Source organism: Agrobacterium bohemicum, from assembly GCF_001562555.1.
GTDB lineage: Bacteria > Pseudomonadota > Alphaproteobacteria > Rhizobiales > Rhizobiaceae > Agrobacterium > Agrobacterium bohemicum.
The window spans coordinates 56,316-113,208 of sequence record NZ_KQ961032.1; the positions used below are offsets into that span (position 1 = coordinate 56,316).

The following is a 56,893-nucleotide window of genomic DNA, read 5'->3' on the forward strand; positions in this document are numbered from 1 at the left end:
GCACCATGCGCTCTTGCACAATGACCGGAAGGGCCTGATTTCCGGCCTGGCATTGACGGTGGCCCTTGGAGCGTTCTTCTCCTTCGTGCAGGTCTACGAGTACATGCACGCGCCGTTCGACTTCAAGAATTCCATCTATGGCGCGACGTTCTTCATGTCGACAGGCTTCCACGGCTTCCACGTTTTCGTCGGTACCGTGTTCCTGCTGGTCTGCCTGCTGCGCGCCATGAAAGGAGATTTCACGTCCAAGAATCATTTCGGTTTCGAGGCCGCCGCCTGGTACTGGCATTTCGTGGACGTGGTCTGGCTGTTCCTGTTCTTCGCTATCTACGTATGGGGCGGCTGGGGCGCGCCTCTGGCGGGTTGAGACAGACGCATAGGTTTTGAAAAGGGCGGCGCGTGCCGCCCTTTGCTTTTCTGACACCCCGGGGCAGTGTGGAAACGAGACGACGATGCAAGATGATGACATGCTCTATCCACCTGTAGACCCCGTGAAAGTGGGTCTGCGCGGCTGTTGCCCCCGATGCGGCCACGGTCGGCTTTTCGATGGTTTCCTGAAGCTGAAGCCGCGTTGCAGCGCCTGCGGCCTAAATTATGCGTTTGCCGACGCGGGCGAGGGGCCTGCTGTTTTCGTCATGCTCATCGTCGGGTTTCTCATCATCGGTATGGCGCTGTGGCTCGATGCGCGTTTTGCGCCGCCCGTCTGGGTGCATGCGTTGATCTGGATACCCGCTGCGATTATCATCTCGCTGATTTTGCTGAAGAAGATGAAGGGCATCATGATCGCCTTGCAATATCGCAACAATGCACGCGAAGGCAGCCTTGATCGTGACTGATACGAAGACCACCACCTCCACTCAGCGTAGCCTTTGGTTTGCGGCGCCTTTCGTCCTTCTGGTTCTCGTACTCCTGCTGGCGCTCGGTACATGGCAGGTGAAACGCCTGTACTGGAAAGAAGCGCTGATGGCGGATATCCAGCAGCGTATTCATGCAGCACCCGTTCCGCTTTCAGATATCGAGACACTCGCTGCGTCGGGTGGCGATATCGAGTATCGCACCGTCGCGCTGTCGGGCACGTTCGACCACACGAAAGAACAGCATTTTTTCGCGACGTTTCAGGGGCAGAGCGGATATTACATCTACACACCTCTGCGCCTTAGCGATGGCCGCACGATTTTCGTCAACCGGGGTTTCGTGCCTTACGATATGAAAGAGCAGGCAAAACGGGCGGCGGGCGAAGTATCCGGTGTCGTTTCTCTCGAAGGACTGGCGCGGGCTCGTCTGGCGGCCAAGCCGTCCAGCCTGTTGCCAGACAATGACCGCGCGAAAAATATCTACTACTGGAAAGACCTGGCCGCGATGACCGACAGCGCGGGTATCGAGCCCGGCAACGTGCTGCCATTCTTCGTTGATGCCAATGACGCACCCAATCCAGGCGGTTGGCCGAAGGGCGGTGTGACGCTGATCGATCTGCCGAATAATCACCTTCAATATGCGATAACATGGTACGGATTGGCCGCCGCCCTTGTCATCGTGGCAGGTTTTGCCTATGTCCGGGGCGTAAGAAATTCCAGAGAATGAAGCACCGGGAGGCTGAAGGAGAAGGAATGAATATCGCCGTTTCCAAACCGCCTCTGACGATCAGGCTCTGCGGCCCGCGCGGTTTCTGCGCCGGTGTTGATCGTGCCATCCAGATCGTCGTGCTGGCGTTGAAAGCCTATGGCGCTCCTGTTTATGTGCGCCACGAGATCGTCCACAACCGTTATGTGGTCGAAGGTCTCGAAGCCAAAGGCGCCATTTTCGTTGAGGAACTGAACGAGATTCCCGCAGAGCATCGCCAGCAGCCGGTGGTATTTTCTGCCCATGGCGTGCCGAAATCCGTACCGGAGGATGCGCAGGCCAGAAACCTGTTTTATCTCGATGCGACATGCCCGCTGGTGTCGAAGGTTCATAAACAAGCCATGCGCCATCAGCGCCTCGGTCGCCACGTCGTCCTCATTGGCCATGCTGGCCACCCGGAAGTCATCGGTACCATGGGTCAGTTACCCGAAGGTGCGGTATCGCTGGTGGAGACGGTCGAGGATGCGGCGCGTTATCAGCCCGTCGATACGCGAAATCTGGGCTTCGTGACGCAGACGACCTTGTCGGTGGATGACACGGCTGGTGTCATCGCCAAGCTTCAGGAGCGCTTTCCAGCCATGCAGGCGCCGGCCGCAGACAGCATTTGTTATGCCACCACCAACCGTCAGGATGCGGTAAAGCAGGCGGCACCCGGTTGTGACCTGTTCATCGTCGTCGGCGCACCCAATTCATCCAATTCCAAGCGTCTTGTCGAGGTTGCCTTACGCGCAGGTGCCAAGCGTTCCGTGCTGGTTCAGCGCGCAGCCGAGATCGATTGGGATCAAATCGGTGACGTCCAGACTGTGGGTCTTTCCGCGGGCGCTTCCGCCCCGGAAGTCATCGTCGACGAGATCATCCAGGCTTTCAAGGCGCGTTTCGATACCACGCTGGATTTGGCCATCACGGTCGAAGAGACCGAGCATTTTCTGGTGAACCGCGAACTGCGCGAGATCGAACTGACCACGCAGGACATGGCCTTCGTCAATGGCACCGCAAGTGACGCTTTGCCGCCGAAGCCAGCGTCGGGCTTTTGATTTCAAATAATCCCACATTCTTCAAGAGATCAGACATTGGCAGTTTATACGGATATCAGCGAAGACGATCTGAAGCATTTCCTCGAGCAGTATGATGTTGGCGAGCTGACGTCCTATAAGGGCATTGCCGAGGGCGTGGAAAACACTAATTTCCTGCTGCACACGACCAAGGATCCGCTGATTCTGACGCTCTATGAGAAGCGCGTGGAGAAGTCGGACTTGCCATTTTTCTTAGGCTTGAAGCAGCATTTGTTCGCTAATGGCCTGTCCTGCCCGTTGCCGCTTCCCCGTCACGACGGTGAACTGCTGGGCGAACTGTCGCAGCGGCCTGCCGCCCTGATTTCGTTTCTGGAAGGCATGTGGCTGCGCAAGCCGGAAGCCAAACACTGCCGGGAAGTGGGCAAGGCTCTCGCCGCCATGCATTTGGCCGGTGAAGGGTTCGAGCTGAAACGTCCCAATGCGTTGTCGGTTGAGGGCTGGAAGGTTCTTTGGGATAAATCCGAAGCCCGCGCTGATGAAGTCGAGGCTGGTTTGCAGCAGGAAATCCGTGCCGATATCGATTTTCTCGCCGCCAACTGGCCGAAGGATTTGCCCGCAGGCGTCATCCATGCCGATCTGTTTCAGGACAACGTGTTTTTCCTGGGCGATGAACTGTCTGGCCTGATCGACTTCTACTTCGCCTGCAATGATCTGTTGGCCTATGACGTGTCGATCTGTCTTAACGCCTGGTGCTTTGAGAAGGATGGGTCTTATAACGTCACAAAGGGCAAAGCTCTTCTGGAAGGCTACCAGTCCGTACGGCCCATGAGTGGTGCCGAGCTTGACGCGCTGCCGCTTCTGGCGCGCGGCTCGGCACTACGCTTCTTCCTCACGCGTCTCTATGACTGGCTGACGACGCCGGAAGGTGCGCTGGTCGTCAAGAAAGATCCGCTGGAGTATCTCGGCAAGCTACGCTTTCATCGCAGCATTGAAAACTATGCCGAATACGGACTGGTGGGACGATGAAGCACGTCGAGATTTATACCGATGGTGCCTGTTCCGGCAACCCCGGGCCGGGCGGCTGGGGCGCTGTTCTTCGCTATGGCGAAACGGAGAAGGAACTGTGTGGTGGTGAGGCGGAGACGACCAACAACCGCATGGAACTGATGGCCGCCATCTCATCGCTCAATGCGCTGAAATCCCCCTGCGAAGTCGATCTCTATACCGACAGCGCCTATGTGAAGGACGGGATTACCAAGTGGATTTTCGGCTGGAAGAAAAAAGGCTGGAAGACCGCGGACAACAAGCCCGTCAAGAATGTGGAGCTGTGGCAGGCGCTGGAGTTGGCGCGAGAGCGACACAAGGTGACGCTGCACTGGGTCAAGGGCCATGCGGGCCACCCGGAAAATGAACGCGCCGACGAGCTTGCACGAAAAGGCATGGAGCCTTTCAAACGGCGGTAACAGACAGGTGCTTTACTGGGGTTTGAGGATTGCACTTCCCGGCCTATCTTCACCAAAAAACATAAAGCAGAAGAGGGACACCCCATGATCTTACATTGTGTTTTCGTACGCTTCAAATCCGCGACCGCGACGGCGGAAAAACAGGCGATCTACGAGGCCATCACCGCGCTGAAAGATGTCATTCCCGGGATCATCGACGTGAAGTGCGGACAGAATATTTCGTCCGAAGGCCTCAACGGCAATTTTCTGGATGGCTTTATCGTCACACTGGCAAGCCCGGAAGCACGCGACGAATATCTTGCCCACCCCCAGCATGTGGATGTCGGCGAACGCCTGATCGGATTGACCGATGGTGGCGCGGCGGGCCTTCTGGTTTTCGATATGGCCGTATAAGGTACGACTGCGGCGGTAAGCCGCCGCAGTCGTCGCATCTGTCAGCTTGATTTGCTGATGGCAGCCGCTATCTGTTCGACGTTGTAGCGGAACATCTTTTCGTAGGTCGATGCGGGGCCCTTGGCTTTGGAGAGCGCTTCGACATACAATTCGCCGCCCGGCTCTGCGCCGGTGGCCTTTGCCACCTGCTTCACCAATCGCGGGTCATTCGAGTTTTCGAAGAAATACGTCTTCACATGCTCGGCCTTGATCTGCTCGATCAGCTTGCCGACATCTCCGGCAGACGCTTCTGTCTCGGTGGACACCCCTAGTGGTGACAGGAACGTCACCTTGTATTCGCGCCCAAAATAACCGAATGCGTCATGGCTCGTGAGCACCTTGCGGCGGTCTTCCGGAATGGTGTCAAACTTCGCATGCGCGAAGGCGTCGAGACCATCCAGCGTCTTGAGATAGGCTTCTGCATTTGCCTTGAAATCTGCCTTGTCAGCCGGGTCTGCGGCGGAAAGCGTCGTTTCGATGTTCTTGACCCAGATTTTGACATTGATTGGGCTGTTCCACACATGCGGATCGGTCACCGTCTTGCCGTCCTCTTCCATGCTGCGCGTCTGAATGCCCTCGGAGACAGTGACGGGTGTGCCCTTGTAGCCGGAGGCGGAAATCAGGCGGTCCATCCATCCTTCGAGGCCAAGCCCGCTGACGAAAACGACGTCCGCCGCTTTCAGGCTTTTTGCATCGGCAGGCGATGGCTCGAATTCATGTGGATCGCCATCCGGCTTGACGAGGCTGGTCACGGTCACATGCTTGCCGCCCACTTGTTTGACGACATCGGCAAGCACGGTGAAGGAGGCGACGGCCTTCAGTTCTGCCGCGGATACGGGAGCTGAGAAGGCGATAAGTGCAGAGATGGCAGTAGAGAAAAGTAAAGTGCGGGATAACATTGGCACGTCTCCTGATTAGCCCTTTAGATGCGGGCGGGTGAAATAGCGTCCTGCAAGGCCTGCCGGTGCTGCGATGATGGACAGCCCGTAGAGGCAGGTTGCAGCCATGATGATGGTTGGGCCTGAAGCCAGTTCGAAATGGTATGAAACGACAAGGCCGACATAGCCGGAGATGGCAGCGCTCACGGCTGCAACCACCAGCATGGAGGGAAGATTGCGGGTCCATAGTTGCGCGATGGCTGCGGGTAGCATCATCAACCCCACCGCCATCAGCGTGCCGAGGGCCTGAAAGCTTGCCACCAGATTGATGACGACAAGCACCAGAAAGATGACGTGATACACCGGACCGCGTCCGCCCACGGCTCTCAAAAAACCGGGATCGAAACATTCGGTCACGAGAGGGCGATAGATGATGGCGAGGACAACGAGTGTCAGCGAGGTGATGGCGCCGATCTGATAGAGCGCTGGCGCGTCTATGGCGAGTATCGTTCCGAACAGCACATGCAGAAGATCGACATTCGACCCATGCAGCGAAACGATCAGAACTCCGAGCGCCAGCGAGGCAAGATAGAAACTCGCAAAGCTCGCATCTTCCTGCAACGGCGTGATGCGACTGACGATACCGGAGAGCAGCGCCACGGAGAGGCCAGCGACCAGTCCGCCAACGCCCATGGCGGTCAGTGACAGTGAACCGGCGATGAGATAGCCGATGGCCGCGCCCGGCAGAATGGCGTGGCTGAGCGCATCTCCCATCAGGCTCATGCGCCGCAACATCAGAAACACACCGATCGGGCTGGCACCGGCTGCAAGGCAGAAGCAAGCAATCAGAGCGCGCCGCATGAAGCCGTAGTCCTGAAACGGCGCAAGGAAAATGTCATAGGCCGTCATGCTGCGGGCTCGCAGACATCGCTGGCCTCATCCCAGCGTTCGGCCATGATACGCGCGCGTAACAGATTGACAGGCGACATGACCTGATGTGTCGGCCCCCAGGCGATCAGTTCGCGTGCGATCAGCAGGGTGTCAGGAAAGTGAGCACGCACCTGTTCGAAATCATGCAGAACGGCAACGACAGTGCGCCCCTCACCATGCCAATGTGTGACGATATCCAGAAGGTCGCGTGTCGTGCGCGCATCGATGGCGGTAAACGGCTCATCCAGCAGAATGACGCTGGCATCCTGCATCAGCAGGCGGGCGAAAAGAACACGCTGGAACTGCCCGGCAGACAGCGCCCCTATAGCCCTTTTTTCGAAACCCGAAAGGCCAACCGTTGCCAAGGCTTCTTCAGCCCGCTTTTCATCTTTTTGGGTAACACTTCCAAAGGCGCCTGCGGTCTTCCATGCGCCCAATATCACCGTCTCCAGAACAGAAATCGGAAAACGGCGGTTGATATCCGTCGCTTGCGGGAGGTAACCGAACTCCGCGCGCTTGAGCGCGTGATCGACAGAGCCCTGTGAGGCCTTGATATCGCCGATGATCGCCTTCAGCAGCGTCGATTTGCCCGCACCGTTTGGGCCTGCGATGGCCGTCAGGCTTCCCTTGGCAAAACTGCCAGAGATGTGGTGCACCGCCGGGTGGCGGTCGTACGCCACCGTCAGATTGTCAATTGTCAACACCGCAGCATCGCTCATGACAACACCACAGCCCAGAAGATGGCGAGCCAAAGCGGGACAAGAATACCGAGCACGATGAAAAGGCGTGTGGATATGGATTGTTGCAGGAGGCGCCGAAAAGAAAAGGAATGCAGCATTTGGATGCTCACAATAATGTTATATAATTACTGTGATAGTATAACAATTGCGGCGGAAGAATGACGTGAGAACATGCAACGGGGGGACAAAGGGTCCGGCCGTGGGTGGCGGCATCGAGCAATGCGCGTGGCGGTCTACGAGCGGGAAATACCGGCGTAATCCCGGACTAATGGTCCAAGATCACGCCGAACAGCAGATTAAAGTTGTTCGATCATTGTCGCCGCGGACGAAACCGTTGCCTGACCGGGATTTTCTTCAACATTCAACGACTTAACCACGCCATCTTCAACCAGCATGGAATAACGCTTGGATCGGACGCCGAGGCTGCCAGCGGAAAGGTCGGCATCGAGGCCGAGCGCCTTGGTGAAGGAAGCGTCCCAATCTGCGAGAAAGTGGATTTTGCCCTGTCCGCCAGATGACTGCGCCCAAGCGCCCATGACATGCCAGTCATTGACGGAAATGACGGCGATATCGTCAACGCCGCGCGCAAGAATGGTGTCGCGGTTTTCGAGATAACCGGGAAGGTGGTTCAGTGAACAGGTGGGGGTAAACGCGCCTGGAACGGCGAAAACGACGACCTTCTTGCCGCTGAAAAGAGCATCTGTCGTTGTTTCAATCGGGCCGTCAGCCGTCTTTTCCTTGAAGGTCGCGGATGGAAGTTTGTCGCCGATCTTGATGGTCATGATGTCGCTCCTGTGGCAATGATCCGGCGCGACTATAGAGGATGATTTCGAAAAGTCGCCAGCGAATTCAGCGCAACTCACTGCGGAAAATCAAGCGGAGCTTCCATCACTTTCTGACCGGATTTTACCAGAATGGTCCAGCGCTGACCCTTGGGATTATAGGACTTCGGAAGTCCTTTTATGTTCATGTAGAAAGACAGCTTGCGCTTGTCGCGCACCATGTTCTGCGGCTCGAAATAGGCATAGCCGGATGGGCCGGCAACGAAGATTTCCGTTTCCTTCGGCGCATCCTCCGGCAGTCGCAAATCAACACCCAGCAAGGTCTTGTCGGGCGTGATGTGGAAACTCTGCACCCGGAAATCGTCGTTGGCCGGTTCCGGCAGGGCCATATTTGCGGTTTCCACGGCCTGCGTTTCTTCTTCCGTGGCCGCTTTTCCGTGATCCTTGCGGATGTCGAAATTGGCTTCGAATGGAATGCAGATATTGAGACAGACACCGATGAAAGCCGTCAGCCGCGCCTTGTCTTCATCGGAACCAGACTGAGACTGCAACGTGAAAGGCAGGCTGACCGGAGCGTCGTAACCGATATCGCTGATCTCGCCGTTTTCGATGAGTTTGGGCACCGGGAACGCCAGCGAAGTCAGGGCTGCGCCACCTGCGGGATCAAGCATTATTTTTGGCGGAATGCCGGCTTCTCCCGGCTCGCGCCAGTAGGTTATCCAACCGGGTTTGAGATCAATCTGCAAAACTGCATCGATGCGGCCCGTGGCATCGGCAGGCTTGCTGACGATGCGCATGCGCCCGCCTTCACTCGTTTCCCACGTCGTTACATCTGCCTGTGCGAACTTTGGGGGAGATGCCAATGCGAGCGTGAGAGCAAACAATGGCAGGGATGCGCGTAAGAAAAGAAAGAGCGTAGCGTTCATGTCTTCGGTCTAGCCTAACATCTATCAGGGGGCCAGTTACGATTTTCACCCCATCATCATTTTCGGTTGATTGATCGGCCTCTATGTCGCATCCTTCGCTTGAACCAACCCTCATGCCGTACCTCTTCCCACGAGAATAGAGCAGACCGGAGGCAGCCGTGACCTTTTCGACCCTGATGGACAAGAAAGAGCGTGGCTTTCTGGATGGCCATTTTCTCATCGCCATGCCGGGACTGGAAGGTGGTGCGTTCGAGCGTTCGGTCGTCTATATCTGCGCCCATTCCGATGCGGGAGCCATAGGCTTCATCATCAACCGGGCCCAGCAGATTACCTTTACCGATGTGCTTCTGCACCTGAAGATGATGGACCAGAACGATGCCATCATGCTGCCCGACCGCACCCGTCAATTTCCTATCCAGTGTGGCGGGCCCGTCGAGTCCGGGCGGGGCTTCGTGCTGCATTCGGACGACTATAGCAGCGAGTCCAGTATCCCTGTCAGCGACGATATTTCCCTGACGTCGACGCTTGATATCGTGCGTGCCATTTCCGGTGGGCGGGGGCCGGACAAGGCAACCATGCTGCTGGGCTATGCTGGCTGGGGGCCGGGACAGCTTGAAAACGAGATGGTCAACAACGGGTGGCTCAATTGCCCGGCATCGGAAGATCTGATCTTCGACCGCACTCTGGAAAACAAATACGAACGTGCTCTGGGTTTGATGGGTGTGGATCCTAGAATGTTGTCGGCGCAGGCGGGTCATGCTTGAGAGACTTAAATTTTAGCGGAACTAAAATTTGATCCTGACGTTTTTACCTCGGTCGCCAGCGCCACGTCTGGTTAAAAAACTAGGGAGAAATATCATGGGTAGCACATCCGATAAAGTCGCTGGCAAGGCCAACGAAATTGCAGGCAAGGTCAAGCAGGGCGTAGGCAAAGCAACGGACAACGACAGCCTGCGCGCCGAAGGTGCCGCACAGGAAACCAAAGGCAAGATTCAGTCCACAACGGGTAAAGCCAAGGACGCAGTCAAGGACGCGGTAGACCGGGCCTAATCTGCCTGCACGTCAGCAAGCTTGCTGACAGCAGTCCAAATAAAGCGCATGTGTTCTTGAAACACATGCGCTTTTTTATCTGTAATCTCTTATTCCTCTCAGCTCAGAGCCGATTTTACGGTTCGTTTCCAGGAGCGATACATGCGCCTATTCTCATGCGCTGCCTGCGGTCAGCCCGTCCATTTCGACAATCGATCATGTGTCAAATGCGGTCACCGCTTGGTCTTCGTGCCACAGACGCTTTCCATGGAGGCGATAGAGCCTGCCGGTGATCCGAACTGGTCGCTGGTGGCGCACCCGGAGCGTCAGGTCCGCTTCTGCGCCAACGAGGTGAACGACATCTGCAATTGGTCTGTGCCAGCAGAAAGCAACAGCAATTTTTGTCCGGCTTGCAGCCATAACAGGCTCGTGCCAGACGCCGCCACCGAAGAGGGCGTTGAACAATGGCGCAGGCTTAGCCAGGCGCAACGCCACCTTTTCTATTCAATGCTGCGTTTGAAGCTGCCGCATCCCAATCGCGACGTTGATCCCCAAGGCGGCCTCGTCTTCGACTTCCTTGTGGATGAGGTGGCACCTGACGGTTCCATCATTCCCGCCATGACGGGCCATGATGAAGGCCTCATCGCCATCCGCGCTGCCGAGTCTGACGATGCTACGCGCGAGCAGATCAAGAGCAACATGAACGAGCCTTACCGCACCATGCTCGGTCACTTCCGCCATGAAGTCGGTCACTTCATCTGGAACAAGTTGGTGCGTGACGCGGACCGGTTGGAGGCTTGCCGCGCCGTGTTTGGCGACGAGCGCGAGGATTACGGCGAAGCGCTGAAGCGCAATTATGAGCAGGGACCACGCCCCGGCTGGCAGGAAACATTCATCAGTTCCTATGCCTCGGTCCATCCATGGGAGGATTTCGCGGAGTGCTTTGCGCATTATCTGCATATCGTGGATACGCTGGAAACCGCGCATGCATTCGGCATCGCCATCGAGCCCGAAGGCCACCAAGAACTGGAGACAGATGTCGCCTTTGAGCCCTACAGCGCAAGAAGCGCGCAACAACTCGTGGATGCGTGGATACCCTTGACTGTCGCGCTCAACTCCATGCAACGCAGCATGGGCGAGGCGGATCTCTATCCCTTCGTGCTGGCCCCAGCAGTGGTGGAAAAGCTGGAATTCATGCACAAGCTACTGCACGATAAAATTCCAGCGAACCAGCAGACCGGTTGGCAGCAGGGTTTTCAGCAGCAGGCGCACCAGAATCAGGCTCTTTTGACCACCTGAAAACGCTCCCGAAGCAGTTTTAGAGCAGCATCGGGTGTATCGGGCGTGCCGAACAGGAAGCTTTGCCCGTAATGACAATTCATGCGGGCAAGCTCAGCAGCATCCTCCGGCGTTTCGATACCTTCGGCAACAACCTGCATTTCGAGCGCACGCGCCATGGCAATAATGGAGCGCAGCAGCACGTTGCGCTTGTCACTGGTGTTGGCGACAAGCGCCTTGTCCAGCTTGATCGTGTCGAACGGGAACCGCGTCAGATAGGCAAGCGAGGAATAACCCGTTCCAAAATCATCGAGCGCAAGGCTCAGGCCGGTTTCCTTGAGCTTGGCCAGAACAAGCCGGGCCTGTTCCGGATTTTCCATGACGACGGATTCGGTCAGTTCCAGCTTCAATTGCTTCGGGTTACAGCGGGTCCGCTGCAACATGCTGCGCACATCCGTGTAAAGCTCGTTGTTGAGAAGCTGTGCGCTGGAAATATTGACAGAGATGAAGATCGGCAGCTTGTCGATGGCGTGCTGCCAGTCCATCAGGTCCGTCGCCGCACGCTCGAGAGCGAACATTCCCAAAGGTTCGATCAGGCCGGACGCTTCTGCCACCGGAATAAACTCACTTGGAGGAATGGTGCCGCGTTTGGGGTGTTCCCACCGCATCAGCGCTTCGAAGCCTGCCAGATCGCCATTATCAAGCTTGATGATGGGCTGATAGGCAAGCGACAGTTCCTTGCGCTCGATCGCGCGGCGCAGATCGCTTTCCATTTGCAGACGGTCGGTGCCGGAAGTGCGGAAGGCCGGGCGGAACGGCTCGACGCGGTTGCCGCCAGCGCGCTTGGCGCGGTACATGGCAAGCTCGGCATCGCTGAGCAGACCAGCCGCGTTTTCTTGCTGATCGATCCATGACACGAGCCCGATGGACGCCGTCAGAATGATTTCGCGATTGGCGAAATTGATCGGCACCATGATGGCTTTGTTCACGGCCTCGGCGAAATCTGCCACGCGCTGTGGGTCACGTTCCGACACCAGGATAAGACCGAATTCATCGCCTGAAAGGCGGGCCAGCGTGTCCTGCGGCTTCAACAAACGACGCAAGCGGCGCGTGAGCGCAATCAGGATGTTGTCACCGGCGGCAATGCCGAGCGTATCGTTGACCAGCTTGTAACGGTCGATATCGATGGCCATTACGGTCGGGCGCACCGTCTCACCCTCGGGTGCTAGGTTGAGGACCGATTGCAGACGGTCAAGGAAGACTTGGCGGTTGGGAAGACCGGTCAGATTGTCGCTCAGCGCATCCTGCAACAGCCGTTCGATGGAATTTTTCTGTTCGGTAATATCAGTAATCGTGCCGACGCAGCGAATGATTTCACCGTTCGAGCCAAGCACCGGCCGCGCCCGAATTTGCAGCCAGTGAAAATGGCCGTCCTCGGCGCGAATACGGAATTCGTGATTGAGACGCCCTTTGCGGTGATCGAGTAGAACGTCCAGCGTCGCCTTGAAGCGATCACGATCATCGGGATGCAGACGCGGAATCCAGTTTCGCGCAGCGCCATGCATCGTGCCGGGATTTAACCCGAGTTTGACCGAAACGTCAGGGGTGGTGACGATGCGGTCGCGTGTCACATCCCAGTCCCACACGGTATCACCGCTGCCTGTCAGAGCCAGCGATTGCCGCTCCAGATCGGAGAACAGCCCTTGCTGGTAAGCGCTACCTGCGAACGCATGCTGAATGACCGTAAAGCCGATCAGCAGCACGATCAGAACAAGGCCGCCCCCGAGGGCCGGCTGTACGATGTCGTTGTCCAGTTGGCCTGTCACCGTCAGCCAGCTTCCAAACAGCCATACGATGATCAGTGCCCATGATGGGACCAGGAGTATGGCGCGGTCGTAACGGTTAAAGCCGAGATAGATGATCAGCACGATTCCAGCGGTCGCCGTCAACGCAAAGGAAAGGCGGGCAATGCCCGATGCGATTGACGGATCATAGATCGCAACGCCAAAAAGCGCGCCAAGCCCGATAATCCACGCAAATGTCGCGTAACCTAGATGTGCGTGCCATCTGTTCAGATTGAGATAGGTGAACAGGAAGACAACGAAACTGGAAGCGAGCGCCACTTCGGCACCCGCGCGCCATATTCGCTCGTCGCTGGAGGTGACGGTGATCAGCTTTTCCAGAAAGCCAAAGTCGACGCAGATATAGGCCAGAACCGCCCACGATAATGCTGCGGACGCGGGCAGCACGGACGTGCCTTTGACGACGAAGAGAATGGTCAAAAGGACCGCCAGCAGACCCGCAATGCCCAGAACGATACCGCGATAAAGCGTGAAAGCGTTGATCGTGTCCTTGTAGGCCTCGGGCTCCCAAAGATAGATTTGCGGCAGTTGCGGCGTGGATAGTTCTGCCACAAAGGTAATCACCGCACCCGGATTGAGTGTGATACGGAACACATCCGCGTCGGCGCTCGGTTGCCGGTCCAGCGCAAAGCCTTCACTGGGCGTGATGGCAATGATGCGCTGCGAACCAAGGTCCGGCCAGAACAGCTTCGAGTTTACCAGACGGAAATGCGGCGCGACGATCACGCGCTCCAACTGTTCTTCGGAGACGTTGGCCAGCGCAAACACCGCCCAGTCGCCTTGATGCGCGGGGGAGGAAGCCCGCACCTCGATACGACGGCGTATGCCGTCAGGTCCGGGCGCGGTCGAAACCTGAAAAGCTTCGCCCTGATTGGCGTAGATATCCGTTGTTGCGGTCAAATCCAGCGCGGTATCGTCACGGGAAATCTTGACCGGCTCAAAGGCATGCGCCTGTGCGGCAAACAGCACATATAAAAACAGCAAGGGTGTAAAGCGCGCGACAGTCACAAGACGTCCAACGACGCGCGACGCAAGGCTAATATATTTCATCTATCCTACTGCGTCCCGGCGGTATTTTGCTTATCGGCAATCAGGGAGAACATAACGTGGTCCCGCCAAACGCCGTTTATTTTCAGATATTCCCGCAAGAGACCTTCCCGCTGAAATCCGGCGTTTTCAAGCAGCCGTATGCTTTTGAAGTTTTCTGGAATACAGGCTGCCTCAATACGGTGCAACTGCAGTCCATTGAAGATGTAGGGTATTACCAGCTTTAATGCGGCAGACATATGGCCTTGGGCCGCATAAGCCTCGCCTATCCAATAACCGATCATGCAACTTTGCGCGGCGCCGCGTCTGATATAACCAATGGTGATGCCGCCCAGAAGCGTTGCATCCTGAGTAAAGAGCAGCAGCGATATGGCCATGCCCGAAGAGAATTCCTGGCCGTTGCGGGTGACACGCACGCGAAACGAACTTTCCGTCAACTCGTCGGCCCGCCATGTCGGCTCCCACGGCTGCAGAAACTGCCTGCTTTCAGACCGCAGCTTGTACCACTGCTGGTAATCTGAATAGCGCGGCAACCTCAACAGATACTCAGCGTTACGAAGTTCCGGTGTATCGCTGTTGCGGGAAAGAAAACGCAGCATGTAAGGTCAGACCTCATCCCCACTTGCCGCGGACATATGCCTTGCCGTCAGCCGTTAGCCTGTATTTTGGTGGATGGCGTTGCCGAAAGCTCCGCCGTGATGTCCGAAAGCGGCAGCAGGTTTTCCAGCGGGCCGATGGCGGATAATGTTGGAACTGTATCGAAAAACAAGCGACCTGCAAGATCGGTCAGACGTTCGGTCGTGATATCGCCCAGACGCTGCATCATCTCGTCATTGGGAATAGGGCGGCCATAGAGCATCATCTGCCGGGCGATCTGTCCGGCACGCGCCGCAGGGCTCTCCTGACCCATCAAAAGCTGGGCGCGGATTTGCGCGCGGGCGCGGTCGATTTCTTCCTGATGGATCGCTTGCGACGATTTGCGGAGCTCATCGAGAATGACGGGAACCAGTTCTGCCAGATCGTTGCTACCAGTCGCAGCATGAATGCCAAAGATGCCGGTATCGGAAAAGCCCCAATGAAACGCATAGACCGAGTAGCAAAGGCCACGAAATTCACGCACTTCCTGAAACAGCCGCGAAGACATGCCGCCGCCGAGGATGTTGGCGAGGATTTGTGAACAGTAAAAATCCCGGGCGTGATAGGCCTTGCCTTCGAAACCCAGCAGCACCTGCGCATCCATCAGATCACGCGTCTCGCGGATTTCGCCACCGGTATAGATGGCTTTTTCCATGACGGGTGTCGCGATCGGAAGCTGTGGCAGACCGGCGAAACGCTCTTCAACCTGTTTGACGAAGCTCTCGTGGTCTACCGCACCCGCCGCCACGACAAACATGCGGTCAGTGGTGTAGTTGCGTGCCAGATAGTGGCGAATTTGACCCGTCGAGAAGGACTGCACCGTGTCAGGCGTGCCCAGAATTGGACGACCAATGGTCTGATCGCGATAGGCAACGCCGGAAAAATTATCGAAGAGCACGTCATCAGGCATGTCGGTCGCAGCACCGATTTCCTGCAGAATGACGTTCTTCTCACGCTCCAGTTCCGCCTCGTCGAAGGCGCTCTCCGTCAGAATATCGGCAAGGATATCGACGGCCAACGGCACGTGGTCTTTCAGGACGCGAGCATAATAGGAGGTGGTTTCGGTGGATGTCGCGGCGTTGACTTCGCCGCCGACATTCTCGATTTGCTCGGCAATCTGCCGCGCTGTGCGGCGGCCAGTGCCCTTGAAGGCCATATGTTCGAGGAGATGCGCGATGCCATGCTCGTCATCGGTCTCGTCGCGCGAACCGGATTTTATCCAGACCCCGAGAGCGACGCTTTCAAGGTGAGGCATTCTTTCGGTAACAACCGTCAACCCGGAAGAAAGCCGGGTTACATTCACACTCATATCAAGTCTTTCCGCGTCACTCACTCTTGGCGCGAGCATGTTTGCCGATGAATTTTTCTACGGCGTCCAGCTCAGCATCCAGAATGTCGAAACGCTCCTCCCGGTTCATCAGATCAGCAAGCCATACTGGAAGCGCCGGATCAATTTCGCAAGCGGATTTTACAGCTGCAGGAAATTTCGCTGGATGTGCGGTGGCCAAAGTTACCATCGGAGTGTTTGATTTTTCGTGCTTTTTCGCCACGAAAACAGCAGAAGCCGTGTGCGGATCAAGCAGGTAACCACTTTCCGAAAAAGTATCGCGAATAGTCGCAGCAACCTGTTTTTCGGTGGCGCGACCCGCACGGAAATCACGCTTGATGAACTTCATCGCCTTGTCGGAAATATCGAAAGCACCGGATTGTTTCAGGCCATCCATGGAGCGTTTTACGGCCCCGGCATCGCGATCATAGGCTTCAAACAGAAGCCGCTCGAAGTTGGACGAAATCTGAATATCCATGGACGGCGACGTCGTGGCGTGCACACCGCGCATTTCGTAACGACCGGTCTTCAGGGTACGCGCCAGAATGTCGTTGTCATTTGTGGCAATCACCAGCTTGTCGATAGGCAGGCCCATCTGCTTGGCAACGTAACCCGCAAAAATATCGCCAAAATTGCCTGTCGGAACCGTGAACGACACCTTGCGGTCTGGGCCACCCAGCGAAAGCGCTGCGGTAAAGTAATAGACAACCTGCGCCATAATGCGCGCCCAGTTGATGGAGTTCACGCCCGACAGTTTGACGCTGTCGCGGAACTTGCCGTCATTGAACATGTCTTTGACAAGGGTCTGGCAATCATCGAAATTGCCGTGAACGGCAATCGCATGCACGTTGGATGCCGTGGAGCTGGTCATCTGGCGCTGCTGCACCGGTGAAACCTTCCCATGTGGGAACAGAATGAAAATATCGGTGCGTTCGCGGCCCGCAAAGGCGTCGATGGCTGCGCCACCGGTATCACCCGATGTCGCACCGACAATGGTGGCGCGTTCGTTACGCTCCGTCAGCGTGTAATCCATCAGGCGGGCGATAAGCTGCATCGCCACGTCCTTGAAGGCGAGCGTCGTGCCGTGAAAAAGCTCCAGAATGAACGAATTAGGGCCAGTTTGTACCAAGGGAACGACCGCCGGGTGGCGGAACGTGGCGTAAGCGTCATCAATCATCGCGCGGAATGCATCGGCCGGAATCTCGCCGCCGGTAAAACGGTACAGAACCTCGAAGGCGACTTCCTGATAGGATTTTCCGCGAAGCGCGCGAATTTCCTTCTTCGACATGGTCGGCCATTTGCGGGGAACGTACAGCCCGCCGTCACGCGCCAAACCCGCCAGAAGCGCGTCGGAGAAACCAAGAGATGGGGCGCTGCCCCTGGTCGATACATATTCCACGAGATAGTCCCTTATCGTCAGCGGCGTCTGCCTGAAAACTTTAGTTTGGCGCGGTGGCGAAGGATTTTGTAAATTTAAAGCAAATCCGAACACAACCAATCGATTTTTTCCAGCGCCGCTGCTATAGACCATCGCCGACGGGCATGAAAGGCCAATAAACGGGTTCTATGGTCCTGCATCGGTATAGTTTTTGAAGGGTTGAACAGAGTGACAGGGAATATTTTGCGTTTGTCCGCCGCCATATCGCTTCTGGCTGTGCTGAGCGGTTGCAACTCTTCCAATCCATCGGACTCGATGGCCGTGAATGCGCCGACCGCCGAGGCGGTGTCCCCGGTCGTTCAGGCAAATTGCCCGGGGATTACCATTCTCGACGCCAACGCCGTCCACCGCGTTTATGCCGGTGGTGGCAATGATCCTGCGAAACTGGTTTATCAGGCGTCATTGTCCGACACGACGCGCTCCTGCAGCATGAGCAACGATACGCTGACCGTGAATGTTCTGGCGCAGGGTCGTCTCGTCCCAGGCCCGCTGTCAAAGCCCGGCCGCGTCAACCTTCCGATCCGCGTGACGGTGAAGGACGGCGACGGCGAAATCTTCTCTCAGGTTACGAATTTTGCTGTCGATGTTCCAGCAGGCGATGCGGGAACGCAATTTATTTTCAACAACCCCAACGTCGCCATTCCCAACGCACCAGGCGGCGCATCACGGCAGACAAATGTCTTTATCTCGTTTGATGAGGGCGGCGCGAAGGCTGGCACGAAGAGGGGTCGGCGCGGGTAGGGCTGGTCTTCGAGAGAAAACCGTTGAACTTAAAGCCCTGCGGCTTTGCGCAGGGCTTCCCCTAGACAGCTTTGCCAGCCTTCTCTGTGTGTCACGCCACGCCAGCCCATTCCGACAGCGCTTCAATTGTCGCGGGCAAGTCCTGCATTCGGGAAATAACCGTTTCCGCACCGGCATCCGTCAGGCGGTCTGCGTGGCTGGGGTACGTGTGTGACGCGCCGGTAAAGCCGATAACGCGCATGCCTGCGGCGCGTGCGCCTCTGATGCCGTGCACGGAATCTTCAATGACGACGGCGCGGTCCGGCGAGACGTTGAACTGTTTTGCGCCATGCAGGAAGATATCCGGCTTCGGCTTGACGCGGTCTGCACCCAGATCCTTGGCGGAATAGACATGGCCTTCGAAATAGGGCTTCAGACCGACCTTGGTCAGCATCATTTCCAGACGGGCGCTGGATGAGTTGGAGCAGATGCAGCGCGGCGTCGTCAGGCGCGATAGCGCAAGTTTGACGCCTTCTATGACCTTTACGTCCCGCTCAAGCCGGGCATCCAGAAGCTTCTCTGACTTTTCCAGCAACGATGCGGACAAAGGGATGCTCGCTTCGCGCTCGACTTCCAGCAGGATGTTTTTCCAGGTCATGCCCGAGAAGCGCTCGCCCATTTCTTCGGTCGAGATCGGATATCCGGCATCCGTCAACAGGCGGGACTCGACCTGTGCGGCGATGATTTCGGAATCGACCAGAACGCCGTCGCAGTCGAAAATAATGAGGTCGAAGCCACTCATGGGCTCTCCTTGACAATTGGGTATGGGAGGAACGGTTGATATTGGAAGAGTTGTGCGCTTTTAGACCATGTGAACCGCAAGCTCAACCAGTGGCACTGCAAACGAGCCCTGCAACAGGCGGCCTTGCTCGACAATGTTTACGCAGCGCTTTATGTCATGCCATGGCCAAGACTCCGAAAACCAAACCTGAAGATACCATCGCCTCGAAAATCAGCCGCATGCTGGCGGAGCGTATCGTGCGTGGTGAACTTGCGCCCGGCGCTCGCCTCCGTCAGGACCATGTCGCCGAGGAGTTTGGTGCGTCGCATGTGCCGGTGCGCGAGGCATTTCGTCGTCTGGAGGCGCAGGGGCTTGCCGTCAGCATCCCACGCCGTGGCGTGCGGGTGGCTGACTTCGGCCTCTCGGATGTGCAGGAAGTGGCGGAAATGCGTGCGGCGCTGGAAGTGCTGGCGCTGCGTCACGCCATTCCCAACATGACCGCGGCCATTCTGGACGAGGCGGAAGCGGCAACGCTGGCGGGTGACAGGGCTATGGATGTGCGCCAGTGGGAAGAGGCGAACCGTCGCTTTCACCGGCTCATCACCGCACCATGCGCCATGCCACGACTGATGGAGGCCATCGACGGACTTCATGCGGCGAGCGCGCGTTTTCTGTTTTCGGCGTGGCGGGCAGGGTGGGAGCGACGCACGGATACCGACCACCGCGCCATCATCGAAGCAATCAGGGAAAACCGTCACGACGAGGCAATTCGCATCCTGACCGGTCACGTACAATGGATCGGCCGCACCGCGATCCGCACGCCGATGGGCACAACGCGCGATGCATTCGCCATCGTCGGCTAAACCAGCGATAGGCTACATCGGCTTTTTGCGGAATATCAGTCTGTGATATTCAGTTCCGTGCGCTCGGCCGCAGTCACCGTCGCATTGACTTCCTTGGGCTCGCGCTTGGTTTTATCGTCGTACGTAATTTTGACCGAATAATTTCCCGGACGCAGGGTTTCCTGGTGCTTCGTGTCGTAACGCCCTGAAATCTCCTTCTGCGTGCCCTGAAGATCCTTGGTCGTTTCGAGAATATCGATGCGCTGTGCGTCTGGTGCCGAAACGGCCAGAACGCCAGCGTCGAGATTGACTGTCAGGTTCGTGCGCTGGCCTGCGGTCACTGTGAATGGTGTCTCCACGCTGACCTGGCCAAGGCGCGCCCGCATGATGAAGTTGCCAGCGGGCATCTGCATCAGCTTGCCGACGCCATAGGTACCGGTCAGCGTCTCGCGGGTTCCATCCAGTGTCTGGTCCGGAGAGACGGTCTCGAAGCGGATGTTGTCGGTCTCAACCGCACGCCCACCTTCCTTGTAGACCGCGCCTGTAACCACAACACCGCTTGGAATGATGAGATCATGGCTGACGATTTCGCCCGCCTTCACGCTGATCGTTGCTTCTGCATGCGCCGGGCCGATGCGGCCCGCCAGCTTCAACTCACCAGCGGGAACGAAAATCTGCTTCGATCCATAAATACTGTCGGTGAAGTTTGATCCCTGCGTTACCTCGACGCGGGCCAGTGGCTCGGCTTCCTTGCTGTCCTGGCTGCGCTTGGGAACGATGGTCAATTGCGCGGCATCGAAATCGGCCTTCACTTCAGCAACCGAACCATCTTTTATCTCGACGGGGATTTCATGGCTGATATTGCCAAGAGCAGCCACCGCCACGTATTTTCCAACCGGAATTTTCTCCTCGAACGTGGCATCGTAAGCGCCGCCAACATTCTCGTCGCTCCGCCCGCCCGTGCTGTCAGCCTTGTAGAAGTCCCAGCGTACCTTGTCGCTGTTGCCCAACGAAGGTCCACCCTTGACCAGAACCGCGTCCGTTTTGACGTTGATCTGCGGTGCGGGAGCAGGTGGCTTGGCGTTCTGCGCAAAGGCAGTGCTAGCGAGAAGTGTGGAAACGACAATGAGAGAAACGCGCATTCTAAATATACCCCTGCAACCCATACCCTTTGGCCCATCCATCTAGATGGCGCGCAAAATTCCGAAATCACAACGTTTAAAGTGAAATCTGGTTCCATTGCGCACCATTGATTATGGGTGAGGTGGCAAATGTGCCCGAAAGGTTCGATCGGCGTTATCGCCCCAACGACGCGTAGCGATCTTAAAACCCGGATTGCTTAACCGCGATAATTTCCCCCTTTTCCCCAGTTCGCGTATTTTTTTACGTACTTAGCGCGATTTAGCATCACTCGTTCAGTGTTTGATAACCAACTTCGGTAACCATAAGGGTCAGTTCAGTCGAGTAAGCGTATGGAGCGAGTACCCATGGCATCAGTGTTTCCGCTGGCCGATTTTCGGCGCGCCGGTTTTGATCTTGCAGGTGAAAGCGATGCCTGGAAAGACAGTATCATAAAGGGCGATTGCGTGGCCGCGCTCGAAGCGCTGCCAAGCCAGTCCGTCGATGCGATTTTTGCCGATCCGCCATATAACCTGCAGCTTGGTGGCACTCTTCACCGCCCGGACCAGTCGCTGGTGGACGCCGTCGACAATGATTGGGACCAGTTTGCATCCTTCGAAGCTTACGATGCCTTTACCCGCGCCTGGCTTCTGGCCTGCCGCCGCGTGCTCAAGCCCAATGGCACGATCTGGGTCATCGGCTCCTATCACAATATCTACCGCGTCGGCTCCATTCTTCAGGACATGAATTTCTGGATTTTGAACGACATCGTCTGGCGCAAGACCAACCCTATGCCGAACTTCAAGGGTCGCCGGTTCCAGAACGCGCATGAAACCATGATCTGGGCCAGCCGAGATGCCAAGGCAAAAAGCTACACCTTCAATTATGAAGCGCTGAAGGCATCCAACGATGATGTTCAGATGCGCTCCGACTGGCTGTTTCCCATTTGCAGCGGCGGAGAGCGCCTGAAGGGCGATGACGGCAAGAAAGTCCATCCGACCCAGAAGCCGGAAGCCCTGCTGGCGCGCATCATCATGGCGTCCACCAAGCCCGGTGATGTCGTGCTTGACCCGTTCTTCGGCTCCGGCACCACGGGCGCGGTGGCGAAACGTCTCGGCCGTCATTTCGTCGGTATCGAGCGTGAGCAGGATTATATCGATGCGGCCTCTGCGCGCATCGCTGCTGTCGAGCCTCTGGGCAAGGCGGAACTCACCGTCATGACCGGCAAAAAGGCAGAGCCGCGTGTTGCATTCAACGTGCTTCTCGAAAGCGGCCTCGTTCGCCCCGGCCAGGTTCTGACCGATGCAAAACGCCGCTATAGTGCCATCATTCGTGCCGATGGGACCGTAGCTTCCGGTGGCACCGCCGGTTCCATTCACCGTCTTGGCGCCAAAGTACAGGGGCTGGATGCGTGCAACGGCTGGACGTTCTGGCACTTCGAAGACGGAGAGGCTTTGAAGCCTATCGATGATCTGAGAACACTGATCCGTAATGAAATGGCAAAGGCGGGATAAAAGCGATCCACCGCTTTGCCCTTGCCACGAAAGGCGGTCTGACCGCCCTGCATACTTCATCCGGTTTTAGTACCTTCAGTCCCGGGTGAAGAGTAACAGACGCCCGGCGTTCCCTGAACGTCGGGCGTCTGTGTATCCGTTATTAATCATAACAGAATTTTCTTAAATATATCAATTGCATGGCAAGCTTCGAGCAAGTATGGCTCTGTAGCTAGTGCGTCCAAGGGAGCCACTAACAAGCCGCCAACGGGTCTGCCGGGGTGTCAGAAATGATATGCCGCAAAGGACGATCCGAAAATAACAAAGACGGCAATTTCCCGATTGTGAGATTTACAAATCTGGCCGTTCGCGGCCGGACTGGTGCAGGTAGAAGACCGCCATTTTCGCCTGCACCAGACATTCTCGCCTCAGATCTCGATGCCGTGTGCGGCAAGATCGGCTTTCAATTTCTCAGCACCCGTAAAATGCACCGCCTGCCATCCGGCAGCTTTTGCGCCTTCTACATTCGGCAATGAATCATCAATGAAAATACTGCTGGCAGGATCGAGGTCAAAAGTCTGGGCATGCAACTCGTAAATTGCTACATCGGGCTTGATCAGGCCGACATCACCGGACACGGTCACGCCGCGTGACAAGGTGAGGAATGGATACATCTTTTGAGCTTCGCGGAAGGTGTCGGAGGCGAAATTGGTCAGCATCGTAACGTCATAACCTGAGGCGATCAGGCCGTTCAGAATGGCAACCGAATCGTCATAGGAATGCGACACCATTTCGTGCCAGTGCAGGCGAAAAGCGCGGATCGTCTTTTCGTGGTCTGGATGGTCTTGCAAAAGCAGGGCTTCGGCTTCCTCCCATGTGCGGCCCCGGTCCTGCTCCAGGTTCCATTCATGGGTGCAGACGTTTTCGAAGAACCATGCCCGCTCTTCAGCATCGGGGATCAGGCGGCTATAGGGAAGGTTCGGGTCGTAGTGGATCAAAACCTTGCCGATGTCGAAAACGATGTGATTGATCTTGGTCATCAAGTATTCCTGCTTTTATCGAAGGCCAAAGGAATAGCCTGAGATATGGCTTTTTTCATCACCGTTGGCAGAGCTTGAGCATCAAGATTTGTGACCGGCTCCCACCATTCGTCATTGGCGCCGGGTTGCACGCTGCCGGAAATTCTGGCCCGGAAAATGGAAAGACGAAGCTCGAAATGCGTGAAGACATGGACGATTGAGCCTGCTGGCTCCCAATCCGCATCGAAAGGCGCATGGTCGGTGCCGGTGCCGCCATCGATCCGCGCCGTCCATGCCGTGGTCGGCACCTCGGTCATGCCACCGAGGAGCCCTGTTTCGATACGGCGGCGCAGCAGGATTTCGCCCTTGTTATTCACCACAACGAAGGCCGCTCCTACACGCACGGGCTTCTCCTTCTTGGCAGCCTTCACCGGAAAGCGCTCCGGCTCATCTTGAGCTAGCGCCAGACAGTGGCTGTTGTAAGGACAGAGTGCGCAGGCCGGACGTTTCGGCGTGCAGATCGTGGCGCCTAGATCCATCATCGCCTGCGCAAAATCACCAGGACGGTCGGCAGGTGTGATCTCGGCCACCTTTGCCCGCATCACACCCTTAGAGCCGGGCAGGGGAGCGTCGATGCAAAACAGGCGGGAAATCACCCGCTCGACATTGCCATCCAGCACCGCAGCTTGGCGGTTGAATGCAATGGCCGCAATGGCTGCCGCCGTATAATCGCCAATACCGGGGAGCTTCTTCAGGCCTTCTTCTGTATCGGGAAACACACCTTCGTGTTCATTGGCAACGGCTTCAGCGCATTTCTTCAGGTTGCGGGCGCGCGCATAATAACCAAGCCCTGCCCATGCAGCCATCATCTCATCGCTGGGTGCGGCGGCCAGATCCTCGACCCTTGGCCACAGCGCCAGAAACTTGGCAAAGTAGGGCTTCACCGCCTGGACAGTGGTCTGTTGCAGCATCACTTCCGATAGCCAGACGTGATACGGATTGGCCCGTAAACCCTTTGCTGTCATCGGCGGTGAGGTGCGCCACGGCAGGTCGCGGTGGTGCCGGTCGTACCATGTCAGCAGCATGTCCGCATAAGGCGGGTTTTCGATTTTATGAAGCATGGTTTGCTGTGGTCCTCGTATTGCGCCTATACTTGGTTCATCCGCTGGCGTCGATCAAGCCCATCACTTCCGCGCAAAAAAGAGTTCACGAGTAGACAATGAAAAAGCCCCGCAAAGGCGTTATCCAGATTGCCGAAATTGCAAACGGCATCATCGATCCGGTTCTGGCCAAGAGGGCCGGTATCAGCACTGCTTTGCTCGGGTCCTGGGATGAAATTGCGGGTAGCGATTTCGCAGATTGTACGCGCCCGGAAAAGATCACATGGCCGCGCCGTGACGAGGGACCGGACCGTGGCGGATATCAGGCTGGCGTTTTGACAATTGCCTGCGAAGGCGCGCGCGCCCTGTTTCTAACCCATGCGCAGGGCGAATTGATTGCCCGCATCAACGGCTTTTTCGGTTTTCCTGCAGTGCGACAGATCAGGATTGTGCAAAAACCTGTGTCGCAAACGCCCAATCGTCGCCCCAAGCCGCAGCCTTTACGCGGTGATGCCGCAAAACGCCTCGAAGGCATGATGGACGGCATTGAAAGCGAAGCCTTGCGCAAGGCAGTCGAACGCCTGGGGACCGCTGTTTTACAGAAGCGTACGCGTCGCGGCACGATTTGATGCAGCTTAAAGACGCACACTGTCCTTGACTGGTCACAATTCTTTGACAAGAAGAAAAGGAATGGCCGCTTGTTCTGAACACTTGGCCGCTATATCGCAATTGCAGACGATTCCAGTCTTTCACAAACAGGTGCTTGATGCATTTTCCCGAATTTAATATTACCCGCCGCAATCTTCTTGGTGGTGTCGCCCTTGCAGCCGTTGCCGTGGCCTTGCCATTTGCATTGACGCCGGGCGTCGCCTTTGCGCAGGGCTTGCCGGAATCTTCCGGTGACGTCGATATGGCAGCCGTCATGAAGCCAGGCCCGCTTCCAGACCGTGGCCTTGGAGACGTTAATGCACCGGTGAAGATCGTCGAATACATGTCGATGACATGCCCGCACTGCGCGCATTTCCACAACACGACCTTTGACGAGATCAAGAAGAAGTACATTGATACGGGCAAGGTCTATTTCGTGATCCGCGAATTCCCGTTCGATCCGCGCGCTGCCGCCGCCTTCATGCTGGCCCGTTGTGCGCCTGAACAGCAGTACTATCCATTTGTTTCCATGCTGTTCAAACAGCAGCAGAGCTGGGCAACGGCGCAGGACGCACGTGCCGCCCTGCTGCAAATGTCGAAAATGGCTGGTTTTTCACAGGAGACATTCGAGGCCTGCTTGACGAACCAGAAGCTTCTGGATGATGTGAACGCAACGATGCAACGCGGTGCGACGGAATTCGGCGTCAACTCGACCCCGACGTTCCTCATCAACGGAAAGCGCTACACTGGAGATATGTCTGTTGAAAACATGTCGGCTCTTGTCGACAGCCTTCTCTAAAAGACGTTACCGGATCAAAACGGGCGACGAATTTTTTCGTGCGCCCGTTTTTTATGACCGCAGGGCCGCAGCATGAAGTTCAACAAGCTGCGGCTGCTCGGCTTCAAATCTTTCGTCGAGCCATCCGAATTCCTCATCGAGCCGGGGCTGACAGGCGTGGTCGGGCCCAATGGCTGCGGCAAGTCCAACCTTGTCGAAGCGCTTCGCTGGGTGATGGGTGAGAACTCCTACAAGAACATGCGCGCATCCGGCATGGATGACGTGATCTTCTCCGGCTCCGGCAATCGGCCCGCCAGAAACACCGCCGAAGTCGGCCTCTACCTCGACAATTCCGATCGCACGGCGCCCGCTGCCTTCAACGACGCCGATGAAATTCAGGTCACGCGCCGCATTGAGCGCGAGAATGGCTCTGTCTATCGCATCAATGGGAAGGAAGCCCGCGCCAAGGACGTGCAGTTGCTGTTTGCCGATGCCTCCACCGGCGCACGCTCGCCGTCCATGGTCGGGCAGGGGCGGATCGGTGAGTTGATCAACGCCAAACCGCAGGCGCGTCGTCAGTTGCTGGAAGAGGCGGCCGGCATTTCCGGCCTGCATTCTCGCCGGCACGAAGCGGAACTTCGTCTGCGCGCCGCAGAAGCAAATCTGGAACGTCTGGAAGATGTTACGGCACAGCTGGAAAGCCAGATTGAAAGCCTGAAGAGACAGGCGAGACAGGCCAGCCGCTTCAAGATGCTGTCGGCGGATATCCGCGCCCGCGAGGCGACGTTGCTGCACATTCGCTGGGTGGAGGCCAAGCAGGCCGAAGGTGAGGCGGAAAGCGCGCTTAATCAGGCGACAAATGTCGTGGCCGAAAAGGCGCAGCGCCAGATGGAGGCTGCCAAGGCGCAAGGCATCGCCAGCTTCAAGCTGCCGGAACTGCGTGAAAACGAGGCCAAGGTCGCCGCTGCCCTACAACGCCTGCAAATTGCCCGCACACAATTGGATGAAGAGACCAACCGCATTCTTCGCCGCCGCGATGAGCTTGCCCGTCGTCTGACGCAATTGGGTGAGGACATCGAACGCGAAGAGCGCATGGTCTCCGACAATGCCGAAATCCTCGCGCGTCTCGATGCGGAAGAAGCCGAAATCCTCGAAATTCTTGCCGACTCGGGCCGCTACTCGGAAGAAACCCGTGAGGCTTTCGAAGAAGCTGCCGCCAAGCTTGCGGAGAGTGAGCGCGGTTTTGCAGCCCTAACCGCTGAGCGCGCCGAGGCTTCCGCCAACCGTACCCAGCTGGAACGCACCATCCGCGATCTGGCGGATCGGAAGGCGCGGCTGGATCGTCAGGCATCGGACGCCGCTGCCGAAATTGAAAACATCGACGAAAAGCTTTCCGGCCTGCCGGACCCTTCTGAAAAGCGCGAAAGCGTGGAAGCCGCCGAAATCTCCGTCGAAGACGCGTTGATCTTGGTGGAGGAAGCGGAATCGGCGGTGGCCGATGCGCGTTCCGCTGAAGCTTTGGCGCGCGGCCCGGTTGATGCTGCGCGAGGTCGCCTCAATGCGCTGGAAACCGAAGCGCGCACCATCTCCAAAATGCTTGCTGCCGGTGCCGTCTCCGGTTCGTTCACGCCGGTTGCAGAAGAGTTGAGGGTGGATCGCGGCTTTGAAGCGGCTCTTGGCGCTGCCTTGGGTGACGATCTCGAAAGCCCGCTCGACCCTGCTGCCCCGGCCTACTGGATAGCCAATGGCGATGGTGCCGCTGACCCGGCTCTGCCGGAAGGCGTTGCATCCTTGCTTACGCATGTCGTCGGGCCAGAAGCGCTGAAACGCACACTGCGTCAGACCGGTATCGTTGCTAACGTCGATGAAGCCAAACACCTGATGTCGGCGTTGAAACCTGGCCAACGCCTCGTCACCAGGGACGGCGCGCTTTTCCGCTGGGATGGCCATATCACCAGCGCAGATGCCCCCGGCAACGCCGCCCTGCGGCTTGCCCAGAAGAACCGCCTTGCTGAACTGGAAGGCGAGGTGGATGAGGCACGTTACGCCTTGGAGGAAGCTGAAGAGCATCTTGCCGCCAGCACCGATGAAATCCGCCTTGTGGAAAGCCGCCTTGCCGATGCGCGAGAGCGAAGCCGCCTTGCATCACGCCATCTGGTCGAAGCCCGTGATGCGCTCGCCATGGCCGAACGCGCTTCGGGTGATCTTCTGCGCCGTCGCGATATCGTGTCCGAAGCGATCAACCAGATCAGCGGGCAGATCGAAGACATCGCCGTTCAGGAAGAAAGCGCCCGCATCGAGTTGGAGGACGCTGCTGATCTGGCCGATCTCGATCTGCACCTGCGCGAAAGCCAGCTGGAGGTCGCAACCGACCGCAGCCTGCTGGCCGAAGCCCGCGCCAGCCACGAAGGTTTGAACCGTGAAGCAGAAGCCCACCAGCGCCGTATCAATGCCATCGCACAGGAACGCACCACATGGCAGGCGCGTGCAGCCAGCGCCAGTGGCCACATCGCCACGCTGCGTGAGCGCGAGGATGAGGCCCACGACGAGCTTGCCGAGCTCGATATCGCACCGGAGGAATTCGATGAAAAGCGCCGCAATCTTCTGACGCAACTACAAAAGACCGAGGAAGCACGGCGTCTGGCCGCCGACCAGCTGGTCGAAGCGGAAAGCCTTCAACGGGAGGCAGACCGTACGGCCACCATCGCACTGTCCGAACTGGCAGAAGCCCGTGAAAAGCGCGGACGCGCCGAAGAGCGCCTAGTTTCTGCCCGCGAAAAACGCCAGGAAGGCGAACACCGCATCCGTGAGGCGCTGAATGTCGAGCCGCATCTGGCGTTCAGGCTGACGGGTCTCGGCCCTGAAGCGTCGATGCCTGAAATCCGTGATGTCGAGCGTGATCTGGACAGACTGAAAGTCGAGCGTGAACGGTTGGGCGCAGTCAATCTGCGTGCCGAAGAAGAACAGGCAGAGCTTTCTGAAAAGCTCGCGGCGCTGATCAAGGAACGCGACGACATCATCGATGCAGTTCGCAAGCTCCGCGCGGGCATCCATAACCTCAACCGCGAAGGACGCGAGCGTCTGGTTGCCGCCTTCGATATCGTCAATACGCAGTTTCAGCGTCTGTTTACTCACCTCTTCGGTGGCGGCACGGCGGAACTGCAATTGATCGAATCCGACGATCCGCTGGAGGCTGGCCTTGAAATTCTCGCCCGTCCGCCGGGCAAGAAGCCGCAGACCATGACGCTGTTATCGGGCGGCGAACAGGCCTTGACCGCCATGGCGCTGATCTTTGCCGTCTTCCTTACCAACCCCGCACCTATCTGTGTGCTGGATGAGGTGGACGCACCACTGGATGACCACAATGTCGAGCGTTACTGCAACTTGATGGATGAGATGGCTGCTTCCACAGAAACACGCTTCGTCATCATCACCCATAACCCTATAACCATGGCCCGCATGGACCGCCTGTTTGGCGTTACCATGGCTGAGCAGGGCGTGTCGCAGCTCGTTTCCGTGGATTTGCAGATGGCAGAGCGGCTGATCGAGGCCGTCTGACCCGTCAAACGCGATTTTTTGCAGAAGAAAATATAGCCACGCTGGAACGCCGCCACCGGTTACGATCACTTGTCCCGCCACGCCACGCAGTCCGAGCGCCCGGTACAGTCTCCAGCCCGCGCGGTCGGGCCGCAATATTGCCTCAGCATTCAACGGTAACACCGCCTGCGCGTGTCGCGGGCGGTTTTTTGTTGCCGCTTGACGGGCCTGCGCCGCATTTATGCTGCACTGCGGTGACATGGTGGAACGGTGGCCGTTTCCAACACTGTTACAATGCTGTAAAGGGTTGAAAAATAGAACGCTTCTGGGTGGAGAGCGTAGAATGAAAAAATGGGTCTATACGTTCGGTGACGGAGCCGCCGAGGGGCGTGCGAGCGACATCGCCACATTGGGTGGCAAGGGTGCACATCTTGCCGAGATGGCAAGCCTTGGCCTGCCGGTTCCGCCGGGTCTGACGATTATCAGCGAGGCCTGCGCACGTTACCATCAGGGTGGACGGTGCCTCCCGGAAGACCTTAAATTGCAGGTTACCAGCGGCATTTCCGGCATGGAAGCCATTACCGGCTGCAAGTTTGGTTCCGGTTCTCAGCCTTTGCTTTTATCTGTCCGCTCGGGTGCCCGCGCCTCCATGCCGGGTATGATGGATACCGTTCTCAATCTCGGCCTGAATGACGAAACCGTGCAGGCACTGGCGCAAAATTCTGGTGATGCCCGTTTTGCGTGGGATAGCTATCGGCGTTTCATCCAGATGTATGCCGATGTGGTGATGGGGCTGGATCATGAAATCTTCGAGGAAATTCTCGAGGACGAGAAGGGGCGTCTGGGCCACGAATATGATACCGAGATTTCCGCCAGCGAATGGCAGCACATCGTCTCGCTCTACAAAGGCCTGATCGAAGAGGAGCTTGGCGACCCGTTTCCCCAGGACACGCAGGTTCAGTTGTGGGGCGCCATCGGTGCCGTCTTTGCAAGCTGGATGAACCCGCGCGCCGTTACCTATCGCCATCTGCATAATATTCCCGGAGACTGGGGCACGGCTGTGAATGTGCAGGCCATGGTCTTCGGCAATCTCGGCTCGTCCTCGGCAACGGGCGTCGCGTTTACGCGCAATCCCTCCACCGGCGAAAAAGAGCTGTACGGCGAGTTTCTTGTGAATGCTCAGGGTGAGGACGTGGTTGCGGGCATCCGCACCCCGCAATCCATCACCGAAGAGGCGCGCATCGCATCCGGCTCGGACAAGCCGTCGATGGAAAAACTGATGCCGGAGGCGTTTTCGGAGTTCATCAGCATTTGCGGTCAGTTGGAAACCCACTACCGCGACATGCAGGACATGGAATTCACCATCGAGCGCGGCAAGCTCTGGATGTTGCAGACCCGTTCAGGAAAGCGCACAACCCGTGCGGCCATGAAAATTGCCGTCGATCTGGTGGAGGAAGGCCTTATCACCACCGATGAGGCAATCTGCCGGATCGAGCCTTCATCGCTCGATCAGCTCCTCCATCCGACCATCGACCCTTCCATTGAGCGCCCGATCATCGGCTCGGGCCTTCCAGCCTCACCGGGGGCGGCATCCGGTGAGATCGTATTTACCTCCGAAGAGGCCGTCTCGGCGAAAGCCGAAGGCAGGCGCGTTATTCTCGTGAGGATGGAAACCAGCCCGGAAGATATTCACGGCATGCACGCTGCCGAAGGCATTCTGACGACACGCGGCGGCATGACCAGCCATGCGGCGGTCGTGGCGCGAGGCATGGGCATCCCCTGTGTTTCCGGCGCAGGCTCCATGCGGGTGGATATCCGCAGCGGCGTTCTGGTTGGCATGGGCTGCATGTTGAAAAAGGGTGATATCATCACCATCGACGGCTCCTCCGGGCGCGTGATGCGTGGCGAAGTTCCCATGACCCAGCCCGCTCTGTCGGGCGATTTCGGCAAGCTGATGAAATGGGCCGATAGCACGCGGCGAATGAAGGTGCGCACGAACGCCGATACGCCAGCAGATGCCCGCGCTGCCCGTTCGTTTGGCGCCGAGGGCATAGGGCTATGCCGCACGGAACACATGTTCTTCGAGGGTGACCGCATTCAGGTGATGCGCGAAATGATCCTTGCCGAGCATGAGGAGGGAAGGCGCGCAGCACTCGATCAGTTGCTGCCCATGCAGCGGCAGGATTTCACCAAGCTGTTTTCCATCATGCATGGTCTGCCCGTCACCATTCGTCTGCTTGACCCGCCGTTGCACGAGTTCCTGCCCAAGACCGATGGTGAAATCGTGGAAGTTGCTGCTGCCATGGGGATGTCGCAAACGCTGTTCCGGCATCGGCTGGATGCTTTGCATGAATTCAACCCGATGCTCGGTCATCGCGGCTGTCGGCTGGCGATTTCCTATCCCGAAATTGCCGAAATGCAGGCCCGTGCCATTTTTGAAGCCGCAGTTGAGGCTGCCCGCCAGACGGGCTCCCCCGTGGTACCGGAAATCATGGTGCCACTGGTCGGCCTGCGCTCAGAGCTGGACTACGTGCGCGCTGTCATCGACAGGGTCGCCGCAGCGGTGGCGGAGGAGACCGGCGTTACCCTCGAATATCTCACGGGCACCATGATCGAGTTGCCGCGCGCGGCGTTGCGCGCCCATGTCATCGCCGAAGCTGCGGAGTTTTTCTCCTTCGGAACCAACGACCTGACGCAGACGACCTTCGGCATCTCCCGTGATGATGCCGCCCGCTTCATCGAAACCTATCAGCGCAAAGGCATTATCGAGCGCGATCCGTTCATCTCGCTGGATTTCGATGGCGTTGGCGAGTTGATCCGGATCGCGGCGGATCGTGGCCGTCAGACGCGCCCGGAACTCAAGCTCGGCATCTGCGGCGAACATGGCGGCGACCCGGCCTCCATTAATTTCTGTGAAGATGCGGGTCTGGATTACGTATCCTGCTCTCCGTTCCGTGTGCCGATTGCCAGATTGTCTGCGGCGCAGGCAACACTGGCTATGGCGGAAAAGCGCGACACGGTTGCCACTTCGAAGGTCGTTCCGCTCAGGGCGATCCCGGCGAAGTTCTAGCGGTTCTGGACGATGATGCGGCGTTCCACCACGACGGGGCGATAGAACATGTCGCGGCTGGACTGCGCTTGCCAGGCACGGGCATCTGCGCGGCGGTCGAGATCGAGATCCAGCAGGCAACCGGCCATCTGGTCCGTGTTGGGGCGGAAGCCATAACCACGGCAGGTCGTTTCGTCCCGCGCGCGCCGCTCCTCCGGCGAAAGTGTCTGGCAGGACGAAAGAGCCAGCATTGTCGCAACGGCGCCAAGAACGATTGAAACACGCATGATGTTAACTCCCTATGATGCCAGTTTGCACTGATCTTGCCGTGTGTTGATTACGCCGGTTTAGCTGTAGGGAAAAGCCTGCTCTGTGGCAAAGGTTGCACATACGGCACGCGCAATTTCTCTCGAACAGATTCCCTTCGACGCCGAAACCCATTATGACACAGTAATGAGCGATTCCCGCTTGTCGTGAACCTATCGGCGAAACGTCTTCGTTGCAAAAACTACAGCATCCGGGTGCCGCTTCATGACTGTGCGTTTCGTTCGACCCGTATCACACGCGGCATATCTTTCCCGATATCTCGGGATTGCCGCCCTGGCACTGTTCGTCATCGCAGCACCATTGCACCGCTTCGGCCCGCTGACGACCCCTGATTTCATTTCGCTGACGCTTCTCTCCGCCGCCATCGCAACCGTGTCGCTTCTGCTCGCCATCATTGGCTTGCAACGCCTCTGGTCCGTGGGCGCGAGAGGCGGAGTGTGGTCGCTTTCCGCACTGCTTTTCTGCGCAGTTCCGCTCGGAACCGTAGCGTTCGGCGCGTTTCTCTACTGGCAAAAGCCACAGCTTTACGATGTCTCCACGGATGTTGCCGACGCGCCGAGCTGGTTGTCCATCCCCACCGCCAACCAGCAATGGCTGCCGCGCCCCGCTGTCGTTTCCAAAGCCGACCGCGATCTGCAGGCGGCAGCCTATCCAAGCCTTGCAGGTCACCGTTATGAAGGCGCAATCGACCGCGTTTATACGGCGGCCCGCAAGGTTGCTACAGCACAGCGTACTCGCATCGCCCATACGCAAGGCCTCATCGGTTCGCTACCGGATATACAGCCCGGCATGCCGCCCCAGGACCAGACCGAAGGTGTCACCGACACGCCCATCGAAGAGCTTCCCGCGAATGTGCCCGTACCACTGGCACGACCGGCAGACGCCCCCGCACCGACCTTTTTTGATGGCAGCAGTATCGTGATGTTGCAAGGCGAGACACGCACCCTCATATGGGGCCTGCGTTACGATATCCTCATCCGTCTTCGCGAAGACGCAGAAACCACGCTGGTAGATGTCCGCGTCGCCTCCCGCTTCGGCCCGCATGATCTGGGTATGGGTGCTGAGATCGCAGAGGCCTATCTCGATGCGCTGGATGCTGAGATGCAGGGCCTCAACGACAATTGACGGCTACCCGATAAAGCGCTCGCGTTCCTCGGGCGTTGGCATGCGGCACGCCTGATGCCGTCCTGCAATCGTCATGCGATTGCGTGCCACGAGATCGTAGACGCTGTCCCGAAGACTGCGCGGTACGACGCGTAAAAGTGCCGCAATGCTTACCGCGCCACCCAGAAGCTGGAGCACACGCAACACCCCATTGGAACGGGGATAGGCTATGCCGTTTTCAATCAACAGGCTGGTTTCGTAATTATCGGTTCGGTAGCCGTAGTGCCGCATCAGCGCCGTTCCGAGTTCAGATTGCGCGGGTGTGAAGCGAAACAGCTTTTTTTCATCGTGGCGCAACACGAAGTCGATATCGCGAGAGCAGAAACCGCATTCACCATCAAATACGATGAGCGGCCTGTCATCTGGAAAATTGGGAACAGACGGGTCGTTTCTATAGCTGTAGGCAGCAGGCATCGAAACAGTTCCTATGCAGGAAAATAGAGCCCACCCAGCGACGGCGGGCCGTCCGTCTGTACTTCACCCTTCTCAATCAGGTCTTCGATATGGGCGAGAACGGAAAGAGCCGCCGCTCCGTGCAGGCGCGGATCGGTACTTCTGTAAATGATTTTCACCATGTCCGGGATCGTCCGGTCTCCAGCCTTGATGCGGGCCAGCACCGCCTTTTCCCGCATGCGGCGATGGGTGCGAAGCCCTCGCATGAAAGCGGGCGGGTCGTTCACGCCGCCGCCGTGGCCGGGAAGGAACAGCCGGTCATCTCGGTGCAAAAGCTTTGACAGCGAAGCCATATAATCGCTCATCGAACCATCCGGCGGCGCAACGATGGTCGTTGCCCACGCCATGACGTGGTCGGCCGAAAAGACTATTCCGCTATCATCAAGGGCGAAGGCCGAGTGGTTGGCCGTATGGCCGGGTGTGTGAAGGGCGGTCAGCGTCCAGCCATCGCCGGACAGGCTTTTCCCATCACCAAGAATGACGTCAGGCACGAACCCGGTATCAGAGCTTTCAGCAAATGGATTGCGCTCACCTTCATGCAAAGGCCGTGCAGCACGATGTGGCCCTTCGGCTACGGTCAGCGCACCTGTTGCCTGCTTCAGGCGTGTCGCCAGTGGCGAGTGATCGCGATGCGTATGACTGACGAAGATATGCGTGACCTCGCGGCCTTCCAGTGCCGCCATCAGCGCCTGAAAATGCATGTCGTCCTCAGGGCCTGGATCGATGATGGCAACGGATGTGTCGCCCACGATGTAGCTGTTGGTGCCATGAAAGGTAAAGGCTGACGGGTTGTTGACGGTGATGCGCTGGACGTTTTGCGCCACAGGCACCGCAATGCCATAGGTCGGCTGAAAATCGCGATTGAATTCCGGGTCTTTCATCGGATCAGTCAACGCTCACTTGTATTCGATCTCAATGAACGACATCGGCTCGTTACCTGCATTGACCACATTGTGCGAAACCCCAGCCTCACGTCGGTAAGGCATGCCGCGCGCCGTATCCACCCTGCGGCTACCGCTCTCGTCTTCAATGAGAAATTGGCAATCGGTCATCGGCACCACGACATAACCCAGCCCGTGTGTGTGGTGGCCGGTATCGGCTCCCGGCTCGAAGTCCCAGCGAATGATCCGTACCACGTCGTCGTCCAGCAAAGTCGTTGGTATGGCAGGAGGGCGTGCGCTATATTTGCTCATCGTACTGTCACCGGGAAAAGACCTAAAAATCTGCCTGTTTCCTGACGTAACATGAAGCAATGGCCGGACACACAATAAATATTGCAAATCCGGCAACTTAATCATTGCCGCTGCCGTTCTGCTTTGATAATCAGGCGCCGTTCAGGCAGTGGCGTTTCGCCAATCTGCTCTGTTGGGGCGTCGCCAAGCGGTAAGGCACCGGTTTTTGGTACCGGCATCCCAGGTTCGAATCCTGGCGCCCCAGCCACACACTTTGCAAGTTAGTGATATGAGCGTGTGGCTTGGACGTGTCGGACTGTATTAAGCCGTTGCCGCAGCCTCTGGCAGCGTCAGGCGACCGTTCTCTTCGCCATCCCAATACTCGATCGATGCCGCCGAAACCTTGATGAGAACGATGTCGGGAGTCTCTATACCGTCTGGAAACCAGCGGTCCAGATCGCTGACCCAGTGCGCTTCGAACTGCGACTTGTCGCGGATCAGTAAGGCCTTGCCCTCCACCGAGATAAAGATACCCGGCTTTCCCAAAAGGCTTGGCGCAGCGGTGAAGGTCAGCGTGACGTGATCGTCGTGATCGATCTCTTTGATCTTTCGGGTGTTGTCATAGGTGAAGAACCACGAGTCGCCATCATATTCGACATCGCCGTTGTTGCTCATGGGCCGGGTGGAAATCTGGCCGGATTCGGTGTTGGTACACAGCATGCAGAAATCAATTTTTCTGAGCTGCTTGGACAGGTCTTCCAACGTCATCGATGTCATGAAAATCTCCCGGTTTTGATATGGCAAGCTAACCTTCGAGGTCGTCGTTTGTTCCGGCTTTGCGAGACGAGGGGAGACGGGCGAGATGCCGTTAAATCATGGTGGAGTGGTTCCTAACCGTCTAAAGGTAATGAGGAGCCCAATGATTCCCTATTTTTGATCGTCGATTGCATGGAAACCTCCCTCTACCTTCCCGTAAAAGCCTTTCTGGAGACCGCTGGTTACTCGGTTAAAGGTGAGATCGGCGGGTGCGATCTTGTCGGCATTAACGGCGATGATTCACCCGTCGTGGTCGTGTGCGAGCTGAAATTGACCTTCAATCTCGAACTGATCCTCCAGGCGGTCGACAGGGCTTCCATATCCGACGAAGTTTGGATTGCCGCGAAGGTCTCTGCCAAGGGCAGGGGGCGGGAATCGGACAAGCGCTATCGTGATCTCTGCCGTCGGCTGGGCATCGGTATGCTCGGCATTTCGGATCGCGGCGACGTCAGCGTTATCGTGGCCTCCGTAACGCCCATGCCGCGAACCAACCCCAAGCGGCGCTCCAGGCTGGTGCGTGAACACCAGAAAAGGCGGGGTGATCCCGTGCTTGGGGGCAGTACACGCACGCCCATGATGACGGCCTACCGCCAGCAGGCGCTGGGTTGCGCGGCACTCCTGTCCGCAGGGCCCTTGCGCGTCCGCGACGTGAGGGCGGGCGTTCCAGACGCCGGAAAGATACTGCTGTCGAACGTCTATGGCTGGTTCGAGCGTCTGGAAAAAGGCGTGTATGGGCTCACTGATGCCGGACGGGAAGCGCTCATCCGGTGGCCCCAACCATTACCATGACGTCTAGGATGCGACGGCAGGCGGCGCCATTTGCAGTCGCGGACGGCCCACTTTTCGCGCCACCACCACCAGCTCACGGGGTTTGGTTTGCGTCAGAGCCAGCTTCACAGCCTCGTTCAGCGATGTCGTAATGAAATCGGCGCTGATATCCGCGGCGTCTATTTGCGCGTAATTCTGGCCGTTCGCGGTGGGAATGAGGATGCCGACCCGCATCGCGGGTTTGATACGCTTTAAACGACGGATGATCTGACGTGCGTGAGATTTGGAATTACCGTTGAGGAACGAGACCACTGCGGTATCGATGCCATCAAGACTCACTCTTTGCGATGCTCTTCCCGCCAGGTCTCTATAACTTGCCGAGGAAACCGTGGCCCCCTGAATTTCGATGATCTGCGCCAGCATTGCGGATGCGGCGTCGTCTATGACGCCTCGCCCGCCCATACATAAGACCGATTGGCCTCTTCCATCCGGCAGATCTGTCTCATCGACAGATGTAATGAGCGCTTCCGTCGCCTCTGTTTCTTCCTCGTTTTCCTCTTCGTCGGCAATATCGGAAAGATTATCGACCAGCGTCAGCGAACTGGACGAAAAAAGTTCGATCTGTGATTCCGACATGACCCCGCGCTGCCTGTCCATTTCACCCAGCAAGAGAGCCGGAAGTCCGACCTTGTCATAATAATCAACGAGGTACTCCTCCCTCAGATATTCCTCCGCATTGTCGGTCGCCTCGTTCGGATCGCCAGCGAGCAGCCTTTGGTAGAGCTTTTCGTGCAGTTCCAGAACCGGCTCATTGCCTAGGAGAACGTCGAGGAAACCAAACTGCGGCACGTGGCGGCCCAGAACGACGAGGCAAACGGTGAGCGGCGTGGAAAGCATGAGGCCGATTGGCCCCCAGAGCCACGACCAGAAAATTGCCGAAACGATGATCGCCAGCGGAGACAATCCCGTATGCGATCCGTAAAGCCAGGGCTCGACAACATTGTTGCTGATGAGTTCCGTCGTCACGAAAAGCGCAGCCACCCAGGCAACGAGCGACCATCCCGGTGCAATCGCGAGCGCCAGAAACAGCGGGAGGATCATGCCGATGACAGGGCCGATATAGGGTACGAATCTCAGAACCAGCGTGAGCAAACCCCAAAGGATTGCATTGGGGATGCCAAGAACCCATAGGCCAATTGTGATCGGCAGCGCATAGAGGGCATTCACGACCAGTTGCATGAGCAGGTATTTGCCGACCCGCTTGCCAGCGTCCTGAAGCGCTGCGGTGGTGCGATGCAGGTCGCTGAGACCGACGAGGCGAATGAACCTGTCGCGCAGGTCCTCACGCTCCAGCAGCATGAAGACAACGAGAACGATCACGAGGCCCGCCGTCGCAAACGGGCTGATCAGGGGTAAGATCAGGTTACCGAGTGTCTGTAGCGGATTGGTGCGTGAGATAATTTCGACAGGCATCGGCTCCCGTGTCGGGATTTCCGGCGCGGCCGTATCCTGGCTTTCGGTTGCTCTCGTCTGTATTTCGGCACCCATCTTTTCCACCACCTTGCTCAGGTGTTCCAGCACGCCACTGCCAGAGCCTGCTTGGGCCAGAACCTGGACCTTACTGACGATGTTTCGCTGATAGGTGGGTATGTTCTCGGCCAGGTTCGCAACCTGGGTGGCGACGATGAAGCTGAAAACCGCGATTGCGCAGAATGCGGAGATAACGGCGAGGATCACCGCCAGAATCTTCGGCACCGACCGCTTGCGAAGGAAGGATACGATGGGGGCAAGCGTGAAGGACAGTAGCAGCGCAAGCGCAAGCGGAACGAATATTTCCTGTCCCACCCGAAGCAGAAATGCCACGCCGATGAGGATGAGCACCGTTCGTCCAGATAGCATGGTGTTCGAGGCGATATCCGGGTTCGGATAGCTCGCCCGCGCCGTCACAGGGCCGATTGATTTTGGAAGTTCCATGTTGTTTCCCGCCATATGCCCATCAGCTTCACTTCTGTGGACCGAGGCGACAAAGAGAATCAGCGGTTATGCTATTGCTTTGGCGGGCAGGTCGACCAAGTGACGTACAGTCAGCGTATGATCGCCGCATGCGACGCGGTGAACGCGCGTACTGATTTCCGGTTCCTTATATAAGCTGGCGAACAGCAATGAGCGCTGCCAGCGAAATCGCCGCCTCTACAAATCCCTAGCCCTGACCGGCCTTTCTCATTGGCATACGGTCAATCAGGTCAAATATTTCGACATCGCTGACAATATCCTTGCTGCGGAATTTGACGCCGCCGTCCTTGCCCACCAGAATGACTTGGAAGTCGTTGTCATCGATCTTTGCGTCTGTTCTCAGTTTGTCAGCATTCAGCGCGATTTCTGTCCCATAAACCGCACGCGCTTCATTGCCGGTAATGCGGATGACGATCAACGCCCGGTCAGCGAGTTCAGCTTGCTTCGCCTTCAGAGCGTCGATCTGCCTCTCGACTTTCCGGTCTGTGGCCTTACCGAAAACCAGAACAACGCGGTTTTTCCATTCGTAGTGTGAAAGACTCTCCATTGCAAAACCCTGACTGATGGACGTTAGCGCGACGACGAGCGAAAGGATCAGCACTCTCATCTGTTTCTCCTCTTTGAACACGCTAAACGAAGGAGGAAGGCATCCGTTCGATCCTTGCTTAAACGATGTCGTGACCTCAGGATTGCCTGTCGATGTCCGCTCTCGAGGATCAAACCGTCTGTTTCGACCTTATACTTGCCAAGGTCCTCGCTTAGCAGACGCTTGTGTCCGCAAGGCGTCTTATGTCAGAGGATAATATTGCTTGGAGACTGACGCATGATGAAAACGATATTGGCCGGCCGGCTGTCGAAAACCCTGGTATTGGCCGCATCCCTTTCGGCACCTGCCAACGCCACGCCCGTGCTGGTTGTCGATACCGCAAATCATCAGATTCTCTATCAGGAAGATGCCGGTGTGCCTTGGTATCCGGCGTCCACCACCAAGCTCATGACGGCGCTGGTTGTTTTCGAAGCGCTTCGTGCGGGTGAGGTGACGCTGACGACGCCCGTCATGATGACGCGCAACGCGACAAAACAGGCTTTCCTCGAGTCGGGTCTGACCTTCGGGCGAACGATGACCTTGGAGGACGCGCTGTTTGCTGCGCTTACCGCCTCGGCAAACGATGTCGCCGTTGCCCTTGCAGAAACGGTTACATCCGATGAAGCCGTGTTCGTGCAGCGAATGAATGCGGAGGCCGCGCGCCTTGGCATGACAGGAACGCATTTTGCCAGCCCCAACGGCCTGTTTAACAAAAGCAATTATTCCACCGCCCGTGATCTTGCGATCCTCGGGATGGAAATCGACCGGGTGTTTCCGGACTATCAACGCTTCTTTCAAGGATCGGCTGTCAGAATCGACGGTAAAGAAATCAAATCCAACAATACGTTGCTGACCCGTTTCAACGGCACGGTTGGAATGAAGACGGGCTTTCTATGTGCATCTGGACGCAATTACGTCGGCCTTGCCACGCGTGATGGCAAGCGCGTGATGGTGGTGATACTGGGCGCAACGACAGAGCGGGAGCGTAACGAGCGATCTGCGCAATATTTGACGCAAGCGTTCGAGGGGCAGTTGAACCCATCCGGTGCTGTCGAAAATGTGCAAAACCGCACCGATGTCGCGCCGCAGGATATGCGCCTCAAGCTCTGCACCGACAAAAGCGTTGCCTATGAGGCGGAACGCGAAGCGCTTTATCCGATGGGGTTGCCGGGCCATGAAACGTTTCTGAAGGATCAGATCGAGGGCCAGATTCATGTGATAACCACATGGCCCAGCGACAATTCGGTGGATGTGCCGGTTCCAGCCAGCCGCCCCGCCCCGCCGCCCCCGCAAACCGGATCGGCTGGATAAAACGGTTTTGACAGGCCGCCGCCGGCGTCATTGGTCTCAATAAAAAGGCACGCCCTGAGCGTGCCTTTTCTGTTCGCGCTGAGGTTGTCCGGTCGCCTTAAGGTGCGAGATCGCCGACCGGCTTTGCCGGTGCATTCTCCGAAGCCGGTGCCGCAGGGGCGGCCACTGCCGCCGCTTTTGAAAGCGACGCCATATCGATCTGTGGCGGTGTGGGAAGCTGCAACAACTCGCTGGTATAGACCCACTCTTCATGTGCCTTTTGCGGATCGGCGTTCAGCTTGGTGCCGTAGCTTGGAACAATCTGGTGGATCTTGGCCTGCCATTCCGGGCTTGCCAGTTTTTCCGCAAACACCTTTTCCAGAACCTGCAGCATGATAGGTGCGGCCGTGGAAGCGCCCGGCGAAGCACCGAGCAGGGCTGCAATGCTGCCATCCTTGGCGCTGACGATTTCCGTGCCGAGTTTCAGAACGCCACCCTTGTCGGCGTCGCGCTTGATGATCTGCACGCGCTGGCCAGCCTGCCACAAGCGCCATTCATTCTGTTTGGCGCCGGGGAAGTATTCCTGCAAGGCTGCGAAACGGTCGTCATCAGACAGCATCAGCTGACCGGCCAGATATTCCACCAGTGGATATTCGTCCATGCCAACGCTCATCATCGGCCATGCATTGCTCATCGTCGTCGAGGTCAGCAGGTCGAAGTAGGAACCTTCCTTGAGGAACTTGGTAGAGAAGGTCGCGAACGGCCCAAACAGCACCACACGTTTGCCGCCGATGACGCGCGTGTCCAGATGTGGGACGGACATGGGTGGAGAGCCGACAGACGCCTTGCCGTAGGCTTTTGCCAGATGCAGCATCGTGACATCGGGGTTTTCGTTGACGAGGAAAGAACCACCGACGGGGAAGCCCGCGTAGTCGTCACCTTCGGGAATGCCGGACATTTGCAACAGATGGATGGCACCGCCGCCCGCACCCACGAAGACGAACTTGGCGTCGACCGTGCGCTCCGAATCGTCCTTGAGGTTGCTGTAGGTGACGCGCCATGTGCCGTCCGAATTACGGTCGATGGCAGTGACTTCACTGGAAACCTTAAGGTTGAAGTTCTCTTGGCTTTTCAGATGGGCCACGAACTGGCGTGTAATTTCGCCAAACTCCATGTCGGTGCCAAGCGGAGACCATGTCGCGCCGATCTTCTGGCCCGGGTCACGGCCTTCCATCATCAACGGAACCCATTTTTTGATCTGTTCCGGGTCGCTGGAATATTCCATGCCGGCAAACAGCGGGCTGGCTTTCAGCGCCTCGTAGCGCTTTTCCAGATAGGAAATGTTCTCATCGCCCCACACGAAGCTCATATGCGGCGTGTGGTTGATGAAGGAGCGCGGGTTCTTCAGCACGCCGTTGCGGACCTGCCACGCCCAGAACTGGCGCGAAATCTGGAACGCTTCGTTGATTTCGATGGCTTTGGAAATGTCGATGCCGCCATTGGCGGTCTCAGGCGTGTAGTTGAGTTCCGCCAGCGCCGAGTGGCCCGTGCCGGCATTGTTCCAGCCATTCGAGCTTTCCAGCGCTACGGCATCCAGACGCTCCAGCATTTCGATCGACCATGTCGGTTCCAGTTCATGCAGCCAGACGCCAAGCGTGGCACTCATGATGCCGCCGCCGATCAGAAGGACGTCGACTTTTTTATCGGCAGTCTGCGCCAGCGCGGGCGCACCCGGCACGGTAGCCGCGGCAAGGCCTGCGAGCGCCGTGCCCAGCACCTGGCGTCGGTTCATGGTAAAGGTATCGTGCGAAAATCCGTCGGTTGGGCCAGTGCCCTTGTCGTTTTTAATCACGTCTTTTCCTAAACTTTGATGATTTTCAAATTTGTGCGGCGCAATAACGTATGCACAGCTGTAAGACAACTCTTGCGGCACGCGCTCAACAGCCTCGGCAAAGAGTTTAGCCGTATGGACCTCGCTCTGGCGCCCGCCCAAATCCGGTCACAGAAAAACACCAACTGCGACATTTTGCCTTATTTTTCCGCGCGGTACGCTGTGGCCGATACTGAAATGGCACGAGGGGCTGAAGCCGATCTAATCGGTTATATCCACCGTTATGCGTGAAGTGCATAACAGATGTGCGGGCTGGAATTGAGCCATGCGCTGGGGTGTTGGCCAGCCAAATGAAGACCAGTGCTCAACAAAAAGCCCGCCGGGAGAATCTCGGCGGGCTTTTTAACATTGTCGATATCAGGTCTTATTCGCCGCCAAGAAACTCTGCGCAATAGCTCGGGCCGTTTACACCCGGGCGGTCGGAGACGGTGCGGATCGAGCGTATCTTGTAGTCGCCGCCAACGGTAATCTGCACGGTGCAGGAGAGATATACTTTGCGGGCAGACGACGTCTGGCGGCCACGCTTGCCATCCTTGGTCTCGTCATATTTCGCCGGGATAGTCGTGGTTCTGTAGCCACCGCGCCAGTTGTAAGTCGTCGTGCCGCCGGAATCGACATCGCTCAAGGGCGGACCGTATTTGGCAAAGAACACGCCAGCAGACTGACCCACCCAACGGGTTTCCACTGCGTTCTTGGGAGAAAGCGAAGGGGCCGTGGTGGTGCAAGCGGAAAGGGCAATCGCCAGCCCTGCCAATGTTACGCTGCGAAATCGCATGTCGAGATATCCTTGTTGTGCCGTTTCCGGTGTTTTTGCGGGAGATATGTTCCCCTAGCAGATTTGTGGCAAAGCGGCAGGGGCGGCAGACACTGGAATGCATATTTTCTGCCACAATTGCTTTTTTGTAACGATCCAGCGTATTTTGAACGTGGCGTTACGTGAATGGGAAGGGTCGTCGCAGGGGCGAATCTTCTCCACGCTGACTAAATTTAGCGGTCAGAACCCGGGCGTCGCCCATTTTTCACGGCAGATACTGCTGTAATATTTCTGCGAAACGCATATTCTTGCTGAAAACCCGCAGTTTGTTTGGGCGATTTACGAGACTTTTTTTGGTTTAAGCGCAAAGTCCATCACTTTTAACGCGAAAGTCGTGGGGGAACGTTGCTTAGAGGCTATAGTTTATTAGCAAAACTGATAGTGTCTCGGGTCTCGGTTCACTTCAAAAAATGCAGGCTGTAACGTTGTAGTCTATCCCTTTTCCCCGTTCGACAGGCCAAGGTGCAGGATGCCGCACACACGCAGACGGAAATCTATCGTAAAGGTCACTTTGCAGGATGTTGCAAGGGAAACAGGAGTGAGTGCAATCACGGTTTCCCGCGCTCTTCGAGAGCCGGACAAGGTATCAGATGCTTTGAGAGACCAGATTTTAAGCGTCGTGGACAAAATGGGTTACGTCCCCGACCTGAACGCCAGAGCCTTGGCCAGCGGTACCAGTACCTTCATCGGCGTTCTCCTGCCATCCCTGTCACATTCCGCTCTCAGCGCCGTGTTGAACGGTATCGAGGCGCGGATCAGAGGGTCAGATTACCGCATTCAATATTCGAATACACATTATGACGCCGGGGCAGAGGTCAAACAGGTGCGAGCCTTTACGGCGCACAGCCCGGCTGGCGTCATCGTTGCCGGCACGGAACGGCTGGAAAACCTGGAGGCAATCGTCAACGAGGCGGGCTGCCCTGTCGTCCAGACCATTGACGCAACCCTGCAAATGAGAGGGATTGCTGTTGCTATCGATCATAAAAAAGCGGCGATGGTCGCCACACGTCATATGCTGTCTCAAGGGTACCGCCGAATAGCCATATTGGGTTGCGGCCATGACATCAGGGTGCGCCTTCGTCAGGAAGGGTATTGCGAAGTGATGCAGCAGGCGGGTCTGTTGGATGAAAGCATGATTATCTGGCAGGACGCGCCACCCAGTATTCATGTGGGTTCTCGACTTATTCGCCGCCTTTTAGAAAAAAGGCCGGATATCGATGGAGTGTTTTGCCACAGCGATGATCTGGCTCTCGGCGTCATATTTGAATGTCAGAGATTGGGCATTCGCGTCCCCGAGGATTTTGGTATCTGCGGTTTCAATGACCTGGAATATGCAATGACGACCGAACCGCCCTTGACCACCATACACGTCCCGCGTTTCGACATAGGTTATACGGCGGCAGATATTCTGATCACCTTGGGGCAGGGCGGGGTTATCAAGGAGCGCAATCTGGATTTGGGGTTCGAACTGGTCGAACGCCAGACCACAAGGCGGTCCAAAGTTTCCGCCTCGACCGATAGTTCAGCACCACTCGCGGTCGCCGACCCGTAAAGCCTCGAACGATATTTTCCTCAAGGAACCTTTGCCACAAGCCAGCGTTAGGTGAGCAAGGTGAAAAGGAGAAAATTATGCTAAAAGCTGTGGTTTTATGGGCAATGGGTGTCCCTCTTGTCGTCGTTGTCCTGATCTGGATGTTCTTTTTTTAAAAGACAGAGGCAGCCAGTCTGAGATATTCGGATGAGGGTTCCGTTAGACAATGTCTGATACGCGTGTGGGGATGTCGATACGGTGTGGAACCGCAATCGATCATCCCCACAGGCATTTATAGAGTGCGGTCAGGTTTTGACGAGACTGTCCGAAACGCCGAAAAGCCACAGCATCGTGCTGGCATTCAGCCTCGGCGTCGCAGGACGCGGCAGAACCACGCTCCTGTTCTTGGCGCGACCCCCAAACAGAAAATCCGCATAGCTCTGCTCAAGATGGCGTTCATAGTCATCAACGAAAACATGCGTCGCGTTCGTGGCAACTAAGGCAGTCCACACCAGCGGCAGGGCGCGACCGGGGAGGTTCGGCAGATAACCCATCGGTCCATCCACCAGAATGACATCCCATGATCTTGATTTGACGCTTTCCGGAAGTTCGGCGCTGCGCACGAGCGCTGCCGGGTCGTCCATGGATTGTGCCACGGTCGTCGGATAATCCATATGCTCGACATTGAGGTCGGGATGCTGGCTTTTCACCTTCGCAATCCATTGCGGAGCATTTTCGAAGAAAAGTGTGTAGCCATCGTGGTTCAGGTTTGCCCAAAGCGGGCTGTCATTTCCAAGGCCAAAGACCAGCATGTTGCATTTGGGTCCGCGTGACCGGATGGCTGCCGAAACAGCCTCGATCTGGATATGCGACATCTGGGCGTCATGGCTGTAATTGTCGCGAAGCACGGCATTGAGAAAACTCTCGCGGTGTCCGTCTCCATGGTCTTCAACGTCATTCTGGCTGTCGAAACGAACTGGCATCGAAAATATCTGGTTCACGGTCTCTGCCTCATTTTCTCTTATGGTTAGACATGCTGCCAACGCGACGAACCTATTGTCCGCCCACAACCAGCAAGCCCGAGCCGCCGATGGCGTTCACGCAAAAGCGCAATCCGCTTCCGATAGCGCCCCATTTCGTTGCGGCAAGTGCTTCCGTGTTTTTGTCCGCAGCCAGGAGGCAAAGCGCAAAACCACGCGGTTCGAGGTTCGGCGCGAGCGCAGAAAGCGAAACGATGGCGCTGGTGTGAGGAACGGACTTGGAAAAATCGACAACGACCATATCGAATTTGGTGTCGGCATCCAGTTCACGCGTATCCGGGAAGCTGCCATTGACCTGATCGAAATTTATATTGACCGGCTCGGCAATCGTAATCGTCACCTCGTCGCGCGTTCCGCAAAGCCTCAGCCGCAGATCAAGCTCATCCGCTTCGGAACTGGACGCGCATAGGCATGTCAGTTGGCGTGCACTACCCGACATCAGGCATGCCAGTGCCAAGGCGGAACGCGTGCTGCCCACGTGCAGGACATTCGCGGCCTCCTGCCGGGTGGAAATGATGCCACGCAGCGCCCAGACCTGTTCAGGTGTCAGGCGTGTCGGACCGCAATATGCCATGGCGTTGATAATGCCAGGAGTGTCCGCAACGACGAGATTGCCGGTGATGTCACTCCAGGTCTGCGCAGAGTTTGGTGTTGTCATGGATGATGGCCCATTTGGAATATTGGCTTTTGGCTTTGCGGCAGCCGGTTCCGGTTGCTTGGATGGCGTTTCCACCAACGGACGTGTCAGAGGTAGCGGCGTTTTGCGCATCACGTCTTGTGCCGATTTTTGTTGGATGGTGGAATTCAGCCCAACCGACTGGCTATCGAGATTATGGTGCGATTGCGGGTTGGTTGCCGTGTAGAGATACGCATTGGCGGATAGAAACTGGTAGCGCCGCGTCTGATCGAGGATCGGCATGGCGATTGCAATATCGCAGGCCGCCTGCAGCCAAGCACCCTCGCTATCCTGAAAATACTCTTCCGGTACATTTCCGAATAGTTCGGCGCGGAAGCTGAAGAAATGGCTTGTTTTCCAACCCTGTTGGCGCGGCGAAATATTGGGGTCAAGCGCCGCGTTGCAGCCGACGTGACCATTGTCCATGGCAAAATTTGTCCAGACGACATCCTTGCCGGCATTGTAGAATGCCAGCAAGGCTTCGAGAACGCGCGGCTCTATCAACTGGTCGTCGGCATCGACCACGCCGATGAACTTGGCATTCGCGCTCAAGGGGCGGAGATGCTCCCAGGCATTGCGAGCCTTGCCAAAGCGCGTGTCGTTGGTAACGAGAGTATATTTTCCGGGAAAATGTTCTTCCAGAGCCTGATGCGCTGTATTGCCGGTTTCGTCATCGGACATGTCATCCACGAAGAGGATGTGAACGTCTTTCAGTGTCTGCTTTGCAATGCTTTGCACAGCGCGGGCGGTGTACTGGGCGCAGTTTCGGCCAGTCATGAATATCAGGGCTTCGACGGATTGCATTCTGGCCGACTCTCAAAAAGATGTAATCTTCTTTCTGCTTAATCGTTGAAGCTGTTTCGAGCCTTGTCACAACGGCCTTCGCTTTGCAGCGCTTCGCCAAAAGCAAAAAGGCACCGGTGCTGACCGGTGCCTTTCATATTCATGTGGTCGACATTTTAATCCAGCCCATCCAGCAATCTCGATGCCGTCGCGGCACTTGTGCGGCGGATTTCGATTTCGTCTCTTCGGCTGGAAAGCTGTTCGCTGGCCAGAAGCGCTTCGGCCAGATCCGCTGGAAGCGAGATCAGCACCCGTTCGCCGCTTGAAATCTTGCCGGTATCTGCGCGCTTGCCAAGGATCATGCCGCCCGCAACGGTATTGTTGGTATCGGGGTCAATCAGAATGAAGGAGCCGGTGGAACGGTTTTGCTCATAGGGATCAAAGATCGCCAGTTCGTCGAAGGACAGGCGAACCTTGCCGATGGCGTTCATCGGAAGCGTGTCTGCATGGGCCAGCCACTGACCATTTTTCAGGTCGAGCTGTGTCGTTGGCTGAACGCTGACGCGCTGGCGGCGGCTGCCGCTTTTCAACCAGTAGCGCTTGCCCGACTCGATACCCCCCGGTTGAAGCGCCACGAGTTGCGCGTCGAAGGCGTGGCCCGTCTGCGGTTGCGCCTCGATCGACACGATCATGTCGCCGCGCGACACATCCACCTGACGGTCGAGAACCAGCGTGATGGCATCGCCGGAAACGGCGGCATTTCGGACCAGATCGAAGGTGACGATCTGCTTGACGTTGGCAACCATGCCCGATGGCAGGATAACAACGGAATCACCGGGTTTAACAGCGCCACCGGCGACTGTGCCCTGATAGCCGCGGAAGCTTTCGCCGGGGCGTGATACGCGCTGCACCGGTAGACGGAAGCCGCCAGTCTGCGTCGAGCGCGCGGTTGCCAGCTCCAGCGTTTCAGCCAGCGTTTGTCCTTCATACCACGGCATGGAAGACTTGCCCGAGAGAACGACGTTTTCACCCTTCAGGGCGGACATGGGGATGGCGGTAATCTGTTTGATGCCGAGCGACTGCGCAAACTCGCGGAAGTCGTGGGCAATCAGCTCGAAACCGGCCTTGTCGTAGTTGGTCAGATCGATCTTGTTGACGGCCAGCACGAACTGGCGAATGCCCATCAGGGCCGCAATCGTTGCGTGGCGGCGGGTCTGTTCGAGAATGCCGGTGCGGGCATCCACCAGCAGCACGGCGAGGTCGGCAGTGGAGGCGCCGGTCGCCATGTTGCGGGTATATTGCTCATGGCCGGGCGTGTCGGCAACGATGAAGGCGCGCTTGTCGGTGGCGAAATAGCGATAGGCGACATCGATGGTGATGCCCTGTTCGCGCTCGGCCTGAAGACCATCCAGCAACAGCGCGAAGTCGGGCAGGCCGAGATCGTTCTGCTTGCCGCTGTCGCGGTGCAACGTGGCTGCCTGATCTTCCTTGACCGCCTTGGTATCCCATAGCAGTCGGCCGATCAGTGTGGATTTTCCGTCATCGACACTGCCGCAGGTGATCAGTCGCAGCGGGCGGGTGTCTCGAACGAACTTTGTCGGCTCAACGAAAGGCAGAATGGTGGCGGATTGAGCTGTCGTGTTCTGGGTCATCAGAAATAGCCCTCACGCTTTTTCTTTTCCATGGAGCCGGACTGGTCGCGGTCGATAGCGCGGCCCTGACGTTCGGAAACAGTTGCAATTTCAAGCTCCGAAATCACCTCGTCCAGCGTCGTCGCCTGCGAGGTGATCGCGCCGGTCAGCGGGAAGCAGCCCAGCGTGCGGAAGCGGATCATGCCATGCTGGATCTCTTCGCCGGGCAGCAACTCCAGCCGATCGTCTTCAGCCAGAATCATCATACCGTCGCGTTCGACATAGGTGCGCTCTGCGGCGTAATAGAGCGGCACGAGCGGAATGTTTTCGGCCTGAATGTAACGCCAGACATCGACCTCGGTCCAGTTGGACATCGGGAAAGCGCGAACGCTCTCACCCTGACGAACCATGCCGTTATAGATGTTCCACAGTTCCGGGCGCTGGTTGCGCGGGTCCCATTTATGATCTGGCGTGCGGAAGGAATAAATGCGTTCCTTGGCGCGGCTGGCTTCCTCATCGCGGCGCGCACCACCGAAGGCAGCATCGAACTTGCCCGCGTCCAGTGCCTGGCGCAACGCTTCCGTCTTCATGATGTCGGTATAGAGCGCCGAACCATGCGTGAACGGCGTCACGTTTTCCGTCGCTCCGCGCGGGTTGGTGTAGGAAATAAGGTCGAGATCGTATTCCTTGACGATATTGTCGCGGAACGCGATCATCTCCTTGAACTTCCAGCCAGTGTTGACGTGGAGAAGCGGGAAGGGGATGCGACCGGGGAAGAATGCCTTGCGCGCCAGGTGCAACAGCACGGATGAGTCCTTGCCGATGGAATACAGCATCACCGGATTTTCGAATTCCGCCGCAACTTCACGGAAAATATGGATGGCTTCGTTTTCGAGGGCTTTCAGATGAGGATCAAGCGGCTGCTTTGGTGTGCTGACACTTGTGCTTTCCGTTTCCGGAACTGCATTGGACATTGTAAACTCCGGCAATCTATGGATTTTCAATTATCGTTGTGAGGCGGCTGGTAGGGGAGATGCTTGCGCTGCCTCGGCCACGTGCAGGCCGCATTCGCGCTTCTCGTCATTTTCCCACCACCATCGACCGGCGCGTTCTGGTTCGCCGGGCTTGATGGCGCGGGTACACGGCTCGCAGCCGATGGAGGGATACCCGCGGGCGTGGAGGGGATTGACGGGAATGTTTTCCGCTAGAACATGCGCCTTGATCACATCGATATCCCAATCCGCGATAGCATTGATCTTGATCAGATTGCGCTCAGCATCAAACTCGGCAAAGGGCGTCGTTGCCCGGTTGCCGGACTGGCCACGGCGAAGACCGGTGATCCAGAAACTTGCGCCATCCAGCGCCTTGGCCAGCGGCACCAGCTTGCGCACATGACAGCAGGCGTGGCGCGCTTCGACGCTATCGTAAAAGCCGTTGAGGCCGAATTTTTCGGCATAGGCGTCGATATCGTCCTGAGCAGGGTAGAAACGCTTGATAGCGATGTCGTAGCGTTCTTCTGTCTCGTGGATGAGATTGACCGTCTCCGCAAACAGACGTCCGGTCTCTAACGTGGCGACTTCGACGGGAAGACGATGTGTACCGATAGCGGCCGTAATGACCTGATCTTCGATACCAAGGCTCGTCGTGAACACCGCCCGCCCGCCCAAACCTGCGACAAATGCCAGACGCCCCGCCAGATCGAGACTGGCCAGCGTATCGTCTAGCGATGAAACATCGTGGCTGGAAAGGACATGCGAGGGGGTATTGAGGGTCATTCCATGGGTTCCGAATTCCTATATTCGGAATATCCCTGAAATCAGCGCTATTTTACAGGAATGGCTATGCTTGTGTGGATCGTCAGAGAGCAAATATCTCTCGTTGACGCACAATATGCGCAAAAGACACCCACAGACGCGGTAATGACGCATCGTCGTACCGACATAAAATCGGTTCGACGTCAAAAAGCAAGAACAATTTGCGATATATTCGCTAAATTTTGTAGATTTCTATTTTCCATGGACGGAAGGGTGATTGACGGAGGGTGTAGAGTGCCGCCTGTTAAGAAAAACATTCCGGTCATTCAAAAAATCTGCGTCTCCGTGGCTGAAATATGGTAAAAATACGAACTGGTTTTGCGTTTAACGCCGGTTTTCCACGCGTCCTGTTGCGTGTTCTGAGTGACTTGCGGCGTGTTTGTTGCTGTTCAGACAGCCGCAATGGAAACACTTTTGCGATTGGATTGCGCCTGATTGACCCACGGGCGGTTCCAAGTAGTGTTAAGCGCACTGCATCTAGGAGGGATACCGATGTCGAAACTTCTTTCCAGCCTCAGCGCTGTCGCGCTTAGTCTTTCTGTCACTCTGGGTGCTGTCGGAACGGCCACGGCAGATACGAAACTGCTGAACGTGTCCTATGATCCGACCCGCGAGCTTTATAAGGACGTCAACGAAGCCTTCGCGAAAAAATGGAAAGCCGATACGGGCGAGGATGTCACCATCCAGCAGTCGCATGGCGGTTCCGGTAAACAGGCCCGCTCGGTCATCGATGGTCTTGAAGCCGATGTCGTCACGCTGGCACTTCAGAGCGATATCGACGCCATCGTCAAGAATAGTGGCAAGATCAATGCCGATTGGCGCACGCGCCTTCCGAACAACTCCGCGCCTTACACGTCCACCATCGTCTTTCTGGTGCGCAAGGGTAATCCGAAGGGCATCCATAACTGGGGTGATCTCGTGAAGGGTGATATCCAGATCGTCACACCGAACCCCAAGACATCAGGCGGCGCACGCTGGAACTACCTCGCAGCCTGGGCATGGGCAAACGAGGAGTACAAGGGCGATCAGGCCAAGATTAAGGCCTATGTCGGCGAACTCTACAAACGTGCTCCAGTGCTCGATACCGGTGCACGTGGCTCGACTGTGACATTTGCACAGCGCCAGATTGGTGATGTGCTGCTGGCCTGGGAAAACGAGGCCTATCTGGCTGGCGAGGAATTCGGCAAGGACGAGTTCGAGATCGTCGTTCCGCCAATCTCCATCCTCGCAGAACCACCTGTCGCCGTCGTCGACAAGAACGTCGATGAGAAGGGCACGCGCAAGGCTGCCGAAGCCTATCTGCAATATCTCTATTCCGACGAGGGTCAGAACATTGCAGCCAAGCACTTCTACCGTCCGTCCAACCCTTCGGTCGTCTCCAAGGACTTGCTGAAGCAACTGCCTGATATCAAGCTCGTCACCATTGATGATCCCCAGTTCGGCGGTTGGGCAAAAGCGCAACCGGAACATTTCGGTGATGGCGGCATCTTTGATCAGATTTACAAGCCGGCCAAGTAAGTGGATGATGTAACACGCCAAACAGGCCGCAGCATCGCGTTCTGTTTGGATTGGAGACAAGATCGACCGGCCACGAGCCGGTCGATGGCGCATAAGAGGGCGGCTGACGATGGCCCCCGTTTTACCCGGAGCCTTGATGAGCAATACCCCATCGCCAACCAAGTGGAAGTGGCGTCAATCCAGCGTCCTGCCGGGATTCGGCCTGACGCTCGGCTACACCATCACCTACCTTTTTCTTATCATTCTCATCCCGCTGGCCGGTCTTGTGTGGTCCACTGCAAAACTCGGTTTTGCGGATTTTTTCGCCATCGCGATGGATAGCAGAACGCTCAATGCACTGCGGGTCAGCTTCGGAACAGCGTTCCTCGCCGCTTTGGTCAATGCCGTCTTTGGCGTTCTCATCGCCTGGGTGCTGGTGCGCTACCGCTTTCCCGGTCGACGGTTCGTGGATGCCATCGTGGACTTGCCCTTTGCGCTGCCAACGGCCGTTGCCGGTATTGCGCTGACGGCGCTCTATTCCAACCGTGGCTGGGTCGGGCAGTTTTTCGAGCCCTTCGGCATCAAGATCGCCTTCACACCGTCCGGCATCGTCATCGCGCTGATCTTTATCGGTCTACCCTTCGTCGTGCGTACCGTTCAGCCGGTCATGGAAGAGATCGACCGTCAGGTCGAGGAAGTCGCCGCGACGCTCGGCGCCAACAGATTCCAAACCATCACCCGCATTCTGCTGCCCGGCCTCACGCCCGCTATCCTCACCGGCTTCGCGCTGGCCTTTGCGCGCGGCGTCGGCGAATATGGTTCCGTCATCTTCATTGCTGGCAACATTCCCTACGTCTCTGAAATCGCACCGCTTTTGATCGTCATTCGGCTGGAAGAGTTCAACTACCCAGCCGCCACCGGCATTGCCACCATCATGCTGATCATCTCCTTTGCCATGCTGTTCATCATCAATCTCATTCAGGCCTGGAGCCGCAAGAGGTACGGTTATGCCTGATAACGCGCGCACCATATCATCCAGACCCTTTCGTGATCCCGCGAGCGAAACGCTGCCAGCCAAGCTGGTGCTGATCGGCCTTGCATTCCTGTTTCTGGCGCTGTTTCTTGTCCTGCCGCTGGTCGCGGTCTTTGTGGAGGCTTTCCGCAAGGGCGCTGAATCCTTTTGGGAAGCGATCATCGAGCCTGATGCGCTCTCCGCCATCCGCCTCACACTTCTCGTCGCCGCCATATCCGTGCCGCTCAACGTCGTCTTCGGCGTTGCTGCCGCATGGGCCATCGCGAAGTTCGAGTTCAAGGGCAAGGCGTTTCTGATCACCCTGATCGACCTGCCATTCTCCATCTCGCCGGTTATCTCTGGCCTCGTCTATGTTATCCTGTTTTCGTCCCACAGCGTGCTCGGACCGTTCCTGAAAAGCTACGGCATCGAAATTCTCTTCGCCGTGCCGGGCATCGTGCTCGCCACCATCTTCGTGACCTTCCCTTTCGTCGCGCGTGAATTGATCCCGCTGATGCAGGATCAGGGAACGGGCGATGAGGAGGCGGCGATTTCGCTTGGCGCATCCGGCTGGCAGACCTTCTGGTTCGTCACCCTGCCCAACATCAAATGGGGGCTGCTTTACGGCGTTCTGCTGTGCAACGCCCGCGCCATGGGCGAGTTCGGCGCGGTATCGGTGGTCTCAGGCCATATCCGCGGCGAAACCAACACCATGCCGCTGCATGTCGAGATCCTCTACAACGAATACAATATCGGTGCGGCCTTCGCGGTGGCAACATTGCTTGCCGGATTGGCGCTGGTAACGCTCGTTCTCAAAACCATTCTTGAAATACGCTTTGGCGCGGGCAACGCCGCCGGCAAGCATTGAAGGGCATGTCCATGGACGTCAAAGTCACCAACATCACCAAGCAGTTCGATCGCTTTCCCGCCTTGGACAATGTCTCGCTAGATATTCGTTCGGGTGAGTTGATCGCGTTGCTCGGGCCGTCCGGCTCCGGCAAGACGACACTTCTGCGCTTGATCGCAGGTTTGGAACAGCCCACAGGTGGCCAGATTTTCTTCGGCGATGAAGACGCTTCGCATCGCTCTGTGCAGGAGCGCAATGTCGGCTTCGTGTTTCAACACTATGCGCTGTTTCGCCATATGACGGTGGCCGATAATATCGGCTTCGGTCTGAAAGTCCGTCCATCTTCAAGCCGCCCGGCGAAATCCGAAATCCGCAAGCGCGTCTCCGATCTGCTGGATATGGTGCACCTCTCCGGTCTTGAAAGCCGCTATCCCAACCAACTCTCAGGCGGTCAGCGTCAGCGCGTGGCGCTTGCTCGCGCCGTTGCCATCGAGCCCAGGGTTCTGCTGCTGGATGAGCCCTTCGGCGCTCTGGATGCGAAGGTCCGCAAGGAACTGCGCCGCTGGCTGCGCGAGTTCCACGACCGTACCGGCCACACCACGGTGTTCGTCACCCATGATCAGGAAGAGGCGCTGGAACTGGCAGACCGTGTGGTGGTCATGAGCCAGGGCAAGATCGAACAGGTCGGCACCGCCGATGATGTCTACGATACCCCCAACTCGCCCTTCGTCTTCTCCTTCATCGGAGAATCATCGAACCTGCCGGTGACGATCCGCGATGGGCATATGCTGTTTCAGGGAGAAAACATCGGCATCCGCGATGCCTGCGAGGGTGACGGCGATCTGTTCTTCCGCCCGGAAGACGTTGTCCTGACCGATGACCGCGATGCGCTCTACGGCAAGGTCACCATCTGCCGCCGTCTGGCCGGGACGCGCATTGCCGAACTCGACATTGCCAACAACGGCCACGAACCGCATCACCTGGAAATCGAAGTTCCGCTGGATGCCACCGTTGCTGTTGGCAACGAAGTCCGCTTTCGCCCTACACGCTGGAAAGTCTTCCGTAAGTAAGACCGAGAATAGGAAAAGGGCCGCTTGTGGCGGCCCTTCCATGAGTTTGGTCTCGTTTCAGACCTGGAAACGTTTAGCAACGTCCCGCTGGAAGGCGGATCAAGCCGAGGGCTGCCTCGTCGAAATCAAATCCTTTCCATTGCCTGCTACGAAGACCGAAATCTCATTAGACATTGGATCACCTTCCTTTCACTACGTTGAACATGAGAAGAAGGTAATACGATTCGGCGAGATTGCAAGGGGTGGACTGCAGAGTTCGCTGCAAGCCATTACGCTTACGAAACCCGCATCACAATCTTGCCGATATGGCTGCTCGATTCCATCAGCCTGTGGCCATCTGCGACTTGGTCGAAATCGATGATATCGTGAATGACCGGCCCGATTTCGCCCGCTTCCAGCAGCGGCCACACCTCCGCTACCAGCTCATCGCGGATGGCGCGCTTTTCGTCGGCGGTGCGGGGGCGCATGGTGGAGCCGGTCACTGTCAGGCGCTTGACCATGATGGGGCGCAGATCAACCTTGTCGGCGATGTTGCCGCCAAGAAAAGCGATCATCGAGAGGCAGCCGTCCTTGGCAAGCAAGGACAGGTTTTTCTCGAAATAGGAGGCACCGATCATGTCGAGGATGACATCGACGCCCTTGCCGCCGGTCTCTGCCTTTATGACGTCGGCAAAATCTTCCTCACGGTAATTGATAGCTCTTTTGGCGCCAAGCTTTTCGCATGCCTCGCATTTTTCCTTGGACCCTGCTGTGGTGTAGACCTCGGCGCCGAACGCCTTTGCAAGCTGAATGGCCGTTGTGCCGATACCACTGCTACCGCCGTGTATCAGCACACTTTCGCCTTCCGTCAGTCCCGCCATCTGGAACAGATTGGCCCAGACAGTGAAGAAGGTTTCCGGCAAGGCCGCCGCTTTGACCGCGTCATATCCGTTTGGAAAGGGCAGGGCTTGTCCCGCAGGCACAACGCAATATTCCGCGTAACCGCCACCATTCGCCAGAGCACAGATATGGTTCCCAATTTCGAATTCACTGACCCCTTCGCCCAGTGCCACCACTTCCCCGGCAATCTCCAGGCCCAGCACAGGGCTCGCATCCTTGGGCGCTGGATAGGCGCCTTGGCGTTGTGCCACGTCTGGACGATTGATGCCCGCTGCCTGCACCTTGACGAGGATTTCGCCAGCCTTTGGCGTGGGTAAAGGCCCGGTCGCGAA

The 56,893-nt window shown here is 57.2% G+C and carries 52 protein-coding genes, 1 tRNA gene and 1 pseudogene (2 of these 54 only partly in view); 26 read left to right on the forward strand and 28 right to left on the reverse strand.

Annotated features, from left to right (window positions below; genetic code table 11):
* From ATO67_RS16200 to ATO67_RS16230, 7 genes are all read left to right on the forward strand, one after another.
* On the forward strand, positions 1-367 hold the final stretch of the coding sequence (locus tag ATO67_RS16200) for a cytochrome c oxidase subunit 3 (RefSeq protein ID WP_067651552.1). The gene continues 509 nt to the left of window position 1, outside the view; 367 of the gene's 876 nt are visible here — the last part of the coding sequence; the start codon falls outside the window, past its left edge; the stop codon is at positions 365-367.
* An 85-nt stretch (positions 368-452) separates the two neighbouring features.
* Positions 453-836, forward strand: a complete 384-nt coding sequence (locus tag ATO67_RS16205; protein WP_067651975.1) for a DUF983 domain-containing protein — start codon at positions 453-455, stop codon at positions 834-836.
* Positions 805-1,581: an SURF1 family protein gene (locus ATO67_RS16210; protein ID WP_067651555.1), complete on the forward strand. Its 777-nt coding sequence runs from the start codon at positions 805-807 to the stop codon at positions 1,579-1,581. Before ATO67_RS16205 ends, ATO67_RS16210 begins: the two co-directional genes overlap by 32 nt.
* A 26-nt stretch (positions 1,582-1,607) precedes the next feature.
* Positions 1,608-2,654, forward strand: coding sequence for a 4-hydroxy-3-methylbut-2-enyl diphosphate reductase (gene ispH, locus ATO67_RS16215; protein ID WP_067651557.1), 1,047 nt, complete (start codon positions 1,608-1,610; stop codon positions 2,652-2,654).
* A gap of 36 nt (positions 2,655-2,690) precedes the next feature.
* Positions 2,691-3,659: a homoserine kinase gene (locus tag ATO67_RS16220; RefSeq protein ID WP_067651559.1), complete on the forward strand. Its 969-nt coding sequence runs from the start codon at positions 2,691-2,693 to the stop codon at positions 3,657-3,659.
* A complete protein-coding gene (rnhA, locus tag ATO67_RS16225; RefSeq protein WP_067651561.1) occupies positions 3,656-4,096 on the forward strand; it encodes a ribonuclease HI in 441 nt (146 codons plus the stop codon). The genes ATO67_RS16220 and rnhA overlap by 4 nt, the downstream gene beginning before the upstream one ends.
* Before the next feature lie 84 nt (positions 4,097-4,180).
* On the forward strand, positions 4,181-4,489 hold the full coding sequence (locus ATO67_RS16230; protein ID WP_067651565.1) for a Dabb family protein: 309 nt from the start codon (positions 4,181-4,183) through the stop codon (positions 4,487-4,489).
* Between the two features lie 41 nt (positions 4,490-4,530).
* Here ATO67_RS16230 and ATO67_RS16235 read toward each other — a convergent pair whose 3' ends face one another.
* From ATO67_RS16235 to ATO67_RS16255, 5 genes are all read right to left on the reverse strand, one after another.
* Entirely contained in the window at positions 4,531-5,427 is an 897-nt protein-coding gene (locus ATO67_RS16235) for a metal ABC transporter substrate-binding protein (RefSeq protein WP_067651567.1), read from the reverse strand.
* Between the two features lie 15 nt (positions 5,428-5,442).
* Positions 5,443-6,315: a metal ABC transporter permease gene (locus ATO67_RS16240; RefSeq protein ID WP_067651570.1), complete on the reverse strand. Its 873-nt coding sequence runs from the start codon at positions 6,313-6,315 to the stop codon at positions 5,443-5,445.
* On the reverse strand, positions 6,312-7,055 hold the full coding sequence (locus ATO67_RS16245; protein ID WP_067651573.1) for a metal ABC transporter ATP-binding protein: 744 nt from the start codon (positions 7,053-7,055) through the stop codon (positions 6,312-6,314). The genes ATO67_RS16240 and ATO67_RS16245 overlap by 4 nt, the downstream gene beginning before the upstream one ends.
* A gap of 317 nt (positions 7,056-7,372) precedes the next feature.
* Positions 7,373-7,858, reverse strand: a complete 486-nt coding sequence (locus ATO67_RS16250) for a peroxiredoxin (protein WP_067651575.1) — start codon at positions 7,856-7,858, stop codon at positions 7,373-7,375.
* 77 nt (positions 7,859-7,935) lie between these two features.
* Entirely contained in the window at positions 7,936-8,784 is an 849-nt protein-coding gene (locus ATO67_RS16255; RefSeq protein ID WP_067651577.1) for a protein-disulfide reductase DsbD domain-containing protein, read from the reverse strand.
* Positions 8,785-8,942: 158 nt separating this feature from the next.
* Between ATO67_RS16255 and ATO67_RS16260 the strand changes: the two genes are divergently transcribed.
* From ATO67_RS16260 to ATO67_RS16270, 3 genes are all read left to right on the forward strand, one after another.
* A complete protein-coding gene (locus ATO67_RS16260; RefSeq protein ID WP_106404975.1) occupies positions 8,943-9,548 on the forward strand; it encodes a YqgE/AlgH family protein in 606 nt (201 codons plus the stop codon).
* Between the two features lie 94 nt (positions 9,549-9,642).
* Positions 9,643-9,834, forward strand: a complete 192-nt coding sequence (locus ATO67_RS16265) for a CsbD family protein (RefSeq protein ID WP_067651580.1) — start codon at positions 9,643-9,645, stop codon at positions 9,832-9,834.
* 141 nt (positions 9,835-9,975) lie between these two features.
* Positions 9,976-11,112, forward strand: a complete 1,137-nt coding sequence (locus ATO67_RS16270; RefSeq protein WP_082760299.1) for a zinc-binding metallopeptidase family protein — start codon at positions 9,976-9,978, stop codon at positions 11,110-11,112.
* Here the strand turns inward: ATO67_RS16270 and ATO67_RS16275 are convergent.
* The 4 genes and pseudogenes from ATO67_RS16275 to thrC all read right to left on the reverse strand — a co-directional run.
* Positions 11,091-13,907: pseudogene (locus ATO67_RS16275) on the reverse strand (EAL domain-containing protein); the annotation flags it as partial. The gene ATO67_RS16270 and the pseudogene ATO67_RS16275 overlap by 22 nt on opposite strands.
* A 101-nt stretch (positions 13,908-14,008) precedes the next feature.
* Positions 14,009-14,599, reverse strand: coding sequence for a GNAT family N-acetyltransferase (locus tag ATO67_RS16280; RefSeq protein WP_067651589.1), 591 nt, complete (start codon positions 14,597-14,599; stop codon positions 14,009-14,011).
* 47 nt (positions 14,600-14,646) lie between these two features.
* Entirely contained in the window at positions 14,647-15,945 is a 1,299-nt protein-coding gene (locus ATO67_RS16285) for a M16 family metallopeptidase (protein ID WP_067651592.1), read from the reverse strand.
* Positions 15,946-15,961: 16 nt separating this feature from the next.
* Positions 15,962-17,362 carry a threonine synthase gene (gene thrC, locus ATO67_RS16290; protein ID WP_067651981.1) on the reverse strand — a complete coding sequence of 467 codons (1,401 nt, stop codon included), beginning with the start codon at positions 17,360-17,362 and terminating at the stop codon, positions 15,962-15,964.
* A gap of 228 nt (positions 17,363-17,590) precedes the next feature.
* Between thrC and ATO67_RS16295 the strand changes: the two genes are divergently transcribed.
* Entirely contained in the window at positions 17,591-18,142 is a 552-nt protein-coding gene (locus tag ATO67_RS16295; RefSeq protein ID WP_342585726.1) for a PilZ domain-containing protein, read from the forward strand.
* A 91-nt stretch (positions 18,143-18,233) separates the two neighbouring features.
* Here ATO67_RS16295 and ATO67_RS16300 read toward each other — a convergent pair whose 3' ends face one another.
* Entirely contained in the window at positions 18,234-18,923 is a 690-nt protein-coding gene (locus ATO67_RS16300) for an HAD family hydrolase (RefSeq protein WP_067651595.1), read from the reverse strand.
* Between the two features lie 161 nt (positions 18,924-19,084).
* Between ATO67_RS16300 and ATO67_RS16305 the strand changes: the two genes are divergently transcribed.
* Positions 19,085-19,765, forward strand: coding sequence for a GntR family transcriptional regulator (locus tag ATO67_RS16305; RefSeq protein ID WP_067651600.1), 681 nt, complete (start codon positions 19,085-19,087; stop codon positions 19,763-19,765).
* A 35-nt stretch (positions 19,766-19,800) separates the two neighbouring features.
* Here the strand turns inward: ATO67_RS16305 and ATO67_RS16310 are convergent, their stop codons facing one another.
* Entirely contained in the window at positions 19,801-20,886 is a 1,086-nt protein-coding gene (locus tag ATO67_RS16310) for a hypothetical protein (protein WP_245304009.1), read from the reverse strand.
* A 345-nt stretch (positions 20,887-21,231) separates the two neighbouring features.
* Between ATO67_RS16310 and ATO67_RS16315 the strand changes: the two genes are divergently transcribed.
* Entirely contained in the window at positions 21,232-22,377 is a 1,146-nt protein-coding gene (locus tag ATO67_RS16315) for a site-specific DNA-methyltransferase (protein ID WP_067651606.1), read from the forward strand.
* Positions 22,378-22,784: 407 nt separating this feature from the next.
* On the opposite strand, the gene ATO67_RS16320 is transcribed toward ATO67_RS16315, so the two are convergent.
* Both ATO67_RS16320 and mutY read right to left on the reverse strand, forming a co-directional pair.
* A complete protein-coding gene (locus ATO67_RS16320) occupies positions 22,785-23,396 on the reverse strand; it encodes an HAD family hydrolase (RefSeq protein WP_067651609.1) in 612 nt (203 codons plus the stop codon).
* Positions 23,396-24,496, reverse strand: a complete 1,101-nt coding sequence (gene mutY / locus ATO67_RS16325) for an A/G-specific adenine glycosylase (RefSeq protein ID WP_067651610.1) — start codon at positions 24,494-24,496, stop codon at positions 23,396-23,398. The genes ATO67_RS16320 and mutY overlap by 1 nt, the downstream gene beginning before the upstream one ends.
* A gap of 98 nt (positions 24,497-24,594) precedes the next feature.
* Between mutY and ATO67_RS16330 the strand changes: the two genes are divergently transcribed.
* The 4 genes from ATO67_RS16330 (at position 24,595) to ppdK (ending at position 32,508) form a co-directional block, all read left to right on the forward strand.
* A complete protein-coding gene (locus tag ATO67_RS16330) occupies positions 24,595-25,104 on the forward strand; it encodes a DUF721 domain-containing protein (RefSeq protein ID WP_067651614.1) in 510 nt (169 codons plus the stop codon).
* 137 nt (positions 25,105-25,241) lie between these two features.
* Positions 25,242-25,922: a DsbA family protein gene (locus ATO67_RS16335; protein ID WP_067651619.1), complete on the forward strand. Its 681-nt coding sequence runs from the start codon at positions 25,242-25,244 to the stop codon at positions 25,920-25,922.
* 72 nt (positions 25,923-25,994) lie between these two features.
* A complete protein-coding gene (gene smc / locus ATO67_RS16340) occupies positions 25,995-29,459 on the forward strand; it encodes a chromosome segregation protein SMC (RefSeq protein WP_067651622.1) in 3,465 nt (1,154 codons plus the stop codon).
* Positions 29,460-29,781: 322 nt separating this feature from the next.
* On the forward strand, positions 29,782-32,508 hold the full coding sequence (ppdK, locus tag ATO67_RS16345) for a pyruvate, phosphate dikinase (RefSeq protein WP_067651625.1): 2,727 nt from the start codon (positions 29,782-29,784) through the stop codon (positions 32,506-32,508).
* Here the strand turns inward: ppdK and ATO67_RS16350 are convergent.
* Positions 32,505-32,774: a hypothetical protein gene (locus ATO67_RS16350; RefSeq protein WP_067651628.1), complete on the reverse strand. Its 270-nt coding sequence runs from the start codon at positions 32,772-32,774 to the stop codon at positions 32,505-32,507. The two genes, ppdK and ATO67_RS16350, sit on opposite strands and share 4 nt — an antisense overlap.
* Before the next feature lie 244 nt (positions 32,775-33,018).
* Here ATO67_RS16350 and ATO67_RS16355 point away from each other — a divergent pair, with 244 nt between their 5' ends.
* Positions 33,019-33,939, forward strand: coding sequence for a DUF1499 domain-containing protein (locus ATO67_RS16355; protein WP_067651630.1), 921 nt, complete (start codon positions 33,019-33,021; stop codon positions 33,937-33,939).
* Between the two features lie 3 nt (positions 33,940-33,942).
* Here ATO67_RS16355 and ATO67_RS16360 read toward each other — a convergent pair whose 3' ends face one another.
* From ATO67_RS16360 to ATO67_RS16370, 3 genes are read right to left on the reverse strand one after another with little or no spacing between them, the layout of a single operon-like run.
* Complete coding sequence (locus ATO67_RS16360) at positions 33,943-34,392, reverse strand: thiol-disulfide oxidoreductase DCC family protein (RefSeq protein ID WP_067651633.1); 450 nt, start codon at positions 34,390-34,392, stop codon at positions 33,943-33,945.
* Between the two features lie 11 nt (positions 34,393-34,403).
* Positions 34,404-35,312 carry an MBL fold metallo-hydrolase gene (locus ATO67_RS16365; RefSeq protein WP_067651636.1) on the reverse strand — a complete coding sequence of 303 codons (909 nt, stop codon included), beginning with the start codon at positions 35,310-35,312 and terminating at the stop codon, positions 34,404-34,406.
* Between the two features lie 15 nt (positions 35,313-35,327).
* Complete coding sequence (locus ATO67_RS16370) at positions 35,328-35,624, reverse strand: cupin domain-containing protein (RefSeq protein ID WP_067651639.1); 297 nt, start codon at positions 35,622-35,624, stop codon at positions 35,328-35,330.
* A gap of 173 nt (positions 35,625-35,797) precedes the next feature.
* Here ATO67_RS16370 and ATO67_RS16375 point away from each other — a divergent pair.
* Positions 35,798-35,871, forward strand: a tRNA-Gln gene (locus ATO67_RS16375).
* Between the two features lie 53 nt (positions 35,872-35,924).
* On the opposite strand, the gene ATO67_RS16380 is transcribed toward ATO67_RS16375, so the two are convergent.
* The gene (locus ATO67_RS16380; protein ID WP_067651642.1) at positions 35,925-36,380 is read right to left on the reverse strand and encodes a pyridoxamine 5'-phosphate oxidase family protein; all 456 of its coding nucleotides are present in this window, start codon (positions 36,378-36,380) and stop codon (positions 35,925-35,927) included.
* Positions 36,381-36,551: 171 nt separating this feature from the next.
* Between ATO67_RS16380 and ATO67_RS16385 the strand changes: the two genes are divergently transcribed.
* A complete protein-coding gene (locus ATO67_RS16385) occupies positions 36,552-37,208 on the forward strand; it encodes a DUF2161 domain-containing phosphodiesterase (protein ID WP_067651645.1) in 657 nt (218 codons plus the stop codon).
* A gap of 3 nt (positions 37,209-37,211) precedes the next feature.
* Here the strand turns inward: ATO67_RS16385 and ATO67_RS16390 are convergent, their stop codons facing one another.
* Positions 37,212-39,086, reverse strand: a complete 1,875-nt coding sequence (locus ATO67_RS16390; protein ID WP_245304013.1) for an AI-2E family transporter — start codon at positions 39,084-39,086, stop codon at positions 37,212-37,214.
* A 301-nt stretch (positions 39,087-39,387) separates the two neighbouring features.
* Positions 39,388-39,807, reverse strand: coding sequence for a DUF4174 domain-containing protein (locus ATO67_RS16395; protein ID WP_067651647.1), 420 nt, complete (start codon positions 39,805-39,807; stop codon positions 39,388-39,390).
* 216 nt (positions 39,808-40,023) lie between these two features.
* On the opposite strand from ATO67_RS16395, the gene ATO67_RS16400 reads away from it, so the two are divergent.
* On the forward strand, positions 40,024-41,097 hold the full coding sequence (locus ATO67_RS16400) for a D-alanyl-D-alanine carboxypeptidase family protein (protein ID WP_082760300.1): 1,074 nt from the start codon (positions 40,024-40,026) through the stop codon (positions 41,095-41,097).
* Positions 41,098-41,194: 97 nt separating this feature from the next.
* Here ATO67_RS16400 and mqo read toward each other — a convergent pair whose 3' ends face one another.
* On the reverse strand, positions 41,195-42,868 hold the full coding sequence (gene mqo, locus ATO67_RS16405) for a malate dehydrogenase (quinone) (RefSeq protein ID WP_082760311.1): 1,674 nt from the start codon (positions 42,866-42,868) through the stop codon (positions 41,195-41,197).
* A 463-nt stretch (positions 42,869-43,331) separates the two neighbouring features.
* Positions 43,332-43,742, reverse strand: coding sequence for a hypothetical protein (locus tag ATO67_RS16410; RefSeq protein WP_067651650.1), 411 nt, complete (start codon positions 43,740-43,742; stop codon positions 43,332-43,334).
* Between the two features lie 508 nt (positions 43,743-44,250).
* On the opposite strand from ATO67_RS16410, the gene ATO67_RS16415 reads away from it, so the two are divergent.
* Positions 44,251-45,333 (forward strand): LacI family DNA-binding transcriptional regulator, encoded by a 1,083-nt coding sequence (locus ATO67_RS16415; protein WP_067651653.1) that lies wholly within the window; start codon positions 44,251-44,253, stop codon positions 45,331-45,333.
* A gap of 284 nt (positions 45,334-45,617) precedes the next feature.
* On the opposite strand, the gene ATO67_RS16420 is transcribed toward ATO67_RS16415, so the two are convergent.
* From ATO67_RS16420 to ATO67_RS16440, 5 genes are all read right to left on the reverse strand, one after another.
* Positions 45,618-46,295, reverse strand: a complete 678-nt coding sequence (locus ATO67_RS16420) for a hypothetical protein (protein WP_158667367.1) — start codon at positions 46,293-46,295, stop codon at positions 45,618-45,620.
* A 70-nt stretch (positions 46,296-46,365) separates the two neighbouring features.
* Complete coding sequence (locus tag ATO67_RS16425) at positions 46,366-47,832, reverse strand: glycosyltransferase family 2 protein (protein ID WP_067651661.1); 1,467 nt, start codon at positions 47,830-47,832, stop codon at positions 46,366-46,368.
* A gap of 155 nt (positions 47,833-47,987) precedes the next feature.
* A complete protein-coding gene (cysN, locus tag ATO67_RS16430; protein ID WP_067651663.1) occupies positions 47,988-49,463 on the reverse strand; it encodes a sulfate adenylyltransferase subunit CysN in 1,476 nt (491 codons plus the stop codon).
* Complete coding sequence (cysD, locus tag ATO67_RS16435; protein WP_067651666.1) at positions 49,463-50,416, reverse strand: sulfate adenylyltransferase subunit CysD; 954 nt, start codon at positions 50,414-50,416, stop codon at positions 49,463-49,465. The genes cysN and cysD overlap by 1 nt, the downstream gene beginning before the upstream one ends.
* 30 nt (positions 50,417-50,446) lie before the next feature.
* Positions 50,447-51,217, reverse strand: coding sequence for a phosphoadenylyl-sulfate reductase (locus ATO67_RS16440; protein ID WP_067651669.1), 771 nt, complete (start codon positions 51,215-51,217; stop codon positions 50,447-50,449).
* Positions 51,218-51,748: 531 nt separating this feature from the next.
* Between ATO67_RS16440 and ATO67_RS16445 the strand changes: the two genes are divergently transcribed.
* The 4 genes from ATO67_RS16445 (at position 51,749) to ATO67_RS16460 (ending at position 55,682) form a co-directional block, all read left to right on the forward strand.
* Positions 51,749-52,774, forward strand: coding sequence for a sulfate ABC transporter substrate-binding protein (locus ATO67_RS16445; RefSeq protein WP_067651672.1), 1,026 nt, complete (start codon positions 51,749-51,751; stop codon positions 52,772-52,774).
* A gap of 136 nt (positions 52,775-52,910) precedes the next feature.
* Complete coding sequence (cysT, locus tag ATO67_RS16450; protein WP_067651675.1) at positions 52,911-53,768, forward strand: sulfate ABC transporter permease subunit CysT; 858 nt, start codon at positions 52,911-52,913, stop codon at positions 53,766-53,768.
* Positions 53,761-54,633 carry a sulfate ABC transporter permease subunit CysW gene (cysW, locus tag ATO67_RS16455; RefSeq protein WP_067651678.1) on the forward strand — a complete coding sequence of 291 codons (873 nt, stop codon included), beginning with the start codon at positions 53,761-53,763 and terminating at the stop codon, positions 54,631-54,633. Before cysT ends, cysW begins: the two co-directional genes overlap by 8 nt.
* An 11-nt stretch (positions 54,634-54,644) precedes the next feature.
* A complete protein-coding gene (locus tag ATO67_RS16460; protein ID WP_067651991.1) occupies positions 54,645-55,682 on the forward strand; it encodes a sulfate/molybdate ABC transporter ATP-binding protein in 1,038 nt (345 codons plus the stop codon).
* A gap of 275 nt (positions 55,683-55,957) precedes the next feature.
* Here the strand turns inward: ATO67_RS16460 and ATO67_RS16465 are convergent, their stop codons facing one another.
* Positions 55,958-56,893 carry the 3' portion of an NAD(P)H-quinone oxidoreductase gene (locus tag ATO67_RS16465; RefSeq protein WP_067651681.1) on the reverse strand. The gene runs 66 nt beyond the window's last position, so the window shows 936 of its 1,002 coding nt (coding positions 67-1,002); the start codon falls outside the window, past its right edge — the gene reads right to left on this strand; it ends in the stop codon at positions 55,958-55,960.

Bases quoted from the DNA above. Each gene is read 5' to 3' on its own strand.
- ATO67_RS16205 (WP_067651975.1), top strand. From the start codon at position 453: ATGCAAGATGATGACATGCTCTATCCACCTGTAGACCCCGTGAAAGTG.
- ATO67_RS16210 (WP_067651555.1), top strand. From the start codon at position 805: ATGCACGCGAAGGCAGCCTTGATCGTGACTGATACGAAGACCACCACC.
- ispH (WP_067651557.1), top strand. From the start codon at position 1,608: ATGAATATCGCCGTTTCCAAACCGCCTCTGACGATCAGGCTCTGCGGC.
- rnhA (WP_067651561.1), top strand. From the start codon at position 3,656: ATGAAGCACGTCGAGATTTATACCGATGGTGCCTGTTCCGGCAACCCC.
- ATO67_RS16230 (WP_067651565.1), top strand. From the start codon at position 4,181: ATGATCTTACATTGTGTTTTCGTACGCTTCAAATCCGCGACCGCGACG.
- ATO67_RS16235 (WP_067651567.1), bottom strand. From the start codon at position 5,427: ATGTTATCCCGCACTTTACTTTTCTCTACTGCCATCTCTGCACTTATC.
- ATO67_RS16240 (WP_067651570.1), bottom strand. From the start codon at position 6,315: ATGACGGCCTATGACATTTTCCTTGCGCCGTTTCAGGACTACGGCTTC.
- ATO67_RS16245 (WP_067651573.1), bottom strand. From the start codon at position 7,055: ATGAGCGATGCTGCGGTGTTGACAATTGACAATCTGACGGTGGCGTAC.
- ATO67_RS16250 (WP_067651575.1), bottom strand. From the start codon at position 7,858: ATGACCATCAAGATCGGCGACAAACTTCCATCCGCGACCTTCAAGGAA.
- ATO67_RS16255 (WP_067651577.1), bottom strand. From the start codon at position 8,784: ATGAACGCTACGCTCTTTCTTTTCTTACGCGCATCCCTGCCATTGTTT.
- ATO67_RS16265 (WP_067651580.1), top strand. From the start codon at position 9,643: ATGGGTAGCACATCCGATAAAGTCGCTGGCAAGGCCAACGAAATTGCA.
- ATO67_RS16270 (WP_082760299.1), top strand. From the start codon at position 9,976: ATGCGCCTATTCTCATGCGCTGCCTGCGGTCAGCCCGTCCATTTCGAC.
- ATO67_RS16280 (WP_067651589.1), bottom strand. From the start codon at position 14,599: ATGCTGCGTTTTCTTTCCCGCAACAGCGATACACCGGAACTTCGTAAC.
- ATO67_RS16285 (WP_067651592.1), bottom strand. From the start codon at position 15,945: ATGAGTGTGAATGTAACCCGGCTTTCTTCCGGGTTGACGGTTGTTACC.
- ATO67_RS16300 (WP_067651595.1), bottom strand. From the start codon at position 18,923: ATGAGTGGCTTCGACCTCATTATTTTCGACTGCGACGGCGTTCTGGTC.
- ATO67_RS16305 (WP_067651600.1), top strand. From the start codon at position 19,085: ATGGCCAAGACTCCGAAAACCAAACCTGAAGATACCATCGCCTCGAAA.
- ATO67_RS16310 (WP_245304009.1), bottom strand. From the start codon at position 20,886: ATGCGCGTTTCTCTCATTGTCGTTTCCACACTTCTCGCTAGCACTGCC.
- ATO67_RS16315 (WP_067651606.1), top strand. From the start codon at position 21,232: ATGGCATCAGTGTTTCCGCTGGCCGATTTTCGGCGCGCCGGTTTTGAT.
- ATO67_RS16320 (WP_067651609.1), bottom strand. From the start codon at position 23,396: ATGACCAAGATCAATCACATCGTTTTCGACATCGGCAAGGTTTTGATC.
- mutY (WP_067651610.1), bottom strand. From the start codon at position 24,496: ATGCTTCATAAAATCGAAAACCCGCCTTATGCGGACATGCTGCTGACA.
- ATO67_RS16330 (WP_067651614.1), top strand. From the start codon at position 24,595: ATGAAAAAGCCCCGCAAAGGCGTTATCCAGATTGCCGAAATTGCAAAC.
- ATO67_RS16335 (WP_067651619.1), top strand. From the start codon at position 25,242: ATGCATTTTCCCGAATTTAATATTACCCGCCGCAATCTTCTTGGTGGT.
- smc (WP_067651622.1), top strand. From the start codon at position 25,995: ATGAAGTTCAACAAGCTGCGGCTGCTCGGCTTCAAATCTTTCGTCGAG.
- ppdK (WP_067651625.1), top strand. From the start codon at position 29,782: ATGAAAAAATGGGTCTATACGTTCGGTGACGGAGCCGCCGAGGGGCGT.
- ATO67_RS16350 (WP_067651628.1), bottom strand. From the start codon at position 32,774: ATGCGTGTTTCAATCGTTCTTGGCGCCGTTGCGACAATGCTGGCTCTT.
- ATO67_RS16355 (WP_067651630.1), top strand. From the start codon at position 33,019: ATGACTGTGCGTTTCGTTCGACCCGTATCACACGCGGCATATCTTTCC.
- ATO67_RS16360 (WP_067651633.1), bottom strand. From the start codon at position 34,392: ATGCCTGCTGCCTACAGCTATAGAAACGACCCGTCTGTTCCCAATTTT.
- ATO67_RS16365 (WP_067651636.1), bottom strand. From the start codon at position 35,312: ATGAAAGACCCGGAATTCAATCGCGATTTTCAGCCGACCTATGGCATT.
- ATO67_RS16370 (WP_067651639.1), bottom strand. From the start codon at position 35,624: ATGAGCAAATATAGCGCACGCCCTCCTGCCATACCAACGACTTTGCTG.
- ATO67_RS16380 (WP_067651642.1), bottom strand. From the start codon at position 36,380: ATGACATCGATGACGTTGGAAGACCTGTCCAAGCAGCTCAGAAAAATT.
- ATO67_RS16385 (WP_067651645.1), top strand. From the start codon at position 36,552: ATGGAAACCTCCCTCTACCTTCCCGTAAAAGCCTTTCTGGAGACCGCT.
- ATO67_RS16390 (WP_245304013.1), bottom strand. From the start codon at position 39,086: ATGCTATCTGGACGAACGGTGCTCATCCTCATCGGCGTGGCATTTCTG.
- ATO67_RS16395 (WP_067651647.1), bottom strand. From the start codon at position 39,807: ATGAGAGTGCTGATCCTTTCGCTCGTCGTCGCGCTAACGTCCATCAGT.
- ATO67_RS16400 (WP_082760300.1), top strand. From the start codon at position 40,024: ATGATGAAAACGATATTGGCCGGCCGGCTGTCGAAAACCCTGGTATTG.
- mqo (WP_082760311.1), bottom strand. From the start codon at position 42,868: ATGAACCGACGCCAGGTGCTGGGCACGGCGCTCGCAGGCCTTGCCGCG.
- ATO67_RS16410 (WP_067651650.1), bottom strand. From the start codon at position 43,742: ATGCGATTTCGCAGCGTAACATTGGCAGGGCTGGCGATTGCCCTTTCC.
- ATO67_RS16415 (WP_067651653.1), top strand. From the start codon at position 44,251: ATGCCGCACACACGCAGACGGAAATCTATCGTAAAGGTCACTTTGCAG.
- ATO67_RS16420 (WP_158667367.1), bottom strand. From the start codon at position 46,295: ATGCCAGTTCGTTTCGACAGCCAGAATGACGTTGAAGACCATGGAGAC.
- ATO67_RS16425 (WP_067651661.1), bottom strand. From the start codon at position 47,832: ATGCAATCCGTCGAAGCCCTGATATTCATGACTGGCCGAAACTGCGCC.
- cysN (WP_067651663.1), bottom strand. From the start codon at position 49,463: ATGACCCAGAACACGACAGCTCAATCCGCCACCATTCTGCCTTTCGTT.
- cysD (WP_067651666.1), bottom strand. From the start codon at position 50,416: ATGTCCAATGCAGTTCCGGAAACGGAAAGCACAAGTGTCAGCACACCA.
- ATO67_RS16440 (WP_067651669.1), bottom strand. From the start codon at position 51,217: ATGACCCTCAATACCCCCTCGCATGTCCTTTCCAGCCACGATGTTTCA.
- ATO67_RS16445 (WP_067651672.1), top strand. From the start codon at position 51,749: ATGTCGAAACTTCTTTCCAGCCTCAGCGCTGTCGCGCTTAGTCTTTCT.
- cysT (WP_067651675.1), top strand. From the start codon at position 52,911: ATGAGCAATACCCCATCGCCAACCAAGTGGAAGTGGCGTCAATCCAGC.
- cysW (WP_067651678.1), top strand. From the start codon at position 53,761: ATGCCTGATAACGCGCGCACCATATCATCCAGACCCTTTCGTGATCCC.
- ATO67_RS16460 (WP_067651991.1), top strand. From the start codon at position 54,645: ATGGACGTCAAAGTCACCAACATCACCAAGCAGTTCGATCGCTTTCCC.